Below are 57671 nucleotides of genomic sequence, written 5' to 3'. Positions count from 1 at the left end.
GTATCGTTTAAATGTACGGTGTCACCTATGTTTATTTGGCTTTGGCTGCCTTCGTCTCCGCTTAAACTTACCGTTCCGGTTAATGATCCAATTTCACCAACAGGAGTGCCAGCATAAACGGGGCTTGCCCATATAATAAAAATGATTATAGCAATATAAAGAATCTGTTTCATAAAAATCTCCTAGAAAAATTATCTCTCAAAAAAACTTTTATGTTCTTCGATGCCTAGTTCCACAATGGTGGACACCAGTTCATCATACGAATAACCAGCTTTAGCGGCGGCCTGTGAGAAATCTTCGTCGGATCCAATGTGCGGGTTGGGGTTGGCTTCAATAAAATAGAGACGATTCCTTTTATCTAATCTAAAATCTAAACGCGCATAACCCGAAAGATAGAGAAGGCGATAAATAGCGGTAGCTGTTTCCTTAATTTTCTTTTCTAAAGCTTTGGGCATTTTTGCCGCAAAATCATTTCTAATCCCTTTTTGCAGACGATACTCTTTATTCCATTTGGCTTTAAAACTGGCGAATTCGCGTTCGGGATGGAGTGATTTTTCAAATACCATTTCACGTATTGGGAGTACGTCGGGTTTTTTATTGCCCAAAATGCTCACATATAATTCTCTTCCTTCAATAAATTCCTCCGCCATGGCATCACGTGCCATGTTCTGGTGGATAAACGCCACTCTCTTTTTAAGCTGGGCTGCATTATGAACAAGAGAATTTTCGGTAATGCCATAAGACGCTTCCTCGCGTAGTGGTTTTACAAAAAGAGGGAAATTCATTTTTTTACTCAGTGTTATTTTGTCTTTACGGGGGAAAATTTGAAATTGTGGTGTTAAAATTCCTTCGTAACCTAAAACTTTTTTAGCGACTCCTTTATTTTTACACAAGAAAAGAGCAGAAGGGCCAGGGCCCGTATAGGGAATTTGCAGCATTTCAAAAAGCCCTACCAGGTGACGATCGAAGGTGGATTCAAATAAAAATTGTTCAGCTAAATTGAAAATGCAGTCGGGATTGGCAGATTTAATGCGAGAGACCATCTCGTCAAAATCATCGCAAATGCCTAAAAGTGATACTGTATGCCCATTTCTTTTAAGCGACTGAATCACATCCCTTTCGGCAGACCAATCGGGATCGTGCTGAAGTTCTTTTTCAAAAGTATAACCCGCCGGATAATTTTCGGGCGCATCGAAAATAACGAGTATGTTTTGAGGCATGTCTTATTTTTATCATTTTGGGGGGATAAGGGGAAGTGGATAGTGAATGGTTGATGGTGGATAGTAAAGAAAAGAGTAGGCTTTTTCTTGCCATCCACTATTCACTATCCACCATCAACATCTACGTTCTTCTCTCCAATCTCGCCAACACCGCATAGGCACAGGGCACTACAAAAAGGGTAAGGCCGGTTGATAAAATCATCCCGCCAATAATAACCAGTGAAAGCGGTACCCGTACTTCGGAGCCAGGTCCTAAGCCCAAAGCGGTGGGAATGGCCGAGGCGATGATAGTGATAGAAGTCATCAAAATAGGACGTAAACGCTGGGGCGAGGCTTTCACGATAGCATCTTTTAACGAAAGACCTTCCGTACGGCGTTGGCTGATAAAATCAACCAGCATGATTGAATTCTTTTTAGCAATACCCATCAGCAAGATGAGACCAATGAATGAATAAATATTGATCGATTTCCCAAAAATAAAAAGCGCCATAAAGGCACCGGAGAACGCAAAGGGGAGGGCTAGCAATACCGTTAATGGATGCACATAATTGTTATATTGCGACGCTAACACCATGTAAGCCACAATAAGCCCCAGTATTAAAGCAAAACCCAGGCTGCCAAACGATTCGGCAAAAGTTTGTGCCGATCCGCTAAATACCAGACGATAATCGGACGGAACAATTTTTTTAGCCAAAGCTTCCACTTTTTTAATGGCCGTTTGTTGTGAGGATTTATCGCCAATGTTACTGTAAATACTAATGGCACGTTCACGTTCCTGACGGGTGATGCTTTGCAGGGTTTTAACTTCTTCGGTAGTTACCACATCGGCTAAACTTACTAACTCACCCCGGTTATTACGCACGAACAGATTTTTAATGTCGGCAGCTTGCTGGCGGTAAGGGGTATCCAGTCGTGTCATAATATCATTACGACGGCCTCCTTCGGTAAATTTGCCTTCGCGGTATGATCCCATGGTGGCTTCTAAAACTTTTCCTATGGCTTCCATTGATACGCCACGTTTACCGGCTTCAATGCGGTTGGGAATAACGCGTATTTCGGGTTGGCCAAATTTATAATCGGTATCCACATCTTTAAAATCGGGGTCAGCTTTCATGGCGTCCATCAACTCTTTGGAAATCTCCGAAAGCTTTTGCCAGTTGGGGCCACGTACCGAAAATTCAATAGGGAAACCGCGTTTGGCTGTAAGCCCACGCGTAGAAAGATCTTGCATTACTGTAAATAAACCCGGCACAGCTTTAAATTTTTCACGCAGCTTATTCATGAATTCGGCTTGTGATAAATCGCGATCATGAATGGATTTCATGGTGATAAACATCATGCCGCGTGTCACTTCGCCACCACCAAAGCCGCCTACGGCTACAAAGTAACGAAGTACTTCGGGTTGCTCGGCTACAATTTTTTCAAGCTCGGCCATTTTACCGCTGGTAAAGTTAATGGATGAACCCATAGGCGTTTGAGCAATAACTAAAAACATGCTCTGATCTTGCGATGGAACAAATTCTTTTTTAATAAAAGGCAACAGTGCCATGGAACCAATAAAAATAAGAGTTGCCGAGATTAGTACTTTCTTTTTGTTATTCAGTGCTTTTTCTAAAAGATCCGAATATTTTTGGGATAAATCTGTAAAGGTTTTATCCATGAACACCATCAAACGATTGGGATTATGGTTGATGAATTTTAGACGGGCACTGCGTGATGGAGTGAGTGTTAAGGCTTCAATAAGAGACAAGATGACACAACCACAAAGCACAATACCGAATTGTAAAAAGAATTTTCCCATTACCCCTTCCATAAAAATAACAGGAACGAAAATGGCTAAAATAGCCATGGTGGTAGCAAGGGTTGCCGGGGCAATTTCACGAGTGCCTTCCATAGCCGCAGGATATGGTTTTTTTCCCATTTCCTGATGCCTCACAATATTTTCCAGCACCATGATGGCATCATCCACCACAATACCGATGGCTAGTGTAAGTGCCAAGAAGGTGAAATTGTTAAACGTAAAACCAAAAAACTTAATAAACATGAACGAGCCAATAATAGACGTGGGGATGGCGATTAAAATATTGAGCGTGGTGTTAAACGATCCTAAAAAGACAAAGCAGACTATCCCCGTTAAGAGGGCCGCCATAATAAGTTCAAACTTCATTTCGCCGGCCGATTCGCGGATAAAATTGGTGGAATCAAAGTTAACCTGAATGAGCATGTCGGGTGGTAACGTTTTTTGAATTTCCGCCATGCGTTTTTTAATTTCATCGGCAACAGCTACAGCGTTAAAACCGCGTTGTTTTTTTATCCCCAAGCCAACGGCAATGCCGCCATTGGTACGGCTGATGCGGCGAATATCATCTAAGCCAGCTTCTACACGGGCAATGTCTCCCAGGCGTATGGGTTGGGTCATGGTATTGCCACCACGTTTATTAATGTAAATGTTTTGAAAGTCTTCTACGGTAACCGCTTCACCATAAAATCTAATTTCTGATTCGGTGGTTTCGGTTTCCATACGGCCAGCGGGAATTTCGCGGTGTTCGGTTTGAATGGCATCTAAAATATCATTTACGGTGAGTTCGTATTCCTTTAATTTTTCGGGAATAAGCCATACACGTACTACCGGGTTAATAAAACCGGAGAGAATAATTTCACCCACACCCGTTACTGTTTGAAAGCGGTCTTTTACCTGATTACGGGCTAGCGTCATTACATCACGCAAACTTCCTTCTTTTGTACTTGAAAGAGAAACCCACATAATGGGGTTATCTTCTGGATTTGTTTTTGTCACAATGGGCGGGTCCATGTCATCGGGCAGCCTTTTTTGCGCCTGGGCAATTTTGGTTTGCACGTCCTGCACAGCCTGATCGATATCGCGCGATAGTTCAAACTCGATGGTGATGTTCGCTTCTTCGTGTTTACAGCTGGTAGAAATGCTGCGGATGCCTTCCAGGGTCATCACCGATTCTTCCAGCACGTCGGCCACATCGGTTTCCATAATTTCGGGGGCAGCTCCCCGATAAGTAGCCTGCACGTCAACAACCGGGAAATCCACATCGGGCATTTCGGAAACGCCAATGCTGGTTAAGGATACAAGCCCAAATAGAATAAGGCCCACCACAATCATCCACGACATTACCGGTTTATTGATGGAAATTTCTGAAATTTTCATGGCAACACTCCCATGGCAAGAACCAGTTCAATTTTGGAGCGCAGGTAATTGACGAGCGTGTCTTTTTTATTGAGGTAGGTTTCAAAATAATTTTTTTCGGACGATAAAAAATCAACGGTACTAATTTGTCCCAAATTTAAATCCTGCTTTTTTAAGTCGTAGGCTTGTTTAGCCAAATTTCCGGCTGTGGCCATGGTATTTTTTTGTTTGATGCTCGATTTGTAGAGAGCCAGTTTTTGTTTGAGCGTGCTTTCGGATTGTTTGATTGTATTGGCCAGTATTAAATCTTGCTGCTTTTTTTGGGATTTAGCCTGTTTGATGGCCGCATAATTTTCTAAGTTAAAAACGGGCATTTCCATCCTAAAGGTTACATCCCAATCCACATTTTTGGATAGGCCGGTGCGGTACGCATAATAATTACCCTCTACATCGGCCTGTGGCAGTAAATATCCTTTTTTGGCTGTTACTGTTTTTTTAGCAGCCGCTACTTGTTGCTTTTGAGCCACAACTTCAGGAGTATTGTTAATATAGTTTAAAATTTCACTGTCGGATTGTGACAAAATAGGAAACACCATGTTTTCGGATGTAGGATCGGGATGGGGCGAAACGCCGTCTAAAAATGAGAGTACTTCGTAGCTTGTATCTTTAATTCCTTTATAGGTTTCAAGCTGGGCAGCAAGTAAAGCTGTTTGCGCCTTGTGGGCCACCACATCGCTCTCGCGCACTTTTCCAATTTTAAACCAGTTATCCATTTCAGCATCGGTAGCACGGGAAGTGGTGAGTAATTTTTGTGTGGCATCCACTGTGAGTTTGGCATCCAGGGCATTCAGATAGGCTTGGGCTACATCATTAAAGAGCAATAGTTTGGCCCGAGTGAGTTGTGCATCCTGGGCTTTGAGGGTGTACTTAGCCGCTTTTAAAGCGTGAAATTCGGAAAGACCATGAAACAAGGGTTGAGTAATTTTTAAATTGGCTTCGGGAGTTGAAAAGCGCACGATCTCGCTACCAAACGTACTATTTACATCGTTATCTTGCAGCTCTTCGCTGGCGTGAGCTGTTATATGAGGTAATACTTTGGCCGTTATCCCTGCAATTTGGGCCCTTGTTTCACGTATTTGTTCTTCTTTAAGAGGAACTGCCTCTTGATAAGTGAGTGATTTTTCAAATACTTGCTTTAAAGTAAGGGGGTTGGCCCAGGTGATGGGCGATACAAGCAAACACAGTAATGCAAGGGGCCATTTCATACTTATAGTAGTTTTCCCTATCATTGTTCGCTTGAATGAGGAACTAAAATCTTCTAAGGTGCCGCGCATGGCTAAAGAATTTAAATATTTGGTGTACGATATTGAATCAGTTGTTAATAAACCCTTACTTAATAAGGTGCTTTTTGCCGGGCAAAACCTCTCCGACGACGAAGCCTTAAAGCTGCATCAGGAAGAATTGTCAAAAGAAGGCCGAGATTTTGTGAATGCAGCTTATCACACGCCTGTGTGCATGGCGGCAGCGGCCATCCGTGAAGATTTTACCATTAAAAAAATTGGTCTTATTGGAGATATTACCCCACGTACACCACGCAGTATTGTTGAAGCGTTCTGGGAAACTTATAACAAAAGTCAGCCTATTTTGGTGGACTTCAACGGGCGTGGTTATGATGCGCGCTTGATGGAGCATTGGGCGTTTCAATTGGGAATTACAATTGGTCCGTTTTATTTTAAGAAGTTTGGTCCTCGTTACCGTTTTGCCGATGAGTATCAAATTGATTTGCAGGATTTTTTAACCAATAGCGGGGCTATTAAATATCGTGGTGGTTTAGATCTTTTCAGTAAAATTTTAGGCAAGCCCGGCAAGATGGAAACCAAGGGTCATATGGTGGAAGAACTGTTTAAAAACGGCGAGCAATTTAAAATTGATGATTATTGTTTGTCGGACGTGATGGACACTTATTTTGTTTTTTTACGCACACGGGTGATGACAGGTGAAATAAGCCTTGCACAAGAACAACAGTTGGTGGGTTTAGCGCGCAAGATGCTGGAAGAGAAACGTGATAAAGAAGGATATTTTAAATTGTACCTTGAGCATTTTGGAGAATGGCAGCCGTGAAGATTTTTATTTTGCGTCATGGAGAAGCCGAACCGGAATCAACGAGCGACGAAAAAAGGCAGTTAACAGCCGTAGGCCGTAAAAATACCGAGCGTGTGGGAACGTGGCTTTCTCAAAATTCTCAAATCACAAAAATATATGCTAGCCCCTTTGTGCGTACGCGGCAGACGGCTGATATTATTTCTAAAGAAATTTCTTACAAGGGCTCTATTACCTATCTTGATTCCTTAAAACATTTTGCTTCTCCCGGGCAAGTGTGGACCGATATTGTGGAAACCGAGGGCGAGATTTTACTGGTGTCACATATGCCTCTGGTGAGTCGTCTGGTGCAGCATTTAACAGGAGATGATCGCGTGGGGTTTTCTACTTCGGGGCTTTGTTGTGTGGAAGATGGGGCGCTTCTTTTTTATCGGGATGTGTAAAGCGTAACCCCCTCCCGTCCTCCCCCTTAATCTAAGGTGGAGGGGCTAAGAAAGTACCCTCCCTTAAGCTAAGGGAGGGACAGGGTGGGTTACTCTTAAATTTTTATTCTTATAAAAAATTGGACTGATTAGAAGCCAACATAAATTTCTTATAGTTTTTAAGAACTTTACCGGCATAAATATTGGGTACTTTGCCGGCTTTAATGGCTTTATTTAAATTGCCGGGGCCCATGTTGTAGGCGGTTAAAGCTTTGTGGGTGTCGTAGTTGTATTTGTTTAACAAATAAGAAAAATAATGAACGCCGGTTTTTAAATTATTTTTTTGATCCCATAAATCATCGGCATTTTTAACGCCGGTTTCATGACCCACCTGTTTAGTTAAAGCAGGCATGGTTTGCATTAAACCAATAGCACCCACCTGTGATTTAGCCTGGGGGTTAAACGAGCTTTCTACCTTAATAAGAGAGGTAATAAGTAAAGGGTCAATATTGTATTCTTTAGAGAGGGCCAAAACATCGCGCGAGAGGCCATAGGGGCTAACTTTAGCCTGACCTTTGGCTTCTTTAGCAATAACCTGAGCTAAATTAAGTACTTGGGTTTCTTCTTGCGATAAAGAGCGGTGCGAGGCTGCAAACATGCCCACACTCATTATTAAGGATACCAAGCCAATTTTAGTAACACGTCTCATAAGCCTTAATTATCGGTATCTAGGCCTAAAAGGTTGCTAAAAATGACGTATAAATATGGGGTTAAAAGTATAAGTTATTGATTTATATATATTTTAATTTTTATCGAAATGAAAAGTGTTGGGTTTTTTGACGCTTTTTAGAGCTCAATCTGGTCGGCACTCAGCGTATCCCAGCCCTGTCCCTGGTATAAGTTCTTAAATAAATCCCTAAAATCTTCAAAGAGCACCTGGCCATTGTTTAGGAGAGGGTTAGGAATGGCACAACCGGGTGTTACGGTGCCGGTATCGAGATTGATTTCATAACTCTCTTTTTCGGCCCAATTGGTTATATCGTCAACCACGCCACCACACAAAGTATTAGAGTTGCCTATAAAGTACAAACGGGAGGCGAGTATTTTTTGTGATGGATCGTCCAAATACCGGAAATAACTTTCTACCGTGCAATCGGATGAGCCTTGATTGCACTGCAGCTTTATCATTACAAAAACACGTTTACCATTAAACTGAGTATAGCCTTCACCTTCTACTTTGGTAATAAGTGGATCAGACACATCAAAAATAATTTGATATCCATAAAGCATATCGCGGTTGGGGACATCCATCATGGCACGCGGGTCTACAAAATAAAAAGCACCTCTTAATGGATAGGATTCGGCATTATCAAAAATATACTGGCTTGTGGTAAGGTTATCCGCTTTTTCAATTTTGGTAAGCTGGACAAAATCATTATTTTTAGGATCTATTTTAATACCCAAATTGGCATCTTGCGGAAATCCTGATTCTTCAGGCGTTACGGTGATAGTTTGAAGTTGGGTACTAATGGTAGTGATATTATGCTTTTCGAAAAGACTGTAATACATCTTGGCCTGGTCTTTAAAATTACCAAAAAAATTATTGATAAAATTTAAAGTGTACTTGATATTTTTTAAGTGTTTTTCTGTTTTGTCTACAGAATCGCTTTCTAAACTTTTAGAAAGTTTATCAACCATGGAGGTAAAATCAATTACCTCGCGCTTGGGTAAAAAACTTTCCATCATGGGAATTTCTTTGGGATTGCCAATAACCACGCCTGTTTCGGCTGTAATGCCTGTGTTATGAGAGCTGGAAGTAGCTTGGCTGCAACTTACTAGTATAAAGCTTATCAGAAAAAGGTATTGGCGCATATTAGTCCTTATTTTTTTCTTGCACATTGGTTAACGGGAACAATTGTACACTTAATTGGTATACTTCGTTGTGCGGCATTTTTTCGGTATTAATCCAGTCGTTGATTTCTTGGCAAAACGAAAAAATTTTTTCTTTAAGCTTGGGAATGAGTTTTGTGGGTACAGCTGTAGTTAAAGCCGCCATACCTCGTAAACTATGGTGCGTTAGGCTTAGTGATTTTTTAGCATCATTTAAAATATCCCCATGCAATTTTTTTACATCATTCGAATCAAGCTCGGGTGCGGTAGTTAAACTTTCTGAGGCTGGTATCAATTTTCCGTTATCATCCCGTTTTAAAAGCCCCAATCGTACCAAAGCCTGAAGAGTATTGTGTACTTCGGCCAAGTTGATATCCATAATTAAATGCTTTGCTATCCAGGAAGCGTCTTCATTAAAATTATTAAGGCAGGTCATTTGGTGAATAGCCACATAATGCATTTTGGTAAAAAAATTATACTGATCCTTTTTTATCTGTACGGCTGTTACCTTAGGTTTTAGCTCGGCCATGCGTTCGCGGTATTCGTTTTTCTGATCTTCATCGGTGGCATCAGTAAAAAACACCATGGCTTCAAAATATTTTTTTTGCTTAGGATTATGCTTTAAGGCTTTTGAAAAACTGGTAAGAGAGGCCGGTGTTAAACTGCGCTCGCCTTTCATCACCATGGTTAAATAACTGGGCGACCCAAGCCCTGCCATGCGCGCAAAATTACGCAGCGAGTATTTTGGATTCTCACTTTTTTGCACTTGATGAAAATCGCGAAGATAATGGCGGTAATCGGTGTACCCAAAAATATCCACATTGCCCAAAGACATAGGTGCTTATTTTAACATAGCTTTTGGAGAATTGAACAATACCTTTTTAAAAAGCCTTATTTTTATGTTTTTAAAATAGCTAATTATTCCATTATGTTAGCTTTTAATAGCCTCATTGGCACGCCTCTCTCGCTTCTCCATACGTGCTACTCAAGGCACAATTGTCCATGGCCTCTTGGGCTTTTTCACGGGTTGAATAGTGGCGGCCATAACCGATAGCAAGAGGGGCTCCGTTTTCATCATTAAATAGTACGGCATAATCATAGCCTTGGTTGACATCTTTAAACGTGGCTGTTTCATCCGATTCAACAGGGCTTTCATCATTTGTCATTTCCTGGGCATCCGACAAGTCTTGAGGGGTAAATTCGTAGTTGGTAGCACGGGAAGAATAATTAGAATTATCAGACGTGTAGTTGCGCGGGATTTTTTTCTTTTTAGACGTGTTTTTATCAGAATCAGTATCGCTTTTAGTATTATAATAATCTTCAAACAAAGAATTAAAGTAATCTGCAATCCAACACCGAGGATTGAAATTGTCTGGTTTTGTAAAATCTGTTTTTCCACCCGCATCTTTTGGTGGTTCAACTGCTATAAGGCTGGCATAAGCATGAGAACTTAACAGCATCCCTATTAAGAAACCGATTACATATAAAAAGTGTTGTCTTTCTGTTTTCATAATTTTTTCCTCATTTATTTTCCAAACCGACGTCACAGTATAAGCAAGCGCGATGCCATATTTGCTTTTTTGTAAGTTGCAGTTTTCTTTGTGATTTGAATTAAAATAAAATTTTTACGAGGGAGAAAAGTCAACAGAATGTGCATTTTGTTGAGGAGTAAATGCCGCTGTCCACAACTGTGGACGGTTTTTTAAATATTTGCTTGGAAAGGCACAACTATTGTTAGAGGTAAACGATATCATTTTATGCCATTTCTTACTTCCTTATTAATGGTGGCTAGCGGGCAAGCTCCCCCGCAAGGTTTACCTCCGCCCAAAGAAACTCCGGCTTCGCGTCGACCGGCATCCCCTACATCTCAAACGCCAAGTACTTATGAAGTAAAGCCCGATGATTGGTTATCCACCATTGCAAGAGATCGTTACGGGCCCCAAGGGGCTATGTGGACGCCTTATCTTTGCAAATACAATAAAGAGTTCTCCAGCATTCCTACGCAAGAAAGAATCACAAGCAGGAATTGTGATTTGATTTTGCCGGGCCAAAAACTTTTTTTGCCCCCGGCTAGCGTGCTCAATTGTATGATGCTTAAAGATGCCGGCTTAGAATGCAAAAAATCGCCTTCGGAGGTGAGAGATGAATTGTTAGGTAATATTCCGCCACTTGCCAGAGAGTGTGTTGAAAACCTTGAAGCAAATGCTCCTCAAGGAACGCCTGTTGCTTATCTGGTGATGCTGGCCAAAGCTTTAAACGATGAAATTCCGCTGGAGTCTAAGCCTAAGGAATATTTAAAAAGCTGCAAAATACAAGTGGTGACGGATAATGGAGCCTTTCAACAAGTGCCTCATGATTTTATTAAATTAGATGAAGATGGAAAATTAGTGATTGTTGATATTTGGGGACCCGAAGATTACTAGTTCACTTTATTCTTAATTTTATAATGTCCACACCTGTGGACGGTATTTGCGCTTACTGATTTAAAAAGAGCACTTTTACAGACTCAGGAACCGATAATGGATAATGATGGTGTTGTGAATATTAATTACGATCACTCGTTTTTTAAAAAAGAGAGATCTTATAAAAGGAAGTGTTTATGTCGAGGCCACAAACAATAAGTTTAAGACGTTTAGATAAAGAAAATGCATGCAGTAAAGAAATGGAGCCAATTACAGATAGGCTGCGCCGCGCAGACCAGGATAATGATAATAATGGCGAAGTGGATGCGGCAGAACTGGGAGTTTCGGATGAGCAATTTACAAAAGCCAAATCTGCATTTGAAAGTGTTCAGAATCAGCTTGGTATGATTGAAAATAGGAGTAGCTGTCCATTAAATGTTTCGGATACCTTACGCGATACGGCAGTTTTGTTACAGCCTAACAAATTTTTATCTCCGGTTAACCGCCCAATGTTCAAAAAGTTACAGCCTATTGAAGAACGAAAGACTGCACCGCAGAGCATCCCGATCCCCATTAGTCCGCCCAAAGTTTAGGGATAAAATTTTTATTTTTTTCTGTCGATAAATTAATGAGCAGAGGACGGGAATTTCGTACAGTTTATGGGAAATGTAGAATTTTACAGCGGGTATTCTATCAATACTCTTGTTAGAGAGTTGCCTTCCAATATTGATGCGGGAGTGGCCCTGGAGGTTTTTTCTATTATTGATACCAATAAAGACAGTATCATTGATTTGAGCGAGGCATATGCCAGTTTTGGTTTGGTGAATCCTGATGATCCTGATGTCTTTGTAAGAAATAATTGTAGTGATACTACGGCCAAACTTGGAATTTATCCTTTAAATTATAATGCTCCCGAAAAAGATGCACCTCCTGAAATGCTTTATGAAGCAAATGCTTCTCAATGCAATGCTCAGGAGTATATTTCTTTTGATCCTGTTGATGTTTTAATCTACTCTGCTCATGGAGATGTTTGTAGCATCAGTGAAACTGTTTTAAATACCTGTCCGCCTTTAAATGAATCTAAAGCTTTTATAGATGCTCATGCCGCCATTGGTATTTTGTATGTTAATTGGTTGTACGATCAAAATTTAAATGAGGATGCCGATTATATGGATCCTTTCTGTGGCCAAAGACCGCAAGACCCCGAATCAAAACCTCCTTCTTTTTCTTTTGATGCCACTCAACTTGAAATAAATATTGAAAGTCAAAAATATTATTATGAGTTGGTTGACCGTACACTTACTGGATTAGTTATACACGATTGTTGGCTCGAATCTCTTGCCCAAAAAGGAATGGCAAAAGAACAAAGGGAAGAACTTGCTAGCCTTTTAAATATGTTACTTTCTCCTGAGCGTGAAGCGGTGGTTTATGCGCTTCAAGTTTTGGAGTCATTTGGGGTTTCAAGAGAAAATCTGGAAAGAGATTTAAATCAATTAAAGGCGGTGCAAGATGCCATTCAAGATGATCCCAGGTATATGAGCCTGTCGAAATGCAGAGGGTATGGAGAGGCCGTGCCCTCCTTATGGGATGTTGCCCGAGAATATACTGCAAACAGTACTCTTAAAGAGGATGATGAAGTTCTGGATCAGAAGAAAAGGGAGCTTACGGATGAGGTTTTTGCCTTTGCAGACACTACAGGGATGGCTAGCGGGTATGATGCCTTTGATGTCATAAAAGCCATATTGGATATGGAGAATATTGCTGAGGAAGATTTTAATAAGAGGGCTCCCGTTGTTTTGGATCATTATATTTTAGATCATCATTTTCTTTCAGATTATTAAGGGATATGGCGGGTAAATCCACTGTGTAATAAAAAAATCGCGGCTTGCGGGGAGCGCTATTTATCTGTTGAACCCAATAATCACAAGAAAAAGACAAAGATATTTTTATTTTAGTGAAAATCCGCTGTCCACAACTGTGGACGGTTTTTATGCGTCCTGCTTTAAAAAAAGCACCTTTGGAGAAACTGAAACCGATAATTTGTTAGTAGTTAATATTAGCAGGAGCATTTGTTTATTTAAAATAACGATAAGAGTTTTTAAAAGAGTAGATTGCATATGGAATTTTTAATAGACGACAAAAATATCGACAATCAAACAATTGAAGATATTTTGCAAAAAATAAAAAATACAGGCCATACGTCTCTTGAAGATAATAAAGTTATTGAGGCCGAAGCAAGAGCCCTTGTGGATATTGATGGCTCGGGTATTGTTAACCATGACGATATAGCACTTTTTAATCGGAACAATGCTTTACAAAACCCGATGACGGCATCGGAATGGGGCACTTTGGCTATGTTTTTAAAAAAGCATTTCCCATCCAGTGTTCCCGATATTGACCAATCAATTTTTCAAGCACCATCCGCTTTTATGGACGGAATCTCACAAGTTATGGATGCCGGCTTATTGCAAGGCAACAGGGTTTATTCTGCATCATCTGAAATGGAAGTTTTGCTTATGTTGTTTAGCGGTTTGAGTAATGATGAATATCAAAAAGTGGCTGAGCGGTTGGGGCTTAATATGGATATTGGTGCACAATTGGAGTACTTTAAAAAACTGCGGGATAATTTGGAGCAAACGCAGGGAGCTACGCTCAATATGGCCAGCCGATTGTTTGCTGCCCCTGGTTATTTGAAGGCAAGTTATAAAGCGCTGTTTGAAGAACGGTTTGATACAAATCAAGCCAGCGAAGTTAATTTTGCCAAAGCACCTGCTAAAGTGCGCACAGCCATTAATGAGTGGGTAAAAAAGCAGACAAACGGAATGATTTTAGAACTTTTGAAACCGAGCAACATTGATGCTTCTACATCATTGGTATTGGTTAGTGCACTCTACTTTAAGGGAAAATGGAAAAGCCCGTTTGATCCTGCTGTCACAACTCGGCGTGATTTTACAACCGGAAGCGGCAGTAAAGTTTCTGTTCCCATGATGCATCAGACTTCAAGATTACCCTATACCGAAACCGATTCTTATCAGGCCGTCCGGCTGGATTATGGTAATGGAGACATATCGATGGTGGTGCTTTTACCGCGTGATGGAGCCGATTTTAAACCGGCAGACCCCGATTTTAGAGGGGCATTGGACGGAACTTTTTCAAAGCGTCCCGATAATGTGTATTTGGATTTACCGCGATTTAGAGTTAATACCCGTTTAGATTTAAAAGACGCAGGATGGAGTGAATTATTGAGCTCCAATTTTCCGGCAATGACCGATCAAAACATACAAGATGTGACAGTCATTTCGGAAGTGATGTTTCAGGTGGATGAAAAGGGTGCCGAAGGAGCTGCCGCAACGGCGGCCATGGTAACCCGTGGAGGCTTTATGGGACATATGATGCAGGTAGACCGTCCTTTTTATTTTGCCGTGATGGATCACGATACAGGCACAATCATTTTTCGTGGCCATATCGATAATCCGACCCTGTAATGTCATCGTTGCGGTAGAAGTTCTGATATTAAATAAATAAGTAAACATAACAATCGAAGTTTCTAAATGTCCACACCTGTGGACGGTTTTTTTGGCTTCTAGCATTTTTTTCATTACTTTTATCACAGAAGTTATTACAGCATCTCTTCGGGCCAGTCTTTTTAAACACAATCATAAAAAAAGGGGATGAGAGAGGTGTTTTATGCCTTCTGAATATTTTGGTCTTGGTGTGGATACCGGCGTTAATGTTGATACCACGGGTTTTGCAACACAAACTTTGGGTTTTTCAGTTCAGGGTGGGTACCCTATACCGATGTTTATAGGATCTTATAACATCAGGCCTTCCATCCAGTTGAGGACCGATTTAAATTTTCCAAATGGCAAACCTGTTGAATCCAACTTTGTTGCCCGTTTGGGTCTCGATTTTTCTTTTTGGTTGAGTCGCTATAGTTACAAAACCGATCACCTGGATGTTCAAATCATGGCCGGACCGCGTTGGATATTTAATGGAGCGTCCGATACCAACAACCCAGTTATTGATGGGTCTGTGGGGCTGCATTACGGAAATCTCATCATGTATGGGGGTCCCAGCATTGAGCTTAATTGCCACGCCAACAAAGAGGATGTGCCTGCGGGCTGTGGAATGAAGGTGGGTTGGATGGTTCAGTATTGACCACCGGAGAATTTTATGCCCCCACTTCTAACTTACACATTAGATTTGTTTAATAATCCACCTGATGTGTGTATTATTGACGAGAACGATTCTGTTTCTGAAAGTTCAAATCCTGTATTGGCTTTTGCTCCTCCCGCAGCTCCCTTTGCACTTAAACCTTTAGAGTTACTCTCCTGGATTAAGCCAGGTGCCGGTTTTAGGCTGTTTGCAAATATCCCAACGACGTTAAAGGCAACAATAGCTCTAGCTCTTGCAGAGCGCACTTTTGCTGCCATATATGGCCCGGCAGCGCTTTTAAACAATGACGCTTTTAATTTGGATTTTGATCGAGGCCGTACCGAAACCAATTTGGAACAAGCAGGACTAGATTTAGATCTTTTAAAAAACGATTTTGTTGGCTTTACATCGATAGACGGAATAGTTTTAACAGACGACCATTTTAGCCGTTTGATAGATACGGTGACCCTTGTAGAAAGCGGCTATTTAGCGAGTGGTAAAAAAGGGGCGGAGGCAGCTTTTAAAGCCGAACTGGGTAAAATTAGAACGGCTCAACTACCTACCGAAATTTGGGCTACAGCCTGGATTTTATCTGAAACTCTTTATCCCGAATTAACACACACAAAAACTCCCGACGGAGTTCCATGGGGTGCGGCTATTGTTCAATTACTCGATTTACCTTTGCGTGTAGAAAGCGAAAACCCCGGCGAGGGAAAAATTGTTGTGATTCCAGGTGAAGAGGAAAAAAACAGCCAGCCTAAGCGGGTTGAGACAACACCTGGTAATCCCGCTCAAACAGAACCCCAGATTAAAAATATTCCACTAGCTCCCGTGATGAGCGCAGAGGATCAAAAATTGGCCCCGCCGGAAGAACAAAAGGAGGTTGACGCAAGCCGGGATCAAATTCCCTTCGATACTGAAAATCTTCATGCGCTGGCGCAGTTGTTAAGAAAAATATGGCTTCGTAGTAAAGCCATAGAAGCTCTTGCTCAAAAGAAAGAATATTCCAAAGAGGATAAAGAGCTTCTGGTGTGGCTAGGATATCAAACGGCCGGGCGTCTTTTAAGGAGGGTGTGGCCCGATGATGAAGGTGAAGTATATGATGATTCGGATATAGATTCGCTGATAAGACCTGCAGAAAAAGAGCTTTTAAAATTTTTTTTAAAGTTGGACTATGTTTACACCCTTAACGATATAGTACGCTATAGAGCACATTTTCATCGATGGGGTAATCCCAAAGTTGATGCCATATTAAATGAAATATTGATGCTGGCAGATACAATACCCCAAAAGAGAGAACGTGTTATTGATAAAAGCACGGCCAAGCGTTTAAAAAGAAAGATATTAGAATTATCCGATACCGAAAAACAGGATCTTTTTGAAGAAGCCATAGAAGCTGTTGTGTTGGGGGGCGATATTTTTTTTGAGCGGCATAGAAATTTAATGCCATCCAATAATCCCTATGAGAGCGCACGCAGGTTACCCTATGAGCTTGTTTATGTCTTTACGCGTTTGGCGGTAGATGGAAAAATTAAGTTAGACGGTGTGCTATACAAAGGAGAGCAAATAAGAGCCTATCAACCATCCGATACGGCCAGTATTCTTTTGCCCCCCGAAAAAGCCCGTGCTGTAGCGGCTTGGCTTAGAGGTAAGGATAATATTGGTGAGACGCACAAGTTAGCTGATGCGCTGCTTCTAGCTGCAGATTCGTCCCAAGGTGTTTCTCACAAATTGGCTTGGGATGCTTATTGGATGATGGCCAGATCGCATCGATGGCATATAAATGAAGGCAATGGGTCTGATAGGGCTAAGCTTGCTCAACAAACGGGGGAACGCCCCCTAAATGATTTTTTCCCAAACATAGTTTTTTTAGACGGTGCCGATATGTTGGACAGGTATTTTAGGGATAGACCTATTGATCCAACCCAAGAAAATGCGGAAATTTTGGCCCAAATTTATACTTTTTTAACAATAGTGCGGCATCCGGAAAGAGCCCATGAAAACTTACAACAACTTAAAGGCCTCATTCGTCAATGGCCCCATGCGGGATATTTTGAAGCATATAATTTTTTGTTACCAGTATGTCAACTTACCCCAGAAGAACTAGAAGCAGAAAAGAAATTTATAGAACCATACTTGCTTACATTTAATCAATACTACCCCCAATATAAAGACACATACAGATATACAAGGCAGCGTGAAATTGCATGGAAGGCATATCAAACTATTCATAGCTTGCTTGATTCTGCAGAGTTATCTTTGGACGTATTAGAAAATGTAATTTTTAATGGTACCACACTTGGTTTGCCACCTCGCTTCACAAGTGATGAAAAAAAGAATTTTCGTGTTCAAGTGCCTCCTCATTTTTTAGAAGAAGTTTTAACTCAGTATGGTCATCAACTGGCCTTAAAAAGTTTGGAAGAAATTAATAGGCGTATGGATCTTTTATATTATTTAATGGATAGCCATAACTATGCAGAACGCAGGGCGGCCGCTATGGCCTATCATATTGTATTAGAAGCACATCCTGCCTTGGCCGCAACAGATTATAACAACCGCGATTTACCTCTTTTTATAAGAGCTCATGCTTTTACCCATCTTTCACCCGAAGAAAGAAGGGCGGGGTGGCCACAATTTTTTAAAAGTTTAACCACTCACTTTGTTTTAAACAAGGGTCGCACATGGATGGCTTTGGCTGTTGCGGCTCGTGCAATGGATAGTGAAACTCAAGATATAGTTTTGAAAATGATGAAAGAAAAAAGCCAGCATAGTGGCATTGAAGCGGCCAAGGCCTATTTAGAACAATCTGCGGGGCCCTCAAAACCCTCAGAACCAAATTCGTCTATTATGAATGCCATAGAAATTGCAAGCCGCGGAAGAGAACAGCAATTTTTTAATGAAGCAGTTGAAGCGATGTTGGCAGATGATTTACTTTTTTATGAACGTTTTACATCTCCATTGGGTGGTGGAGGCGTGCAATATCATATTGTACGTTTGATGCTTGAGTGGGCTGCCAAAGGAAAAATTAAACTGAATGGAATTAATCCTACTGCTTCACCTCCACATACAGAGAATGTGCAGCAAGCTTCTGGCAGAAACGTAAATCGCTTGGAAGGAGAAGATTTTTCTGCTCGCAGTTTGGCTATATTCTTTGGGGGAACAGCTTTTTCTGAAGATGCCTTATTCATATCAGTTGTGATGGCAGCAGGTTTAGGTTTGATAGAAGCCTGGAGGCAATGGAATTTAAATCGTTCTTACCAAAATGTTTTAAGCCTATTGGACATAGCTGGAGTGAATAAATCGCGTGCCCATCGTTTATTAGCACTTATTTCAAAGCGTGATTATTACATAGCCTTGTCACAATATTCAGATGTAGCTTCATTGGTTCGTGCAAGTGCACAGCATGTTCATGATCCAGATGAAATTGTATATTTGGTCAGACATGTTTTAAGAGAAAAAAAAGTTGATATAGATATTTTAGGTTTAGCCCTCGCATGTGGCATGAGTTTTGAGCAGTCCATTGTTTTGGAAGAACATCATAGACAAAAGCTAAGTGACGAAAGCGTTGACTTAATTGAAAATCTTAATTTTATTAGGAATGCTCATTTAGAAGAAATGGGGAGGTCATTTTGGGAAGAAATTTTTAACAGCACTCCAAATAAGAACCCAGTGAGAGCTGTTGAAAATGTGGCGCATTTGGCTAATAGGAGTATGAATGTACGCGAAATTAAGCGAAATTATGTGTGGGCATTAGCAGGGGCTTCTGCAATACAATTTTAGAGCAACCAGTGCATTGAGGCATTAAATGATTTATAGTACCCCTCTCTGCTATTTTTAGATTTTTTCTACCAATATGGTTAACTGGAAGAATGGCAAAAAATAGATTTTGATTGTTGCTGTTAATCGCCTCTAAAGAGCACCAGTTTTTTTAAAAAACTTTCCGGAAAAACTTTTTTGCAGGTTGTTTCTATATCCCTTGCAGAATAGCGCTGGGAGGTATGGGTCATAATCACCATTTCCGATTCAATTCTCTCTAAATGCTCAAGCCAATGGTTAATATGGGTATGTCCATATTTAATGACCTTTTCCATGTTGGAAGTGTCATCAAAAAAGCTGCATTCCATCAATAGTACACGCGCTTTGGCAGCAATGGTGGTAAAGAATTCGGCTTTGCTGTCGCCCGAATAGGCAAATTGGGGTTCCATGGTTTCGGTTTCAATCTCAATATTTTTTTTCTTAAGTTCCACCAACTCATTTCCAGAAAGACCAGCGTACACCGGTTTTAATTTTTTCTTTTTTTCGCTGATTAAATATCCGGTACTGTCTACACAGTGAAAATTTTCAACCGCTGTTAAAAAGATATTCTTTTTAATTTCAATCGGATCTTTAATACCAATAATCTCGCAGGTTAATTGTTGTTCGCTACTCTTGCGTATGGCTTCTACCAAATCACGTGTGGCTTGTTCCTTTGTGGCAGGTACAATCAGCTTAAGCGGGGTTAAATCGTTTAAACAACGCAGACCCAAATAAAATGCCAAACCACCGGCATGATCTAAATGCAAATGGGAGAGAGCCAGATGATCGTGATGGATGGAAAACGTGGGTGCCCGTCCGGTATCAAACGTAATATTAAATTGTGGGAGTGTGTAGACGGATTCTACCCCGGCTATCCCGCGGCCAATAATATTAAAATTGCCACAATCCAGTTTTAAATACTGGTCGATTTCAAGCGGCGTATGAGGTAGAGCTTTTTGCATGACAGAGAGTCTATATCGCGATTTTGACGAGTTCTACAAGCATTACTGGGGGGCCCGGTGGCCCGCTTTAAAAGAGGCTTTGCTCAAAGAACCCTTAAAAATTGAAAGACCCAATGCTTTTAAAGGCATGGAAGCCGTGTATATAATGGATAAGGCTTCTGTTTTTCCGGCGATGGCTTTGGATGTCCAAGCTTCCGATCAGGTCCTCGATATGTGTGCGGCTCCTGGTGGTAAATCCCTTATTTTAGCGGAGGCTTTGGGCGAGGGCGGGCATCTTATCGCTAATGAATTTTCGCGTGCGCGGCGCGATAGGCTTACTCAAGTGATTCGCGATTATGTTCCCGAAAATATACGCAAAGAACGTATTAGCGTAACGGGCCGAGATGGAAGCTTAATAGGAGTAAAAGAAAAAGAAAAATATGATCGTATTCTGCTCGATGCTCCTTGTTCGGGGGAACGTCATTTGCTTCACGACGAGGGCGAATTGAAAAAATGGAGTCCTAAGCGTACCAAGCAGTTAGCACAAAAACAGTATGCGCTCTTGTGCTCGGCGCTGCTCGCTCTTAAATCGGGAGGGAGACTTGTTTATTCGACATGTGCGTTATCTCCTTTAGAAAATGACGCTGTGGTGAGTCGTGTTTTAGAAAAAGGGAAGATCAAGATTTCAATTATTCGCAACACCCATGAAATAGGCGATGCTACAGAACATGGCTGGCAAATTTTGCCGGACACAACGGGATTTGGGCCGATTTATTTTTGTGTGGTGGAGAAGAAATAACCCCCTCCTGTCCTCCCCCTTAATTTAAGTGGGAGGGACTAAGAAAATAGAACGTCCCCCTCCCTTAAATTAAGGGAGGGGCAAGGGGTGGGTTACTCTTTGAAGTAAACAAGTGATTCAGAAACTCCTGCAGCTTCCTCAAAACATTTTCCGGAATTTCGTGTTCGCCATCAAAGGCTATCAAATGTCCCTTTAAACCACCATCTTGTAAAATTTTTTCAAGCTTTTGCGCTGCTTTAAAATCTAAAAGAGGATCACTTTTTCCATGCGACATAAAAAACGACAGGTCTTTGTGATTTTTAGCGAGGGAGGTCCATTCATTTTCACTGAGCAAAGTGCCCGAGAGGAGAATTAAACCTTTGATATTTTCCTTCATCCGTAATGCTAATGCCGTTGCCATCATGGCGCCTTGGCTAAAGCCGCCTAAAATGAGTTTTTCCGGTGGAACATGCATTTCGCTAATCATCTTAGAGGCTACTTTGTAAGCGTCTTCAAAACCGGGAGGCGTGATTTGTGATAAATCACGATGCGTGCCGGTAGCCATGGCTTTCATGAGCGCATCCTCATCAATAGGAAACCAGGCATGGCCTTGCATATGCGGGCCAATGGGGACGAGGAGTGGCCCATTCGGAAAAACCCAGGTGACTTGATCGGGCACTTTTAGCACCTGGCCTAGAGGCGCCAAATCATGCATGTCGGCGCCATAACCATGAAAGAAAACAATAACTTCGCCCTTCGCTTGCCCTTCAATCACAAGGGCTTCAAGCCCTGCCATAAGTCCTTGTTGTATGGTTTTTGTCATATTTTATAGCAACTTTTATGTGGATAAACCGATGAAAAAGGGCTAGTAACGCTAGCCCTGAGGTAAACTATATGTCCGTTTTTGTAACCATTACTTTTTTAAGCTACGTGATTTTAACGTATCTCGAAAACCGCAAATCAGCTTAAGTTCGCTGTCTTTTTGTACCGTCGTTCCATCACAAACCACAAGAATAAAGCAAAAAAGAATCCGGCAAAATTAAACATGGCCACTGCACGTGGAAGTACATCCATGGTGGGTAAATTTAATTGTTTGGAAGTAACGAAGGTATAAAGAAAAGCCCCGGGAAAACCAAACCACACAAAGCCACGCTTAATAATAAAGAACATAAGCCCGCGGTTACGTGTTTCTTCCCAGCGTGTTTTCTCAATGGGATTCATTATTCGTCATCCCCTTCAGCTCCATCGCCCATTTCGGGTAGCCAGCCATTGATCACACCCATAAATTGTTTGGCTTGTTTAGCGGACGAGATATTAAATTTGGATTGCTGCATGAACTTGCCGTTACGTTTTTGATAACGACCAATGCGAATTTTTTTGGGGCCAAAGTCATTCTTCTTTTTATCAAAATCTTGATAAAGGAACATGATAGTAGTCCATGAGCCACGAGTTAAAATTTCTTTTTTGAGTTCTTTTACCAGTAAATTACCGGCTTCGTCACTCCAGTTAATATTAATTTCATCAATTGTTTCGGCCATAGGCAGAAGTGGATGGTGGATAGTGGATAGTGGATAGTAAAGTGCTTACCATCCACCATTCACCATCCACTATCCACCGTTCTTATCAATTTTTACATAAGACAAATAAGTCTTTAATTCTTTGATGGATTCAAAAATATCGTCCAAGGCACGGTGTTTAGATTCTTTTTCGATATTTACTTTGTATTTTTCTCTAAAAATTTCTTTAAACGAACTCACATCAATAATGCGGTAATGCAAGCGGCTGGAGAATTTTTTCATGTACTCATCTATAAAACGTTTATCGTTGCCTACCGAATTGCCACAGAGAGGAACTTTGTCTTTGGTAGGGAAGTGTTTATCTAAAAAAGTAACAATTTCTTTTTCAACCACATCCAGTTTTTTACCACTGGGTATTCTTGCTGTAAGCCCGCTTTTGCCGTGATGCTCTTTGCACCAATCGTTCATCCCGTTTACCACTTCGGGTGTTTGAAAAACAACGGTGTCGTAAGTTTCTAAAACATTAAAATCGACATCGGTGACAACGGCAGCTACTTCAAGAATGGAATCTTTCTTTTCATCAAGCCCAGTCATCTCCATGTCTATCCAAAAGAATTTTTTCATGTGTTTTTCCCCTCCTTTGTAAGGAGGGGCTAGGGGAGGTAGTAAACTTTGGGCTACCCCCTGTAGTCCCCCTTACAAAAGGGGACAAATAAATGAAAAAGCCTACCGTAAGGTAGGCCTTATCACAATACTTAATTTGCGAAAGTAATTTTTACTTTCCAGCAAGCTTGTTCTTTTTTACATATGCCCAGATTTTTTTGGTCATTTCGCTGGGTGTAATTTCGCCGCTTCCAAAAACTTTTTCAACGGAATCATCGCATCCTTTAAAACAAATGGTGTATCCGCCAAATGCTACTTTTTTACCGCCCTTTTTAGCAGGTTTTTTTGCTGCCATAATGTGTTCTCCTTTAGTCAGAAGATTTTCCCACCATGCCACATGATGAAAAACTCATTCTAAGTTGTTAAGCAATGTGGGGCAATATAGCAGGGTTTTACGAGGTAAAAAAGAAGAATTTTATCTATTTTACGATTTTTTCCAGTTTTTTCATAAATTCCCCTCGTGAAATGAGCCTTCCGCCAAAGCTGGCAACAAGAGGCGTTACCATTTGTGTGTCTATCCAGGTAAGGCCTTCATTTTTTAGATGGGCCACGGCGTTTACCAAGGCAAACTTAGAGGCGTTTGTTTTAGTGTAAAACATGCTTTCGCCGGCAAAATACTTTTTTATTTTAACCCCATACAGCCCGCCCGCAAGTGTATCATGGGCATCGTAAGCCTCAAAACTCATAGCATATCCTGCGTTGTAGAGGGCGACGTAGGCGTCTGACATGGCCTTAGTAATCCAGGTGCCGTTTTGGCCTTTACGGTTTTTAGCGGCGCGGCAGGCCTCGATAACACCTTTAAAGTTGCGGTTTACATAAAAGGTATAGGGGCATTTCTTTAAATCGCGCTTAAGACGGGAGGGGATATGAAAATCGTTAAAATCCAAAATTCCCCTCTGGGGTGGGGCAAACCACAGGAGTGTACGGCTGCTTTGCGGCCAAGGAAAGATGCCCGAGGTGTAAGCCAAGAGGAGCGAGGGAATTTCTAGATCGCCGCCGATGGCCAAAACACCGTCTTCATCGGCAGTTTCTATGGGAGGAAAGGCTTTGATCATAAGATAGAAATTTTCATTATATTCCTCTCCCCTTGTGGGAGAGGATGGTGCCGCGAAGCGGAACCAGGAGAGGGGGCATAACGTGTTCACCCTCTCCCTAGCCCTCTCCCATTGAGGGAGAGGGGAAGAGTTATAATTGACATCATCTTTAACACGGTTTACACCTGATTTACAGTTATGAAAGAACTTAAAGCTCTCTTCGACAATAATAAAAAATGGGTTAAAGCGCATTTGGAACAAGATGCCGGTTTTTTTAAAAAACTCGCCAAGCAACAAACCCCTGTTTACTTATGGATTGGTTGTGCCGATAGCCGCATGCCACCCAACGAAATTGTGGGTTTAAACCCAGGCGAGCTTTTTGTGCATCGTAACGTAGCCAATGTGGTGTTGCATACCGATATGAATTGCTTATCGGTTATTCAATATGCCGTAGAGGCCTTAAAAGTACGTCATATTATTGTATGTGGTCACTATGGTTGTGGGGGTGTTAAGGCTGCCATGGGCAACAAACAAATGGGGCTTATCGATAACTGGTTGCGCCATATTAAAGATATTTATTTTTTACACCGCGAAGAACTTCAAAAAATTAAAAACCCTACCCAGCGTTACCATCGCTTGGCCGAGCTTAACGTGCGCGAGCAGGTCTTAAACGTGTGTTATACGCGTTTTGTACAAAATGCTTGGGATCGTAAGCAAAAGTTAACGGTTCATGGCTGGATTTACGATATTGCCGATGGGTTTATTAAAGATTTGGGGCTGTGTATTAATTCCAAAAAGCAGATTGAACAGCTGTATCGCTTGCAGCCCCGATAACAAACTGTTCTCACTTTTTAGCTTTATCTCCTTTTTTTAGTGAACAAATAAAATAGGATACCGATAAACCGATATGATTTCTTCAATTTTATGGCCGTGGGCTTGTGAAGAAATGCCCACTAAGGATACAGGTATTTCTGGAGCAGATTCCCCAATCAGTGATACGGATGTGCCGTTAGATACTGATCAAAAGGATGATAGTGGCTCTGATACCTCAATAAATTCATCAGATACGGCTTCTTTTGAAGATGTTTTTTATGTAGCTACACCTTTGGACGCGGCACATGCCAGTATTCAGGGACAAGATCCGTATTTAAGATTGAGCCAAAGTGGTACTCATCCACTATATACAAATTTAAATGCTGGAGTTGCTGCTGCTGCCAATGACAATACGCTTATAGTGGGTGCAAGTTCTTACGACGATTTTGGATATTTTACAAAGTTGCCCAGCGATGACTGTACTGCAATTCAAACGCAAATTAATCATAAAAAGCTTAGTATAAGAGCTGAAAATGGATCTGTTGTTATTTGGCCCATGTGCGAAACTAATCCTTTGGTGCCGCATTTAGTTTTCAGCGATAGCGAAATAAGCATGAATAACTTTGAGTTCTATCGTAATGATGCCAGTGCTGTAAAAATTGTTGGAGGCTCTACGTATTTTAGCAATATAAATTTTAGCCAAATTGAAGCTCCAGGAAATATTGCAAACGTAGAAGCTCAATCGGCTTTGGATGTAAATGGAGCATCGGTCAGTTTAACTGAAAGTACTTTTGCTAATAATGTGGCATCACAAGGTTCTGCTATTAAGGCCGTGCAATCGAATGTTATTGCTACCGATGTGAATTTTATGAATAATGGATCGTCTCCCCGTACTAATCACGATCCTACCTGGGGAGGAGCTGTTTATTTAGAAAATAGTCAATTTACCTATAATAGTGGAACGGTGGCTCAAAATCTGGCCGAACAAGGTGCCAGTTTTTATGTTGGCCAAAATTCTCATCTTGAGGTCGGATTGGGTGTAGCATTAAGTAACACTGCGGGGTCTCATGGAGCAGCGCAAATTTCTGTGGCCGAGTCTGGGGCTAGTGTTACCATCAAGCCTGCTTCGGGCGATGCTTGGACAGTAGAGGTAGGATTAGATTTTGATGGAGATGGCTTAACGGATGCCTATGAAAGTGTAGAAACAGATCCTACGGCTACAACAACCTGTGAGTATGGAGTAGGTTGTTATTAGTTAAAAAATTCTTTATAGTGTTTGCACATGTTCAAACACGATCTCAAAAGTAACCAATACAAAAAAGTCTATTTTAATGCGTCGCTCTTAAGTATTTTGGCCGGTTGTGTAAATGCCGGTGGTTTTATGGCGAGCGGCCGTTTTGTAACGCATGTCACCGGTTTTGCCACCTGGTTTGGCATGGATCTTATTCAAAACAAGTGGCTGGCTGCGTTTGGTACTTTATCGGTACCTCTCTTCTTTTTGCTGGGGACTATGCTCTCGGCTTTTTTGGTGGATCGCCGTATTTTGATGGGTAAAAAACCCGCCTACACGCTGGTGATGGTTTTAATCACACTGTGTTTATTGACTGTAGCTATAGAAGGTTACTTTAATTTTTTTGGTATTTTTGGTGGCGAGGTTAATATTAAGCAGCATTATGTGCTGCTTATTTTATTGTGTGGAGCCAGTGGCTTACAAAATGCAGCTATTACTACTTTTTACGGGGCTCAGGTGCGCACCACCCATTTAACAGGCATCACAACCGATTTAGGTATTGGTTTGGTGCGTCTCTTTTCGCCGCAGCCTGATATTGAAAAACATCAGGGTGAAATACGGGCCAATATTTTGCGTCTTCTTGTTATAGTGTCTTTTGTAATGGGATCTATTGCGGGAGCGTATTTATTCTTAAAACTTCAGTATCTTGGTTTTTTAATTCCCGCTTTACTTTCGGCTTATGCCGCTTTTGAATCGAAATTAAAAAATTAAATTTCTACGAATGAATGGCACCACTACCCAACCCCAAAGCTGCTTCTTTTGTTACTTCTGCCAGTGTCGGATGCGCATGGATAGTGCGGGCTACGTCTTCGGCCGAGGCTTTAAATTCAATCGCTAAAGCTAATTCGGCAATCAAGTCAGACGCACGTGGGCCCATGATGTGGGCGCCCAGCAAACGATCGGTATTTTTATCGGCAATGAGTTTTACAAAACCTTCTTTGGTGCCTAAAGCCAGTGCGCGGCCGTTAGCCATAAAAAGAAATTTGGCTTTTTTAATTTCAATTCCTTTGGCTACAGCTTCTTCTTCGGTTAAACCTACGCTTGCTACTTCGGGATGTGTGTACACAATGGCGGGCACCACATCGTAATTGATATGCGGTTTTTGTCCGGCGATCATTTCCACACACACTACACCTTCTTCAGAGGCTTTGTGCGCCAACATGGGACCGGCAATCACGTCACCAATGGCATAAATGCCCGGGACATTGGTTTCAAAATTTTTATTAACAGTAATACGGCCGCGTTCATCTTTTTTAATGCCCACAGCATCTAGCCCCAAACCTTCGGTATTAGCTTTGCGGCCAATAGCCACCAGTACGCAATCGGCGGTTAACTCAGAGGCCTCGTTTTTATCGTTCGTAATACTTAAGGTGACACCTTTTTTGCCCAAGGTGGCTTTGCCTACTTTGGTGGAGAGCATAAATTTCATGTTTTGTTTTTGCAGTACTCGTAAAAACGCTTTGCCTACTTCGCCATCCATGCTGGGAACAATTTTATCGAGCGCTTCAACCACGGTAATTTCGGTTCCTAAACGGGCATACACCGATCCCATTTCAAGCCCAATGGCACCCGCACCAATCACAATCATTTTGCCAGGTACTTTTTTAAGAGCCAGGGCACCGGTGGAATCGAGAACGGTTTCTTGATTCACCTCTAAGCCCGGGATGGAAGAGGGAACGGAGCCGGTTGCAATAATAATATGTTTGGCAGAGAGTTTTTCGGAGCCAACGGTAACTGTTTTATCGGCATTAAAAGTAGCTGTGCCCACAAACGAATCAATCTTGTTCTTTTTAAAGAGCATGGCGATGCCGCCAGTGAGTTGTTTGACGATGGTGCTTTTTCTTTCCAGCATTTTATCCCAGTTAAGAGAAGTTTTGCCTACTTCAATGCCATGTTGTTCTAATTCGTGCTGGGTTTGATGATAGAGTTCAGAGGATTCAAGCAGTGCTTTTGATGGGATGCAGCCTACGTTTAAGCAAGTGCCGCCTAAGGTTTTATCTTTTTCAACGCAAGCTACTTTAAAACCCAATTGAGCAGCACGGATAGCGGCAACATAGCCACCAGGGCCCGAACCAATAACCAAAATATCGTACATGGGGAGAAGTGAATGGTGGATGGTGGATGGTGGATAGCAAGAACCTTCTTTACCATTCACCATTCACTATCCACTATCCACCTATTCAACAGGAATATCCATCGATTCGATGCATTCCTTCACTTTTACTAAAAACAAAACCGCTTCGCGTCCATCGATGATGCGATGATCGTACGAGAGAGCCACATACATAATGGGACGGATGACAATTTGACCGTCGACCACCACCGGGCGTTCCTGGGTTTTATGTAAACCTAAAATACCGGCTTGTGGCATATTGAGAATAGGTGTTGATAACAAAGAACCAAAAACACCGCCGTTGCTGATGGTAAAGGTACCGCCCGTCATTTCGGGTATAGATAGCTTGCGGGCTTTGGCGCGTTCCGATACATCGGCCAGTTTCTTTTCAAACTGCATTAAATTCATTTTATCGATGTCTTTAATAACCGGCACAACAAGGCCACGTTCGGTGCTGACTGCGATGGATAAATCTACAAAGTCGCGCGTGATGATATCTTCACCGGTGTAGGTGGCATTCACGAGCGGATATTCTTTTAAGGCTTTTACACAAGCCATGGCAAAAAAACCTACAATGCCGGGGGCTGTGCCGTGTTTTTCTTTTAATTTATCTTTGTTCTTTTTACGGAATTCCAAAAGTGCCGTCATGTCTACTTCGTTGAAAGTGGTGAGAATAGCGGCGGTGTGTTGCGAAGCGACGAGGTTTTCGGCGATTTGACGACGGATTCTAGTCGCCGGGCGTTTTACTTCGCCTCTGGCGGAGTCGATAGCATATTCCACTTTAGGGGCCGGTGTACTGGAAGCTTGCGCTGCTGGAGCGGCTGCCGGTTGAGAGCTGGCTTTAGCCACATCCTCTTTTAAAATTCTTCCATCTTTACCGGTGCCTGCAACAGACGATAAATCTACATTCTTTTCGGCGGCCATTTTTTGTGCAGATGGCATCGCGACCGTTTCTTTTTTAGCCGCAGGTGCTGGTGCAGGTTTTGCTTCGGCTTTAGCTTTTGGAGCGGGGGCATCGCCTGTTTGGTCATCATGAATATAAGCAATCACATCGCCAATACCTACTTTAGCCTGAGCTTCGCCCACTAAAATTTCAATTTTACCGGCCCGTTCGGCCTGGAGTTCAAAGGTTGCTTTTTGTGATTCAAGATCAACTAAAATCTCATCCTTTTTTACTTGCTGGCCATTGGCTACACGCCAGCCCCCAATAAAGATTTCGGTTATCGATTCGCCAGCGGATGGAACTTTCACTTCGTATTTCATAAGAGTATAAACCGACGTCAGCAGTCTGAGGTCAGATATCAGATAAAAACAAATTAATCTTCAAACACAGTTGTTACAATTCTTTTTTGCTCCTGCAAGTGTAAATGCATATAACCATCGGCCGGGCTGGCTTGCGATTTGCGACCCACATAATACATTTTACGATGATTTAAGCTATGGCGCATACGCATATATACAAAGCCCCAAGGGCCCATATTTTTGGGTTCTTCCTGGCACCAGATAATTTCGGTGGCATTTTTATAGCCAGCCATAATGTTGATTAAAATTTCTTTGGGAAAAGGATAAAGTTGCTCTAAACGAATAAGGGCTACGGTTTCGTTATTTAATTCTTCTTTTTTAGCGAGCAGGTCGTAATAAATTTTACCGCTGCATAATACAATTTTTTTCACATTTTCTTTAGCAGCCATATCCATGGCATCGTCTAATACTTCATAAAAATGTTTATTTTTAAAATCTTCCAGCGGTGAATGAACGCGTGGGTGGCGCAGTAAACTTTTGGGTGTAAAGATGATGAGAGGCAAACGGTATTTACGGTGCATTTGGCGACGGAGCGCATGAAAAAGTTGTACCGGTGTTGTTAAGTTCATCACCTGAATATTATTTTTAGCACAGGCCATAAGATAACGTTCGGGACGGGCGGAAGAATGTTCGGGGCCCTGGCCCTCGTAGCCATGTGGCAATTGCATTACCAAACCGCTGTAGCGGCGCCATTTAACGGCCGAGCTGGTAATAAATTGGTCGATAATAATTTGTGCGCCGTTGGCAAAATCGCCAAATTGCGCTTCCCAAATAGATAATTTTTCGGGGTTAGAAAGTGACTGGCCAAATTCAAAACCAAGTGCAGCGTATTCCGATAAAGGCGAATTGACCACATCAAAATCGGCGTCTACATCGGTTAAATGATTAAGAGGCGAATATTTTTTGCCAGTTTTAATGTCGGCTAATACCGAATGACGGTGAGAAAAGGTGCCGCGTTCTACGTCTTGCCCGGCCAAACGCACAGAATAGCCTTCTTTAATAAGGCTGGCATAGGTGAGCATTTCGGCCATGCCCCAATCAATTTCTTTTTTTCCTTCAGCCATCAATTTGCGGTCTTCATAAATTTTTTGCACTTTGGGGTGCACATTTACGGTGGAAGGAATGGTTAAAAATTCGGTGGCTAAATCGAGCAGTGCTTCTTTATTTACACCCGTTTTACTGGGTAGAAAAATATTGTCTTTGGTAGGGCGTTCCAAATCTTTCCAGCGGTCGCCAAAACTTTGCATGGGATGCTGAAAGGTGGCTTTTTGTGATTCGGCCAAAGCGCTATCAAGCCCTTCATCCAATTCCGTCATGTATTTTTGTACTTCTTCTTCGGTAATAATTTTATTGTGAATAAGACGTTGCGCATACAATTCGCGAGGGCGGGGATGCGATTTAATTTGTTCGTACATGAGCGGTTGGGTAAACCCCGGTTCATCGGCTTCGTTGTGCCCATAACGGCGGTAGCCCAACACGTCTATTACTACATCACGTTTAAAAGTATTGCGGAATTCCAAAGCCATGAGCATGCAACGCAAAGCCGCGTCGGGTTCGTCGGCATTGACGCGCAAAATGGGAATTTCCAACATTTTGGCAACATCGGTAGAATTAGGTGTAGAACGGGCTTCGGACGGATCGGTAGTAAAACCAACCTGGTTGTTTAAAATAATATGAATGGTACCGCCCACGGTATAACCTTTTAATTCCGATAAATTTAAAACTTCGTAAATAGAACCTTGGCCGGCAAACGAGGCATCGCCATGAATCAAAACAGGGAGTGTACGGGTGCGTGCAGTATCGCCTTTTAATTTTTGCTTGGAGCGAGCCACACCCATGAGTACCGGATTAACAGCTTCTAAATGGCTGGGGTTAGGCATTAATGATAAATGCACCTGGTTTCCACTGGGAGTTAAGGTGTTTTGCGAAAAACCCATGTGGTATTTTACGTCGCCAGCACCTAAGGCTACTTTTAATTTACCGGCAAATTCGGCAAGTAAGAGGCGCGGGTCTTTATTAAAAGTATTGGCCAGTACATTTAAACGGCCACGATGTGCCATACCAATCAACACTTCATCTGTTTTTCTTTTGCTGGCCTGATCAATCAAGTAATCAAGCATGGGGATAATGATATCGGTGCCTTCTACGGAAAAACGTTTTTGGCCCACAAAGCGTTTGTGCAAAAATGTTTCAAACACTTCGGCTTTGGCCAACATGTGCAGCGCTCTAATTTTTTCTTCGGTGTTAAGCGGTTCCAGTAAAAATTGCGATTCGACACGCTTTTGAATCCATAAACGGCTTTCGGGATCTTCAATATGGCCGTATTCTACAGAAGCCGGCGAGCAATACAGTTTGGTGAGTGTTTCAATAACGGCTTTTAAGGTGGTGGTAGGCATGCCCAGCATATGCCCGCTTTTGGTGGTACGGTTTAAATCGGCTTCGGTTAAGCCAAAGCGCGAAAGGGCAAGCAGGGGATGCGTTTTAATGCCTCGGTTTAAGGGATTAACATCGGCAATGAGGTAACCCATTTCGCGGTAATTTTGTATCAGTTCAATAACTTTTAGTTCGAAATCAAAATCGGAAACAGGAGAGGTATTGTTTTTGGCCAGGGTTTGAGCCTGAGACAGAGCCATGCCTTCAAAAAAATAGCGCCAGCTTTCGTCCACATTTTGCGGTGATTTTTTATATTCCTCGGCAATTTCTTCAATGTATTGAACATTGAGAGGATTAAGATAGCTCGGTGTTGACCGTTTTTTAAGACCCCCGTCATTCATAGCGCACTATTTCCACCACACCTTTGTTTTTATTGCGAAGGTAATATTATGCCTAATTTGTAAAAGGGGGGCAAGGGAAGATCACAGGTTAAAACAAGTACTTCTACACGTATTGCCAATGGCTAAAACAAGCCGCTTGCCCTTGATACACCTGGTTTTGGTCCACAATATTCCACACCGTGGCCTGGGTGATGCAAAAACGTTTTTTTGTTTTGGAGATGCGGATACCGGCATAGTTATCGATAAAACCCTGCATTTTAACGCGCCGCAGCAAGATTTCCCGTTCGCTTTGGATGGGGGGTTCGGCGGTTACGCGCGAGGGTGTTTGAATAAATTCGTCCCAAGTCATCTCCCAAAGCTCCAAAGCTTTTTTGTTGCCGTAATTTAAAAGAGGATCGGGTTGGGTGTTGTGCGATAAAAGAATAAAGGGGGCGTTAAAAAGAAAATCGACAAGTTCTTGTCCTTTTAAGCAAGAAGAAACCAGCTCTTGGCCCGTGTAGTGCTGGTAGCTACTGACGAGTTGAGTAAGATGCGGAGCCAAAAGAGGGTTTAAAGCCGGATGATCCATGCTTGAACCGTATAAAAAAGAAAAAGCCCCGTCTAGCTTTTTAAGGCTTATCGGCAAATTGACGGCCTACTTGCAGGCCAAATGTCAAAGCACCTTGCAGCAAGCCGCGTCGGCCTTCCATCACGGCCATGCCCCAAGAATCGTCACCTACATAACCGCTATAACCACTTTTAGCCATGATGGTTGTTAAAGTTGCGGCAACAGCAAACCGAAGGGCTAAGTGAGGGGAAGATGTTTTAATATTTTGAGCGTACTCTAATCCTATAACGCTTTGAGGCAGGGCTTGAGGTTGTATGTTACCCAGTAACGTATCGACTGCACTCAAATCGTGGTCTAAAGCTATTGCTGTGGTTGTAATAGAGGGATGTTCTATTTCAAGTTTGCCTGCGCCATACATCAGTCCTACGCCAAAAAAACCTTGGAAGCGATTTTGCCCATGGTTAAATTCGCCGCCAACAGGCACAAGAACATTGCCCGATACATTTCCAAAAAAATGAGAATTTTCTACTTCCAAATGATCTTGATGGAATGTTCCTTGAAATCTGAGCTCGATTCCAAGCAAACCATGCCGCCGCATGAGCCTTTCGTAACGCAGGCCTAACCCGGCTACAGCGCCCGGTTGAAAACTGGCTAAACTTGGATCAAATTTTTGAACACCTAAAGTATCGGCTCCCACAGTGGTGGTAACAAGTACACGGTTTGGGGTGGCATCGGATGCGGGTTGTTCCACCGGTTTGCCGTTTCTATTTGCTAATAAATGAGAAATGGATGTAGTAGACATAAGGCCTCCTTAGATGATGGTTAGTGTCCCTTTTCAAATGGGTTATCGGAATAGTAGATAAGAGGTTGTTGGATTTGTGAGCCAGAAATGCAAATTCTGCACTTAAGTTGTTATCATTTTATGACGCGGGAGGTTAAAGTTTGAGCGCGTCAAAATTAGAATGAATTAGGGAGACTCGGGGCTGTAGGAAAGCTTGATCATATTCAAGAGAGCTAGTAATTTTTTATCAAGAGTCCATACAAGGGTTTTATTTTCTTGGGCACATAAAATAATCATACGGTCTACAATGCCCGGAGGATGATGTTTTTTTTGATAGGCCATTTGCGCTATTTCAGCCAAAGAATCCCACGTCGATTCTTTGCTCCAATTTAAATCGAGCATGGGCAAACCTTTAAAAACCAAGTGAATGATGCGTTGTGTGGATTCATTAATATTGCCCGATAACAGTTCGGTTTTAATGGGCAAACACGAAGCAATTTTTTGCTGTTCCATCAATTCTGCAAAGTGTTCTTGTTCCTTGCTTTTTTTTGTTGAAAAGAAAGAAATCCACACTGATGTATCAACTAAAATCATTAGCGGGCTCTCATTTTTGACAACTGTTTTTGAGTAAGCCCCAATTTACCGCTGCCCTTAAGTAAGAGGATGTTTTGAATATTTTTTTTATGAATAAGTTCCTTTAGTCCTAAAACAACAGCTTCGGTTTTTGTGGTGGAACCACTGGCCTTAACGGCTTCTTTAAGCAATTTGGAAGGAATGTTCATTGAAATTTTTTGTATATATTCTGACATAACCATAGTATATACCAATTAGAAGATTTGTATATACTATTTTTACATGCATGGAGGAATATCTGTGAGTACCTATTTTATCAGCGGAATCAACAAGGGAATTGGTTTGGCACTGGCAGCTAAGCTGTTATCTCAAGGTCATCGAGTTTTGGGCACGTATCGTACACTCTCTCCCGCACTAAGCGAGCTTAAAAAAAATCACGCCACTCTTTCTATATTTAAGATGGATGTGAATGATGAAACGAGTATAGAAAAAGTAAAAAAAGAAATTCAGGTGATTGATGTGCTCATCAACAATGCCGGCGTGCTTACCGAATATAATGTGGGCTTAGAAGAACTCTCTCTTGCCGAAGTACAAAAAACTTTTGAAGTGAATGTACTGGGAACTATGCGTGTGACGCGTGCTTTCTTACCGTTATTACAGCGTTCTGGCCATCCTAAAATTATCACAATTTCCAGCAAGGTGGGTTCAATTGCCGATAACACGAGTGGTTTTGCTTATGGATATAGAATGTCTAAAACAGCCCTCAATATGTTTAATAAATCACTTTCTATCGAATTTTCTAAAATCACCTGTGTGGTGCTTCATCCGGGTTGGGTGCAAACCGATATGGGTGGTATGAATGCGCCCACCACGCCGCAGGAATCGGCAAGTGGTTTAGCTCAAGTAATAGAGAGTTTGTCGCTTCGTGATACAGGAAAATTTTTTGATTTTAGAGGAGAAACTATTCCTTGGTAGGAAAATATTTTTTAAACTGTTCCTTTATTTTTTCTTCTCCTCTCATGACCACATAATAAACTGTAGGGATAAACAAAAGAGTAAAAAAGATGGAACCGGCCAAACCCCAGTTTAAGGCTAAAGCCATAGGCGTAATAAAGGGATCGTTGCCTCCAATACCGTAGGCGGCGGGGAAAACGCCTAAAACTGTTGTGAGTGTGGTTAAAAAAATAGGACGGAAGCGAACCAAGCATCCTTCAATAATAGCTTCTTTTAAGGGCATGCCTTCTTTGCGCATCTGATTAATATGCAGAAAAATTAGGGTGCCACCATCCACCACCACACCGGTTAATCCTACCATTCCCAGCATTGCTAAAAATGTAAGTGGTTCACCATGCAGTCCAAAGCCCAAAATGATTCCCACCATCCCGCAGGGAATCATCAACATCAAAATCAATGTTTGTTTTAAATTGCCAAAGGTAAAAAGAAGTACAAATAAAATGAGCAGCATGGCAATAATGAGGGCGCGAAAGAGGCTCGCCATCGATTCTTGCGTATCTTCTTCTTCTCCGCCGTAGTGGATAATATAGCCGGGATACTCTTTAGAAATATTTTGAAATTTATCCTCCAAATAAGCATTTACCTTGCCCGATGTTGTAATGTCTTCATCTACATTGGCGGTAACGGTAAGCACGCGTTTAAAATCGAGATGTTTAATGGAGAGTGTTCCTGGGGCTTCCTTAAATGTGGCAATTTTATTCACTGGTGTCATGCCTCCCCATGGGTTGGGAATTTCCAAATTAGCAAGGGCCTCCTTGTTAAATCGTTCACTTTCGGGATAGCGTACCACCACATCAATTTCGTCATCCGTTTTACGAATGGTGGTAGCTTTGCCTCCTTCAAAGGCATGACGGATATTAAGAGCAATAGTGTCAAGCGTAAGGCCTGCCTGATGAGCTTTATCTTCATCAATCTCCATCATCAGTTCGCCCTTGCCCGGTTCATAATCGTCAGTAATGTCCTTTACTCCTTTTACGGTAGTAAGTGCCTCTTTAAAAAGGTCTGCAATTTTTGCCATGGTTTCAAAATCATCACCTTTAATTTTAACCGCTACCGGCTTTCCTACGGGAGGGCCAGGTTTCACGGGATCGAAATAAATTTTTGTGAAGCCAGGGATTTGGGGGGAATGCTTTCTAAAATCGTCCATGATGTCATCGGCCGAACGTTTGCGCGCGTTTTCAGGGGTTAAATAAACTTTTACCTGGGCTAAATGAGTGCCGCGCTCGGTAAAAGGGTCGCCGGGATCATTTTGAATAATTCCAAGTTCGGTTACATAGTGATCAAGTTCGTTTTTAGGAAGCGACGCAGCCATTTTTTCAAGTGGCAGTATTAAATCTTCTGTAACGGCCAAGCGTGTTCCTACAGGCGCTTTAGCTCGTATAAAAAATTGTTCAATGCCTTTGGCTGGAAATAAAATAAATTTAAGTCCAAAAGTTGCATAAATAAAAGCTGACACAACTATTCCAAAAGAAATGCCTAATGTAAGCTTGGGTTTATCTAAACACTTTTTAAGAGTACGGATATAGGCATCGCGAATTCGATTAAAAGTATGATGCTGTTTTATTTTTTCGAGCATTTTTACTTTTTTATCTCCACTCGCCCGGTGCAAATCAGAAATGTGCGAAGGTAAAATAAAAAGTGCTTCAAAGGCAGATACAAAAAGTGTGATGATTACTACTTTGGGGATATCGCCAATAAATTTTCCAAAAATACCCGTCATCATCAGGAGGGGAACAAAAGCAATGATGGTAGTAAGCACTACCGAAATTATGGCAGGGACTACTTCTTCGGCCCCTTTAATAGAGGCTTCTTCGTGTGAGTAACCTTTTTCCAAGTAACGGTTAATATTTTCGGCCACCACAATATCTTCATCCACCAGCATCCCCAGAACCATAATAAGCCCAAACATGGAGATGAGATTAATTGAAATGCCCGTCCAGTACATGATGGCAAAAGCGCCTAAGAGAGCTACCGGCATACCGATAGCGGCACTAATGGCAATGCGCACCGAAAGGAATAGGACAAGCGGCACCAATACTAAAATAAGGCCAATCCACCCGTTAGAGGTCAGTACACTCAAACGTCGTTCAATGTAATATGAAATATCCTCCACAATACCGTATTTGAGTTTGGGTTCATTTTTGGCGATAAAATTTTCAATTTTGTCGGTAATTTTCTTTTTTAGGCGGATAGCATCGGCCGAATCATCTTTAATAATTTGTAAATTAATCGATTCGCGGCCATCGGTGCGTGTTTTGGTTTGCACATCGGCAAAACCATCTTCTACTTTGGCTACATCTTTTACTTGCACCCAGTGGCCTTGATCGTTGGCTCGAATAATCACATTCTCCACGTCCTCTTTATTTTCAAGTTCGCCGTTGGTACGGATAATCAGTTCTTTTTTCTCTCCTTTTAAAAGACCACCCGGTACGTTGATATTTTTTTGAGCTAACGCTGCCATCACTTGCGGGAATGAAATTTTATAGTCTTTCATTTTATCGGGATTTACATTCACATGCACTTCGCGGTCTTTAAAGCCTCGGCGTGCTACTGCTGAAACACCGTTTAAATCCAAAAGCTCATCTTCCAAATCTTTGGCCAGTTCGCGGATGGCGCTATAGGGTAAATCGCCTGATAAAGTCACTTCTAAAACCGGTGTGTCTTTTACTTTTATTTCTTTTACAACCGGTCTTTTATCCAGATCAGCAGGCAAATCTTCGGCTTCTTCAACAGCCCGTTCGATATCACTGATAATTTTATTTTTATCGGACGCATTAGGATTTAATTTGATGATGAGTAGCGACATGCCCTCAATCGAAATGCTTCCCACTTCATCTAAATCATCCACCTCGCGTACTTCTTTTTCGATGGGGATGGTGATGCGCTTTTCTATTACATCGGGTGAGGCTCCAATATAATTGGTGCGCACAGTGACAATATCAAACGAAAAGTTTGGAAAAGCTTCACGTTCGATATTAAAAAGAGAAATAAGGCCAATAATGATGATAAAAAAAGTAAGAGAATTGGTGACGAGCGGGTTTTTAACTGAAAATTCAGAAAGCTTCATGAATAATTAAAGAACTAGCAGATTGATTGGGGAGGGGCAAATAATGATTTAACTACGGCAACATATCCTTAAAAGCGTCATAATCACGTCCAGAGGGTGTGGTATCGCAACCTTCTTCATTGGCCAGGCTATTGATGTTGTCTACACGTGATTCGGGGCTGGGGTGCGTACTTAAAAATTCGGGAGTGCCACCGTCTAAGTCTTCTTCGATAAGTTTTTCAAAAAAGTCGGCGGCGCCGTTACAGGCATAGAATGTTCCGGCCAGGTAAGCCACAGAATGTTCATCGGCATCAGATTCATTTTCACGCGAATAATCAAGTGTGGCAAAAGTTTGGGCTATGTCTACCAAAATGTTTTGATCTTGTCCTAGTAAAATGGCGAGGAGTGTGGATACGCCATATTGGGTGGTGAGCATTTCGGTAGAATGCCGTTCGGCAGCGTGGGCAATTTCGTGACCCATCACGCCTGCTAGTGAGTCTTCGGTGTCTAAAAATTTAATAAGCCCTGTGTAAAAATAAAGGTAGCCACCGGGGGTAGCAAAGGCATTTAAAACTTCGTCGTCATTAATGATGTGAACTTCCCAGTCAAAGTCATCACGATGATCCACAACGCCACTGTTTAAAACTTCATCGCGGATATCTTCTAAATAGGCATAGGCTTCGGGGTAGTCATCACGGTTTAAAAGGGGGTAAGTATCGGGGTCGTTTTCAATTTCTTGGCTAATGTCTTCGCCAAAATTACGATCGTCACTAATAGAAAAAAGATTAAGGCCCGATCCACAGCCTGTAAAAGAAATAAAAACAAAGAGAAATAAAAACTTTTTCATTCTCTCTTTATAGGCCCCTTAAAAGATCATGACAAGCCCATCATCTTATTTGTGCGTTATTTTTTTATAACAATTTAGGAGCGCGCTTCCTTGGTTTTACGTCCGGCAATTTGCTTGAGTAATTCATCGGCAAAGTGCTGATAATTGTTAGAACCCGTGGAAGAGGGCGAATAATCAAAAACCGGACGTCCCTCCAGTTGGGCTTTATTAAGATCGGTATTTACCGTGATGCGACTTTTAAAAATATTTCCTTTAAAAAAGCTTTTTAAATTTTGTTCCACCAGTTCATTCATGGTGATGTTGCGGCCGTCTACGCGTGTAAACAAAACGCCCAACACCTTAAGCTTGGGGTTTAGGCGCTCGTTAATCATTTCCAAACTTTCAAGTAAATCGGTTACCCCTTCAAAAGCCAAAACCGACATTTCGCAGGGAACGATGGCGTAATCGGAGGCGCAGAGTGCGTTGATGGTTAAATTGCCCAAATTGGGAGGGCAGTCTAAAATGATGTAGTCGTAATGAGTGCGTGCTAATTTAAGCGATTGCGACAAAATAAGTTCGCGACCAATTTTGGTGGTGAGCACCCCTTCAGTTTCGTACAAAGCTTTATCGCCGGGGGTAATATGAAACGAATTGATATCGGTTTTTATTACCGAGTCTAAAATATTTCCTTTTTTAGCAATGAGTATTGATGACAGTGGTGTGTATTCTACGCCTTCGGGAATAATGGCTCCCAAAGATTTTTCAACATGGCCCTGTGGATCGAGATCTACCACTAAAATTCTTTTTTTATGAAATTGCGAGAGTGCAGCACCCAAATTAACAGCCGTGGTTGTTTTACCCACGCCGCCTTTTTGCGAGCAGATGGCAATTACTTTGGCTTTTTTATTCCCTTCGGTTTGCCCAACACTATTTTTAGAAATTTCCTGGTTAATGAGTTCCTTAATCTTTTCTGTAATCATACCTTGTTCCTTGGTTAAAAATTGAAGAACCCCTTTTCCACCTTATGATACAGGTCCTTTTCTTTTTCAAGACGCAATTTAAAAGAGGGGTTTTTCTCCCGTTTTGAGGAATAAACCCCACAAATTTTTGACGTTTTAAGCTCTGTTGTTGGGGTGCTTATCACATACAGAGCCCCCTTTTTGTTATGTTATGAGCGGTTTTTTGGAGAGTTGTAAGTAAAATATTGTTATTTATCAATATTTTATAGGCGTGCCTGGCACCGTATGGGGAGAACTTAAAAAAAGCATTAAAACCGTATTCTTAAAGGGTTTTTGGCACTGGGTTTGCTTATCTTTAATGAGAGGTCCACATTTATGAAAAAGTCCATCCCTTTAACTGGTGTTATTTTACTTCTTTTAACTTTTATTGCCTGCGGTGGCGGGTCGTCGGGTGGTAATGGTCCGGATAAAGGAGAAGGTGCTAAATGTGGTATCGGCGATACCGATTGCGATGGCATTACTGACGGGTGTGATTTTAATCCTGATGTTGCTTACGACCAGGAAGTGGCAGCAGCTGCGTTGTTATCGGGTAAAACAGAAGGAGTACAAACTGTTCCGTTTACGGCAAAGTGTGATGAGGATGGTGATGGATTTTTTGATGATTTAGATGGTTGTGCCGATAAAGATAAAGGGACTTTCATGTGTGACAATTGTCCCGGTACTCCAAATAAAGACCAAGAGGATGCCGATGGTGATGGCCGTGGTGATGTTTGTGAAACGGCTTGTGATGCCTTGGGTGGTGATAGTGATTTTGATAAAATTTGTGATAACAAAGATAACTGCCCGCGTATACCCAATAACGATCAAAATCCGCTTGCCTGTGCAAAAGATAAAGATGGTGATGGATATGAAGGGAGTGCCAATGGTGGGAATGGGGAAGATTGTGATGATAGTGACCCGTTAGTGCATCCCGATTCTGAGGAGCCTGAAGTATTTTTGGGCACCGATTATAACTGTGACGGTGATAAGGGTGATATAGATAAGGCCGTTTTTGTTAAATTAGGTTATTCAGGCACTACCTTTAATGGCACTCAAGGAAGTTTAGCAAATCCTTATACAAATTTAGCTGAAGCCTTAGGTGACGACAAGGTAGTAGATGGAAGCACGCTTGTTGTTTTTAATGGCGATAGTGAAGTAGATGCAGCTCTTAATGTAAGTAAATCAGTTTCAATTTTAGGTGGTTATTATTGTACAAATCAAAACACCGGTTTAGCCGCTTGTGATACTATCGATCACGTAACCCGTGACTTTAATACTCAAGGTTATCCCACACATATTACATCTCTAACGGCCGACAAAAGTACCCTTTTTAATATTACCGGAGCTAATGTGATAGTGGATGGTATCAATATGCGTGTAAAAGGTGGGTATAAGGCTGTTTCTTATGATGCTCCCGATACTGATCACGTAAAATTTACCTTGCAGAATTCTGTTATCGTGAATGAAGCTTCTGCATCCATGACTAATCAAATTGTTTATATAAATATTGAAGATCTTACACACTTTCATGCAGATCCAACCATCAATATTGTAAATAACAATATTAGTACAGCAACTGGAACCGGCACACCCTCAGAAGTGTTTGCTATAAAAATTGAACAAGCAGATTTGGATGATTTGGTTGAATTAAATATTCATAAAAACATAGTGAAGCTTGATGTGCCGGGCACGCTTTTATATGGTATTTATGTAAGTTGTGCAGAAGAAGGTAAAACCTTTTCAGGGACATTTGCCTCTATCACCAATAATGAGATTACCATTGCATCGGCAACAAGTAACTACGGTATCAAAATGTTAAGATACGGGTTTGAAATAATTAAAAACAAAATTGTTATTAAAGATGAAATATTCACGTCTTATCAAACGGGCTCAAAAAGCATTGGCATAGAGTCTGTTGATTCATATCTTGCCTTAGCCAATGTAGTTGGCAATTATATGGCCATAAGTTTGGGGTCTGGTAATAAAACATATACTATTAATGCTTTTAATGGGAGTAATACAAACTTGGCCATGTTTAACAATACTGTTAAAACCGATTCATATGGTGAGGGTGAAGGTGTTATTCAACTTCAAAATTTTGATAATAGAAGTATAAAAATAGCCAATAACATTATTCTCACAGAAAATGGTTTGTCGGTAGCTATTCAAGAAATTGATCCCGATTCCCAGGCCGAAACGGCTGCAGAAGAAAACTGGACTGTTGATTTGGTAAAAAATAATATTTTTGATTCGGACTTTGATGCTGATCAATATGGGCATGCCGGGGTTTATGGCGATATTGATTCTTTATACGATAACCCGGAATGTTCAGACCTTACCAGTGCAAGAGACGATCAGACGGCTATTGATACATATATTGGATCGTGCGCTACAGATATTTGTGATAATGATCCGGGTTATAACCCAAGGGAAGCTGGAGATGTGATAGCATGCTTGGCAACGTATAAGTCTTATTGCAACTCAGTAAGAATAGTTCACTGCTCTGAGGAGCATTATAGCTACTATGATACTGTTGCCGATATGGAAGCGGCCTTGGGTGCAACAGTTGCTAGCGATAACGTTTCGGCCTCTGAAGCAAGCTTGTCCATATCTGAAAACTATAAGGTGCATGGTGGCCCGGCTATTTCTGCTAGAGTGTATCCCATTCCAGCTGATTTGCTAAAATATTATGATACGGATCTTGATGGCAATCCACGTCAGGCTGATGGTCATATCGACATTGGTTGTTACGAATATACGCCAGCGCCTGACGCTCAATAAAGGTGCGTTTTTAAGTCTAATTTGGCGTTTGACAATCTGTAATAGGGCTATATCATCATCGCCTTGATGAAAATTGATCCGCCCAAGCTTAAAAAGACGGCACTTTCCAAAATTGAGGAAATTGTAGGCCTTCATAACCTTTCTTTTTCTCATATCGATCGCCTCAATTATTCCCGCGATTCCAATTTTAAGAGCGCGCTACAAAATCATTACAATAAAACCGAATGTTTTCCCGATATCATTGTGTGGCCCCAAACTACCGAGCAGGTGCAAAAGCTTGTTAAGGTAGCCGTACGTCACCAAATTCCTATCATTCCCTATGGTGGAGGTTCGGGTGTGTGTGGTGGAACCCTCCCTATATACGGTGGCATGATCATCGACCTTAAAAAAATGAACCGCATTCTTAAGGTTGATACGCAAAACATGCTGGTGGAAGCCGAGTGCGGGATTTTACAAAAAGTTTTTGAAGATGAACTCAATCGCCGCGGGTTTACTTTAGGACATACGCCGTCGTCTATCCTGTGTGCCTCTCTGGGTGGCTGTTTGGCAGCGCGCTCGGCCGGGCAGCAGTCTACCAAGTACGGAAAAATTGAAGACATGATTTACGATTTTGAAGTGGTAACCGGCACTGGCGAAATTATTCGTACACGTAATATCAACAATATATCGGGTCTTGATTTAAACCAGATGTTTGTAGGCAGCGAAGGAACTCTTGGCATTATTACCAAAGCGCGTCTTAAAATGTATCCCTTGCCCGAAGCTACTCTTTTTGAAGGATTTAAATTCCCAAACATGGAAACGGCTATTGATGCCATCCGTCGTATTTTACAATCGGGCATCAAGCCATCGGTAGTGCGCTTGTACGATTCACTTGATACGCTTATTCTCCTTTCGTCCAAACATGGCGATTCTAAAATGAAATGGCCTGGTTTTTTTAAGCCGGTTAGCGACGAACTCAAAAATTTTGGTTTGCGTTTGGGGCTTAAGGTGCCGTCTTTGTTTCAGGTAGCAAGCCGAGTAGCTAATGCCGGTTGTTTGGTGGTTTTTTTATGGGAAGGCAACAAGCGCGTTGTAACGGAAGAACAAAAAATTTCGTCTTCTATTGCGTTAGGTTTAGGCGGGCAAAGTTTGGGTGAAGAACCCGGTAAATTTTGGTTACAAAACAGGTATCATGTTTCCTATAAAGCCTCCAAATTATTTACGGCCGGTGCCTTTACCGACACCATAGAAATTGCCGCTACCTGGGATAAACTCCATACGCTTTATAAAAAAATGATTTCTGCCTTAAAGGGTAGCGTTTTTGTGATGGCGCATCTCTCGCATGTGTATTCCGATGGCGGTTCTCTTTATTTTACTTTTGTTGCTCCCATGAAAGGGCTACGTCGATCGGAAAGACTTTACGATAAGGTTTGGGGAAAAGCACTCACCACCTGCCAAAAATATGGAGGCGTTATCAGTCATCACCACGGTATTGGGCGTTTAAAAGCCAAGTACATGCCCGATGAATGGGGCGAAGGTGCCTCTTTGTTTCGTGCTCTTAAAAAAACGTACGATCCGTTAGGTATTATGAATCCCGGTAAATTGTATGGCGATAAAAAAGATAAAAAGAAAGCTGCATAATGGAAATTAATAAAATATCGCAAATCATTACTGTATCGACCGGCACTACTCTTGCGGCCTGCGAAGCTATGCTTTTAAGTGAAGGGTTTTATTCGGGCTATAAACCCGTGGAGGAAGATGCTTCTTTGACTTACGCCCGTGTTTTAGCGGAGCGAATTCCCAATTATTATTTTTTGCAGCACGGGGGTATTGAGGATTTATGTGTGGGGGGTGAAGGAGTTACTTCTTCTGGACAGGAATTTACTCTTAAATCTGCTCCCCGTTCGGCCACCGGCCCCGATTTACGCCGTATGTTGGTGGGGAGCGATGGTATTTTTGGACATTTTAAAAATGTGACTGTTCGTATTTTTCCACTTCCTCAAAAAACCGCATGGGGCTTTTGTTTGTTGGACCACGTAAGTGAAGCCTCTGAGTTTTTAAGAAACATGCTCACATCGTTTATTCGTCCCTTGTTTTTGTGTGTTATTGATCAGGAAGAAACTGAAACTATAATGACGGAGTTAGGACAAAAAACAACCGATAAAGTAGCTGTAGCTTTTAAATTAGCCGATTTAAGTGCTTTGCTAGAAGCAAAAAAAGAAGCCTTGGTGCATATGGGCGAAGAATTAAAACATCGTTTTTATTGGCCCACACGTTTGGGAACTACCGAAAAGCTAGATGAACTTTTATTAAAACCAAAATTTTTTAAGCAAACTTTCCGTAAAAATGCCGAATTGTTTTTACACGGTGCCGATGTAGAGAATTTGGCCGAAAAAAGATTAAAACGGGAGCTGGAAAATATGGCTCAATTAAAACGCCTTAAAATTGCAGGGTAGGGGATAATTTATGTTAGAAGAATTTGAAAAAACACTCGAACTTTGTTCTGCCTGTCCTCGTTTGTGTCAAAGCGCCTGCCCTGTAGTTAAAACAGGCGGCAACGAATCGCATTCGCCCTGGGGTATGATGCAGACTCTAAATTTGGTGCGTAAGGGTGCCATTCCGTTTGATGCCGAAGTCGCCAAATTGTCTTACCAATGCCTTACGTGTAAAGCCTGTACCGAACAATGCGATCATGGCAATGTGATTCCGCCTATTGTTCAAGATGTGCGCGAACGTGCTGTAAAACAAGGCTTAGCGCCTCCCGAAATTGCGGGCTTTTTGGCCAAATTTCATCGTAATAATAATCCGTTTGCCAAAGATTTACTCACCAAGCTTAAAGATTATGTAGATGAAAAGTTTATTCACATGGAATCGCCGGTAGCCTATTTTGCCAGTTGTACCACCATTGCCAAAGCCCCCGAAGTGGTCCGTGATACTTTTGAGTTATTTGCCAAGTTAAAAATTGATTTTGTAAGTGTGTATCCCGAAGCAATTCAGTGTTGTGGTTATCCTCTTTTGTCGGCTGGTATGGAAGACGAGTTTGTGGATGTGGCCGAAATTAATTTTCATGCCATGAAAAAGTATAAAACAATTATTAGCGGCTCGCCTACCTGCATTCATACATTAAAAAATACGTATAAAAAATACGCCTTCGATTTGCCAGGAAAGGTGATTACTATTAATCAGTTTTTGGAACCTTTTCTTCATAATATAAATTATAAAATTAAAAAAAATATCCGTACCAAGCTTATTTATCACGATCCCTGTTACCTAAGCCGTTATTTGGGTGAAACTGAATTGCCAAGGGAGCTTATTAGCCAGGTATCGGGTTATCATCCGCAGGAATTCCATCATCATGGAAAAGAAACCGGCTGTTCGGGGCAGGGAGGTTGTTATTCTATTCTAAATAAAGATACATCCGATGCTATTGCCAAAGAGAGGCTTGAAGAAGTGTACGATCGCAATATTCAAATGGTGGTTACCCAGTGCCCGTCGTGCATCCACAAGTTTCGCAAAAACTCAAAACGTTTGGTGATTAAAGACACCATCAGTTATCTCAACGACTGTATTGAGGGAGTAAAAGAGTAGCATGTCCAAAACCATTATCATTGTTAATCCTGCGGCTGCCCGTGGTGCATTGGAAAAAGCGTGGAAAGATTTATCACATGCCTTAAAAGGGGAACTACGTTCCTTTAATGTTGGTTTTACGCGGAAGCCGGGTGAGGCTACAAGTTTGGTGCGTAAAGCGCTTAAAGAAGGGTATGAAAAAGTAATCTCCGTTGGTGGTGATGGGACATTGCGCGAATGTTTAAACGGTTTTTACGAAAATGAAATGGCTATTAACCCTAAAGCCATTTTGGGAATTCTACCTTTTGGCCGTGGTAGCGATTTGGCCCGTGCCTTGGGTATTTCACGCGATCCGGCTCAGGCTATTAAACATTTAAGCGGCAACAAAACAAAATTACTGGATGTAGGTGTGGCTCATCTTTTTAATTTAAAACATCAGGAAGAAACACTTTATTTTTTAAACAATGCGTATGTGGGTATTGGTGTTCTTGTTGATCAACATTCCAATAAAGCGCCACGTTGGGGAGGAGCCAAGGGTGCTTATATGTATGGTTTAGCCCGTGCGTTTATTGAATACAGAATTCAAAAAATGAATTGTAGGGTAGATGGGAAAAACCATGCTCTGAATGTGTTAAATTTGGTGATTGCCAATGGTCCCTTTTATGGGGCCGGTATGTATGCCTCTCCCATGGCCAGGCTTAACGATGGTATTTTTGATGTGGTGTCTATTGGAAAATTTACCTTGGCACGCGCTATCCGCGAACTGCCGCGTTTATACTCGGGGCAGTATTTAAAATTACCCGAAGTCAAATTTTACAGGGGAAAAGAAATAGAATTAAAACCCGCGTACCCTAATCAGGAATTACCTGTGGACATGGACGGCGATACTGTGGGTTACTTGCCAGGAAAATTTACGCTCTTGCCTAAAGCTATCCGCTTTAAGGTCTGATGACCTGCTCATAACAATTGGCGCAGCACGTATTGCAAAATACCGCCATGACGTAAATATTCCATTTCAACCGGTGTATCCACACGTGAGAGCGCTTCAAAGCTTTTGCCACCCGCATTAACCATCATTTTTTGACGCGGTTTCATGCTGGTTAAACCTTCAATGGTAATTTCTTCTTCACCGGTAAGTCCCAAAGACTCGCGATTGTGTCCGGGTAAGAATTGCAATGGCAGTATGCCCATGCCAATTAAATTGGAACGATGGATACGTTCGTACGATTCGGCAATGACGGCTTTAATGCCTTGCAGGTGCGGGCCCTTAGCGGCCCAGTCGCGCGAAGAGCCTGAACCGTATTCTTTGCCCGCAAGAATTACCAGCGGGGTACCTGCGTCATGATATTTTACAGCTGCGTCATAAATTGACAGTGTTTCACCGCTTGGAATGTGTTTGGTCATCCCGCCTTCGGTACCGGGAAGCATTTGGTTTTTAATGCGCACATTGGCAAAAGTACCGCGCACCATGGCTTCGTGATTGCCTCTTCGAGAGCCGTACGAGTTAAAATCAACTTCGGCCACACCGTTATTTTTTAAATATAACCCGGCCGGGCTTGAAGCTTTAATATTGCCGGCGGGAGAAATATGATCGGTTGTAATGGAATCTCCAAATACAGCTAATACCCGTGCGGCTTTAATATCGTTTAAAGGTTTGGGTGTTTTAGTCATGCCATCAAAGTAAGGAGCACGGCGGATATATGTCGATTTGGCATCCCAGGCATAAGTTTCGGATTTGGGAACTTTAATGGCCTTCCAGTTTTTATCGCCATCAAAAACATTTTTGTAACGCTTGGCAAATAGAGCCGAGGTTATGGATTTAAGTGCTGCTTTTACTTCTTTATTGGTAGGCCAAATATCTTTTAAGAAAACAGGCTTTCCTTTAGAATCCTGGCCTAGCGGTTCGCTATCCCATTTAATATCAATTTTTCCGGCTAAAGCATAAGCCACCACAAGAGGAGGCGAAGCTAAATAATTGGCACGCACATCGCTATGCACGCGGCCTTCAAAATTACGATTGCCAGAAAGAACAGAAGCGGTTACGAGCCCACGTTTTTTATACGCTTCGCCAACGGTAGGATGCAGTGGTCCTGAATTACCAATACAGGTAGTACAGCCATAACCTACCACATGAAAATTGAGTTTTTCGAGATACGGCAAAAGTTTTGTTTTTTCCAAATAGCCGGTTACCACTTGTGATCCGGGAGCAAGCGAGGTTTTAACCCAGGGTTTGGTTTTTAACCCCAGCTTGGCGGCCTTTTTAGCTACAATACCGGCAGCCAGCATCACCGAAGGATTGGACGTATTGGTGCAACTGGTAATAGCGGCAATCACCACATCACCATCGCGTGGCACGTGAGTTACTTTTCCAAAACTAATCGATTCGTTGGAGGCTTCGCCTTTGAAATCCTTGGGACGCAGTCCCTCTTTCTTTTCCAAAAAGGAAGCAGCCACATCTTTTAACAGAACACGGTCTTGCGGACGGCTAGGACCTGCCATTGAAGGTTCTACCGAGGCTAAGTCTAATTCTAAAGTGTCGCTGTAATTGGGCCAAACCGTGTTTTTGGTTACAAACAAGCCTTGGGCTTTTAAGTATTTTTCCACCAGTTCAATTTGTTGTTTGCTGCGCCCGCTTAACTTTAAAAAGTTGAGAGTTTCTTTATCTACCGGGAAAAAACCGCAGGTAGCACCATATTCGGGAGCCATGTTGGCAATGGTAGCGCGGTCGGCCAGGCTTAAATCGAGCATGCCGGGGCCGTAATATTCAACAAATTTTCCTACCACACCTTTTTTACGCAGCATTTGCGTGATGGTGAGCACCACGTCGGTGGCGGTAACTCCTTCACGGGTTTTCCCCAAAAGTTTAAAACCCACAACTTGCGGAATGAGCATGGTAGATGGTTGCCCCAACATGGCCGCTTCGGCTTCAATGCCGCCTACACCCCAACCCAAAATACCCAAACCGTTAATCATGGTGGTGTGTGAATCGGTACCCACCACGGTATCGGGAAAAATTTCGTTTTTATCGTTGGCCATTACCACGCGGCCCAAGTGTTCTAAATTAACCTGATGCACAATGCCGGTATCGGGCGGAACAACTTTAAAATTGTTAAAAGCGTTTTGTCCCCATTTTAAAAATTCATAGCGTTCGCGGTTGCGGCTAAATTCTAAACCAATATTGGTTTTTAAAGCTTTGGACGAACCGTATGCATCTACTTGCACCGAGTGATCGATCACAAGTTCCACCGGTTGAAGCGGGTTAATTTTTTTAGGGTCGCCGCCTAACGCTTTTATGGCATCACGCATGGTGGCTAAATCCACCACGCAGGGGACACCAGTAAAGTCCTGTAAAATGACGCGGGCTGGCATAAAGTTAATTTCGTGTTCGGTTGGGTTGCCAGCAGATTTGGCTAAAATTTCGATATCATTTTTAAAAACGGAGAGGTTGTTTTCGTTTCGGAGTAGGTTTTCAAGTAAAATTCTTAATGAAAACGGTATCTTAGATATATTGTACCCGCTCGCTTCCAGTGCCTTTAAGCTAAAGTAAGAGTAGGTGGTTTTTCCAATTTTGAGGTTCTTTTTGGTTTTAAAACTATCTAGTGAAGGGGTCATAAATATCTCCTAAAAACAAGGATTTTGATTGGGCGCTAAGATACCAGTGTGTTACAATAAATCAATTGATTTCGGGTGGGTAAGGGGAGTTTTGAAAACATCGTATTACGGGCGCATACTCGACACGGCCTTCGACGGTTATATTGCTGTTGATGAAGAAGGCCTTGTTTTAAGCTTTAATAAAAAAGCTTGCGACTTGTTTGGCTATTCCCACGATGATGTGGTGGGCGCTAAACTCGTTGATCTTATTATTCCAACTCAACTACAACATTCCTTTTTTGAACTTTATCCCTCTATTTTGTCTGAAGCCCGCACTCATGGTTTTGAGAAACGTTTTGAAACAAAAGTGTGGGGGAAAAACCATAATGAATTTCCGGTAGAAATAAGTATTTGGACAACGCAAAACGGAAACGAAATTATTTTTAATGCTTTTGTTCACGATATCAGTGAACGCAAAAAATTAGATCAATTAAAAGATGATTTTATTGGCACCGTATCGCACGAGTTAAGAACACCGCTTACCATTGTAAAAGGTGCTATCACCAACTTGCGCGATGGCTTTGTGGGAGCATTAACCAAAGAGCAATTAAAAGTTATTGAAATTGGAAGCCGCAATGTAGATCGCTTGGGACGCATTATTAATAATTTACTTGATCTTTCTCGTCTTGAATCGGGCCATGTAAAAATGAAGCACGAACGTTTAGAAGTATTAAAAATGATTAACGGCTTTGTAGAATCGTTTCAGGCAGAAAGCCCTGAAAAGAAAATTACTATTTCTACTCATTCAAGAGAAATCCCCGATATTTTGGCCGATTCAACTTTAATGACGCAACTGTTTCACAACATAATTTCTAATGCTGTACGATATGCACGTTCACGGGTGAACATAGAATTGAATATTGTGTCTTTAAACGATGTGCCTGTTCATGTGCGCTCGGAAATGTTGATGGAGCAAAATAAAAGTGAATTGATTCAAATTACAGTAAAAGATGATGGTGAAGGAATCCCAGAGGCACAGTTTAACGATCTGTTTAATAAATTTGTACAAATTAATCGTCCTTCTGGTGGTGCTGGTTATAAAGGAACAGGGCTAGGTCTTACTATTTCCAAAGAAATAGTAAGACTTCATCACGGTGGTATTTGGGCCAAAAGTACAGAAGGGGTGGGTTCCACTTTTAATATGGTGTTACCTGTTTATAATGAGGCTATCTTTTTCTCTAAGATATTCAAAAAAATGTCTATGGCAGCCATCGATAAAGGTCAGAATTTAGCTTACTTGCAAGTAGTGCTTAAAGATCCAATGGGTATAACTGTAAAAAACGAATCGAAGGGCTTACAGTTTTTAATGGAGCGTTTGGGCGATGCAATTGAAAACGATATTTTACGTAGAGAAGATATTTTGTTTAGGCACACTTTGGCTAATTGTTTTTCTGTTTTAGCACAAACAACGCGCAAGGGAGCTTACTCTATAGCACAGCGTATTTCTCATATATTGGGTGAAATGCTTGATGCGGATCAATTCTATTCTGGCTATGAAATACAAGTGGGAACAGCCATGTATTTAGCCGATGGTGACGATTTAGAGCAATTAATGAATCATGCGAGTAGGCACATGCAAAGCTTTAGTAAGTCGCGTATTTTACTGGTGGATAATGAAGGTGTTTTGTTGCAGATGTTGACTCTTTATTTGCAAAGCCATGGCTTTGTGGTGGACGTGGCCTTGTCGGCGGAAAAGGCATTAGAAAAAATAAAAACCTTTCGCCCCAATTTACTTGTCCTAGATACAGCCTGTGGTTGGGATCTCTGCTATGCGTTAAAGCAAAACCACGATACAGCGTCTATGCCTATCATTGTGCTTACTGGAAGCCAAGAAACCGGCATTACAGCCAAAGCAAAAAAAGCTCAGGTGGATGAACTTTTATATAAACCCTGTGACGAGAAAAGGTTGGTTGAAGCTATTAAGCAGGCGCTTAAAAAAAAGCAGCCTTCTCTACATTCTCAAAATTTTTTACATCCCTAATTTTACAATACTAAAAAAAAGTAGCTCATTGCCTTTAAGCCTGTTACAAAAGGCAGGTGGCTTTTTCTATTGTTTACATTACCGTTCCCAATTTAAAGACAGCGCGTTTTATAAGCCAAACTATGGTGCACGAAAAGCTTGCGGCCTGTGCCAATATTTTGGGAAGTATTCAGTCGGTATATTGGTGGGATAAAAAAATACAAAAAAGTCGCGAGGTGGCACTTATTCTTAAAACGCAAACTAGCCTTGTAAAGCGCGTTATTAAGCGTGTTAAATTACTTCATCCTTACGAGTGTCCTTGTGTGGTGGCGCTTCCAATTAAGGATGGGAATCTTGCATTTTTACAATGGATTGCTTCGCAAACAAAAGTATGAAATTTATCCGTTCTCAATTTGGAATAGTTCTTCTTGTTTTGCTAGCGTTAACCTGTTGTAAGGAACGCGAAAAGCAGAAAATCAACCAACTCAATGCCGACTCTTTGCGCTATTATCAAAAAGGTGATTTAGAAAAAGCCATTCCCAAAGCGCTTGAAGCTTTAAAATTATCCGAAAAAATATTTGGTTTAGATGACCCTGAGTATGCGGTTCCACTTACTAATTTAGGGTTACTGTATCTTGAACAAGGCAATCAGGCTTTAGCCGACCAGTATTTAATGCAGGCTTACACCATTCGTAAAAATAAGTTGGGAGATGAAGATCCCAAAACTTTGGTGTCGTTACTCAATTTATCGGAAATGTATCGTAAAACAGGCCGTTATATGGACGCCGAGTCGGAAGCGCGTGTTGTTATTGTATTGCGTGAAAAGCTATTAAAGCCAAACGATACCGAATTGGCCCGTTCCTATTATGCTTTGGCCAATACTTATTTTTTACAGGGTAAATATCCGTCAGCCAAGCCTTTGTATGAAAAAGCCCTTGGTATTATGGAAAATAACCCCACGCGTCTTGATAATGAATTGTCATCCAGTATTATGTCGGAATTGGGAGTTATTTATAAAAGGGAAGGTAAGTTTAAAGATGCCATTCCTCTCTACGAAAAAGCCATTGGCTTTGATATTTTAACCTATGGGCGTGAACATCCCAATGTGGGCATGGGGCTTGTGGCCTTGGCCGACAATTATTATTACTCGGGCAATGTGGCCATGGCCGAGCAGCATTACAATCAGGGTTTGGAGATTTTACAAAAAGCATTTGATCCGTACGATGCCCGTTTAATTCCCCTTTATGAAAAAGTAGCATTATTTTGCGAAAAAACAGGCAAACCTCAAAAAGCCGCCGAGTTTAGAGACAGGGTAAAAAGGATAAAACAAGTCAGCCAGCACTAAGAAGTATCTGTCCTGATAATGCCGTCAATTTTCTTGACCACCGCGCTATTATTTGGTTTATGTCGCCCGTTCAAGGTTTCTTAAGCTGCACTTTATAGAACGGCTAGCATTAAAGGGGTTTATGATATCACTTAAAAAAGCATTTACATCCTCGGTAGGTCTTAAATTTTTGATGGGTTTATCAGGCTTAGCCCTGATGGGCTTTATTATCACTCATTTGTTGGGCAATTTACCACTCTACAGTAGCTCACCCGATCCTTATAATACTTACGTTCAAAAGTTACATAGCTATGGGCCACTCTTGACCGTTGCCGAATTTGGTCTTTTGGGCCTTTTTCTGTTTCATATTGTTTTAGCCATTGCCGTGACCATTAAAAACAAAGCCTCTCGTCCGGAAGATTATAAAAAATTACAAGGTAAAGGTGCCGCTACCAGTACGGTAAGTTCGCGCAACATGGCGATTTCTGGTTTGTTTTTACTTGTTTTCCTGGTGATTCACATTGCCGATTTTCGTTTTGGACCAGGCATGGCTGATGGCTATACCACCACACTTCATGGTGAAGAAACCCGTGATTTATACAAGTTAGTGGTGGAAGAATTTAGCGAGCCTGGCGAAGTAATTTTTTATGTGGTGTGTATGATTGCTATTGGTTTTCATATACGTCATGGCTTTTGGAGCGCTTTTCAGTCGCTTGGCTTAACACGCGCGCGTAACACCAAAACGCTGCAGAATTTAAGCACATTGTTAGCTGTTATTTTATCGTTGGGATTTTTATTTATTCCCATCGTGATTTATTTCCGGGGGTAAGATCATGGTATTAGATTCACGTATTCCGGATGGACCGCTTTCCCAAAAATGGGAAAAATGCAAATTTGATTTAAAGCTCGTCAATCCGGCCAATAAACGCAAATACACTATTCTCGTTGTGGGCACGGGTTTAGCCGGTGCCTCAGCTGCGGCTTCACTGGCCGAAATGGGCTATAATGTAAAAAGTTTTTGCGTACAAGATTCTCCTCGCCGCGCACACTCCATTGCGGCCCAAGGTGGTATCAACGCTGCTAAAAATTATCCCAACGATGGTGATTCGGTTTATCGCTTGTTTTACGATACCATTAAAGGCGGCGATTACCGTGCGCGCGAAGCTAACGTTTATCGTTTAGCGCAAAATTCAGCCAATATCATTGATCAATGCGTGGCCCAAGGTGTTCCATTTGCCCGCGAATATTCCGGTGAACTGGCCAACCGTTCTTTTGGTGGCGCTCAAGTATCCCGTACTTTTTATGCCAAAGGCCAAACCGGCCAGCAGCTTCTTTTGGGAGCCTACGGCGCGCTCATGCGTCAGGTTGAATTGGGTAAAGTAAAACTCTATTCCCGTACCGAAATGCTGGATGTTGTGATGATTGACGGCAAAGCGCGTGGTATTATCACACGTGATCTTGTAACCGGCGCCATCGAAAAATTTGCCGGCGATGCAGTTATTTTAGCTACCGGTGGTTATGGCCGTGTGTATTATCTTTCTACCAACGCCATGAACTCCAACGTAACAGCGGCTTTCCGTTGTTATCGCAAAGGTGCTTTCTTTGGAAATCCTTGCTACACGCAAATTCACCCTACCTGTATTCCTGTATCCGGTGATCATCAGTCTAAACTCACTCTTATGAGTGAATCGCTGCGTAACGATGGTCGTGTATGGGTGCCCAAGAAAAAAGAAGATTGTAAAAAAGACCCCAACACCATTCCCGAAGAAGATCGTGATTATTATTTGGAACGCAAGTATCCAAGCTTTGGTAATTTGGTGCCTCGCGATGTGGCCAGCCGCAATGCCAAGCAAATGTGCGATGAAGGACGCGGTGTGGGCGAAAGTGGATTGGCGGTTTATTTAGATTTTAGAGACGCCATTAAGCGCGATACCGAAAAAGTAGTGCGCGATAAATACGGCAATTTGTTCCAGATGTATGCGCAAATTACCGGCGAAGATCCATATAAAACGCCCATGCGTATGTACCCTGCGGTGCATTACACCATGGGTGGATTATGGGTAGATTATCATCTCATGACCACTATCCCTGGCTTATTTGCCTTGGGTGAAGCTAATTTCTCCGATCACGGTGCCAACCGCTTGGGCGCATCGGCACTCATGCAGGGCTTATCGGATGGTTATTTTGTTATCCCGTCTACTATTGGTGATTATCTTGCTAAAATTGGACCTCAGAAAAATAGCACCGACACTCCCGAATTTAAAAAAGCCGAAGATGAAGTAAAAGCCGGTATCAAAAAATTACTCGATGTGAGCAAAACCGGAACGCGTTCGGTGGAATCGTTCTATCGCGAGCTTGGTTTTATCATGTGGGATTATGTGGGTATGTCACGTACAGCCGAAGGATTAAAAACCGCCATTGGTAAAATTCAAAAGCTCCGTGATGAATTCTGGAAGACGGTAAAAATTCCCGGCAGTAACGAAGAATTGAATAAAAACCTCGAAATGGCTGGCCGCGTAGCCGACTTTTTTGATTTAGGCGAGCTGATGGCGCGCGATGCTTTAAACCGCAGTGAATCATGCGGTGGACACTTTCGCGAAGAATCACAAACGCCCGAAGGTGAAGCACAGCGTATTGACGATCAATTTTCGTACGTGTCAGCCTGGGAGTATAAGGGCAACAACGCAGAACCAGTGCTTCATAAGGAAGAATTAAAATTTGAAAATGTGCATTTGAGTCAGCGCAGTTATAAGTAGGAGATAAAATGTCATCCAAAACTATGACCATTCATTTGGAAGTTTGGCGCCAAAAAAATAATCAGGATACGGGCCGTCTGGAAAAATACACACTCGATACCGTTTCACCCGACATGTCCTTTTTGGAAATGCTCGATGTATTAAACGAAAAGTTAATTAAGGAAAACATTGCTCCCGTAGAATTTGATAGCGATTGCCGCGAAGGTATTTGCGGGATGTGTTCGTGCATGATTAATGGCCAGGCTCATGGCCCTCAAACAGGCAATGCTACCTGCCAGCTGCACATGCGCTCGTTTAAAGATGGTGATACGGTTGTTGTAGAACCCTGGCGCGCCAAGGCTTTCCCGGTAGTGAAAGATTTAGTGGTGGATCGCAGCGCTTTCGATCGCATCATTATGGCTGGTGGTTATACCTCGGCTAAAACTGGCCCTCATCCCGATGCCAACACACATCTTATTCCCAAAGACATTGCCGATTTAGCGATGGATGCTGCAACGTGCATTGGTTGTGGGGCTTGCGTGGGTGCTTGTCCCAATGCTTCGGCCTCGCTCTTTACAGCGGCCAAAGTAAGCCAGATGGCGCTTTTGCCACAAGGACAGGCCGAAGCCGCGCGTCGTGTGGTGAAAATGGTGGAACGCATGGATGCCGAAGGATTTGGTAATTGCACCAACATTGGTGAATGTTCGAGTGCGTGTCCCAAAGAAATTTCTATCGATTTTATTTCAAAAATGAAACGTGAATACCGGAAAGCAATTTTATCCGGTGGAGATATTTAGTATGGCTTATTCCAACAACATTAAAATTCCTGCCAGTGGCTCTAAAATTACTCTTAAAAACGGAAAATTAACCGTGCCCGATAACCCGATTATCCCTTTTATCGAAGGTGATGGAACCGGTCCGGATATCTGGAATGCGTCCGTCATTGTTTTTGATGCGGCTGTTGAAAAAGCTTACGGCGGTAAACGTAAAATTAACTGGCTTGAAATTTTTGCCGGTGAAAAAGCAAAAGCCACCTATGGCGAAAATTGCCCTCCCAATTTTTTACCCGATGAAACCACTGAGGTAATTAAAGAATATCTCGTTGCTATTAAAGGCCCGCTCACCACACCCGTGGGCAAAGGAATTCGTAGTTTAAACGTGGCACTGCGCCAGATTTTAGATTTGTACGTGTGCTTACGCCCTGTACGTTATTTTAGCGGTGTACCATCACCCGTAAAACGCCCCGAAGATATCGACATGGTGATTTTCCGTGAAAACTCCGAAGATATTTATGCCGGTATCGAATGGGAAGCGGGTACGCCCGAAGTAAAAAAGATGATTGCGTTCTTGCAGAACGAAATGGGTGTTAAAAAAATCCGTTTTCCAGAAACTTCCGGTATTGGTGTAAAGCCCGTCTCTGAAGAAGGAACAAAACGTTTAGTACGCTCGGCTGTTGAATATGCCATCACTCAAAAACGTAAAAATGTAACGCTCGTGCACAAAGGTAATATTATGAAGTTTA

At 41.9% G+C, this 57671-nt stretch carries 51 protein-coding genes (1 of these 51 running past the window's edge); 25 read left to right on the top strand and 26 right to left on the bottom strand.

Annotated elements, in window-relative coordinates:
- From K1X76_07150 to K1X76_07135, 4 genes are all read right to left on the bottom strand, one after another.
- Positions 1 to 173: the 5' portion of a FecR family protein gene (locus tag K1X76_07150; protein ID MBX7148850.1), read on the bottom strand. It extends 520 nt beyond the left edge of the window; 173 of the gene's 693 nt are visible here — the first part of the coding sequence; it begins with the start codon at positions 171 to 173; its stop codon lies off the left edge, out of view.
- Positions 174 to 191: 18 nt separating this feature from the next.
- Positions 192 to 1220, bottom strand: coding sequence for an ATP-grasp domain-containing protein (locus tag K1X76_07145; GenBank protein ID MBX7148849.1), 1029 nt, complete (start codon positions 1218 to 1220; stop codon positions 192 to 194).
- Positions 1221 to 1341: 121 nt separating this feature from the next.
- Positions 1342 to 4398 carry an efflux RND transporter permease subunit gene (locus K1X76_07140; GenBank protein MBX7148848.1) on the bottom strand — a complete coding sequence of 1019 codons (3057 nt, stop codon included), beginning with the start codon at positions 4396 to 4398 and terminating at the stop codon, positions 1342 to 1344.
- Positions 4395 to 5642: a TolC family protein gene (locus tag K1X76_07135; GenBank protein MBX7148847.1), complete on the bottom strand. Its 1248-nt coding sequence runs from the start codon at positions 5640 to 5642 to the stop codon at positions 4395 to 4397. The genes K1X76_07140 and K1X76_07135 overlap by 4 nt, the downstream gene beginning before the upstream one ends.
- Before the next feature lie 67 nt (positions 5643 to 5709).
- On the opposite strand from K1X76_07135, the gene K1X76_07130 reads away from it, so the two are divergent.
- Positions 5710 to 6498: a 3'-5' exonuclease gene (locus K1X76_07130; GenBank protein MBX7148846.1), complete on the top strand. Its 789-nt coding sequence runs from the start codon at positions 5710 to 5712 to the stop codon at positions 6496 to 6498.
- Complete coding sequence (gene sixA, locus K1X76_07125) at positions 6486 to 6920, top strand: phosphohistidine phosphatase SixA (protein MBX7148845.1); 435 nt, start codon at positions 6486 to 6488, stop codon at positions 6918 to 6920. Before K1X76_07130 ends, sixA begins: the two co-directional genes overlap by 13 nt.
- A 109-nt stretch (positions 6921 to 7029) precedes the next feature.
- On the opposite strand, the gene K1X76_07120 is transcribed toward sixA, so the two are convergent.
- The 4 genes from K1X76_07120 to K1X76_07105 form a co-directional block, all read right to left on the bottom strand.
- Positions 7030 to 7608 carry a lytic transglycosylase domain-containing protein gene (locus K1X76_07120; protein ID MBX7148844.1) on the bottom strand — a complete coding sequence of 193 codons (579 nt, stop codon included), beginning with the start codon at positions 7606 to 7608 and terminating at the stop codon, positions 7030 to 7032.
- A 137-nt stretch (positions 7609 to 7745) separates the two neighbouring features.
- Complete coding sequence (locus K1X76_07115; GenBank protein MBX7148843.1) at positions 7746 to 8771, bottom strand: hypothetical protein; 1026 nt, start codon at positions 8769 to 8771, stop codon at positions 7746 to 7748.
- Between the two features lies 1 nt (position 8772).
- Entirely contained in the window at positions 8773 to 9624 is an 852-nt protein-coding gene (locus tag K1X76_07110) for a TIGR02147 family protein (protein ID MBX7148842.1), read from the bottom strand.
- A gap of 112 nt (positions 9625 to 9736) precedes the next feature.
- Positions 9737 to 10300: a hypothetical protein gene (locus K1X76_07105; protein ID MBX7148841.1), complete on the bottom strand. Its 564-nt coding sequence runs from the start codon at positions 10298 to 10300 to the stop codon at positions 9737 to 9739.
- Between the two features lie 246 nt (positions 10301 to 10546).
- On the opposite strand from K1X76_07105, the gene K1X76_07100 reads away from it, so the two are divergent.
- The 6 genes from K1X76_07100 to K1X76_07075 all read left to right on the top strand — a co-directional run bounded on the left by K1X76_07100 (position 10547) and on the right by K1X76_07075 (position 19126).
- Positions 10547 to 11212 (top strand): LysM peptidoglycan-binding domain-containing protein, encoded by a 666-nt coding sequence (locus K1X76_07100; GenBank protein ID MBX7148840.1) that lies wholly within the window; start codon positions 10547 to 10549, stop codon positions 11210 to 11212.
- Positions 11213 to 11388: 176 nt separating this feature from the next.
- On the top strand, positions 11389 to 11784 hold the full coding sequence (locus tag K1X76_07095; protein ID MBX7148839.1) for a hypothetical protein: 396 nt from the start codon (positions 11389 to 11391) through the stop codon (positions 11782 to 11784).
- 66 nt (positions 11785 to 11850) lie between these two features.
- Positions 11851 to 13032, top strand: coding sequence for a hypothetical protein (locus K1X76_07090; GenBank protein MBX7148838.1), 1182 nt, complete (start codon positions 11851 to 11853; stop codon positions 13030 to 13032).
- Between the two features lie 276 nt (positions 13033 to 13308).
- Positions 13309 to 14676 (top strand): hypothetical protein, encoded by a 1368-nt coding sequence (locus tag K1X76_07085; GenBank protein ID MBX7148837.1) that lies wholly within the window; start codon positions 13309 to 13311, stop codon positions 14674 to 14676.
- Between the two features lie 202 nt (positions 14677 to 14878).
- The gene (locus tag K1X76_07080; protein ID MBX7148836.1) at positions 14879 to 15349 is read left to right on the top strand and encodes a hypothetical protein; all 471 of its coding nucleotides are present in this window, start codon (positions 14879 to 14881) and stop codon (positions 15347 to 15349) included.
- A 15-nt stretch (positions 15350 to 15364) separates the two neighbouring features.
- Positions 15365 to 19126, top strand: a complete 3762-nt coding sequence (locus K1X76_07075) for a hypothetical protein (GenBank protein ID MBX7148835.1) — start codon at positions 15365 to 15367, stop codon at positions 19124 to 19126.
- Between the two features lie 119 nt (positions 19127 to 19245).
- Here the strand turns inward: K1X76_07075 and K1X76_07070 are convergent, their stop codons facing one another.
- On the bottom strand, positions 19246 to 20103 hold the full coding sequence (locus K1X76_07070) for a hypothetical protein (protein ID MBX7148834.1): 858 nt from the start codon (positions 20101 to 20103) through the stop codon (positions 19246 to 19248).
- Between K1X76_07070 and K1X76_07065 the strand changes: the two genes are divergently transcribed.
- Entirely contained in the window at positions 20102 to 20881 is a 780-nt protein-coding gene (locus K1X76_07065; GenBank protein MBX7148833.1) for an RsmB/NOP family class I SAM-dependent RNA methyltransferase, read from the top strand. The genes K1X76_07070 and K1X76_07065 overlap by 2 nt on opposite strands.
- Before the next feature lie 64 nt (positions 20882 to 20945).
- Here the strand turns inward: K1X76_07065 and K1X76_07060 are convergent, their stop codons facing one another.
- The 6 genes from K1X76_07060 to aat form a co-directional block, all read right to left on the bottom strand.
- Positions 20946 to 21683 carry an alpha/beta hydrolase fold domain-containing protein gene (locus tag K1X76_07060; GenBank protein ID MBX7148832.1) on the bottom strand — a complete coding sequence of 246 codons (738 nt, stop codon included), beginning with the start codon at positions 21681 to 21683 and terminating at the stop codon, positions 20946 to 20948.
- Positions 21684 to 21820: 137 nt separating this feature from the next.
- Positions 21821 to 22081 carry a hypothetical protein gene (locus tag K1X76_07055; protein ID MBX7148831.1) on the bottom strand — a complete coding sequence of 87 codons (261 nt, stop codon included), beginning with the start codon at positions 22079 to 22081 and terminating at the stop codon, positions 21821 to 21823.
- Complete coding sequence (locus K1X76_07050) at positions 22081 to 22398, bottom strand: hypothetical protein (protein ID MBX7148830.1); 318 nt, start codon at positions 22396 to 22398, stop codon at positions 22081 to 22083. Before K1X76_07050 ends, K1X76_07055 begins: the two co-directional genes overlap by 1 nt.
- 69 nt (positions 22399 to 22467) lie before the next feature.
- Positions 22468 to 23001 carry an oligoribonuclease gene (orn, locus tag K1X76_07045; protein MBX7148829.1) on the bottom strand — a complete coding sequence of 178 codons (534 nt, stop codon included), beginning with the start codon at positions 22999 to 23001 and terminating at the stop codon, positions 22468 to 22470.
- A 151-nt stretch (positions 23002 to 23152) separates the two neighbouring features.
- Entirely contained in the window at positions 23153 to 23335 is a 183-nt protein-coding gene (locus K1X76_07040) for a hypothetical protein (GenBank protein ID MBX7148828.1), read from the bottom strand.
- Between the two features lie 124 nt (positions 23336 to 23459).
- On the bottom strand, positions 23460 to 24095 hold the full coding sequence (aat, locus tag K1X76_07035; protein ID MBX7148827.1) for a leucyl/phenylalanyl-tRNA--protein transferase: 636 nt from the start codon (positions 24093 to 24095) through the stop codon (positions 23460 to 23462).
- Positions 24096 to 24272: 177 nt separating this feature from the next.
- Between aat and can the strand changes: the two genes are divergently transcribed.
- From can to K1X76_07020, 3 genes are all read left to right on the top strand, one after another.
- Positions 24273 to 24908 carry a carbonate dehydratase gene (gene can / locus K1X76_07030; GenBank protein MBX7148826.1) on the top strand — a complete coding sequence of 212 codons (636 nt, stop codon included), beginning with the start codon at positions 24273 to 24275 and terminating at the stop codon, positions 24906 to 24908.
- A gap of 73 nt (positions 24909 to 24981) precedes the next feature.
- Positions 24982 to 26142: a hypothetical protein gene (locus K1X76_07025; protein ID MBX7148825.1), complete on the top strand. Its 1161-nt coding sequence runs from the start codon at positions 24982 to 24984 to the stop codon at positions 26140 to 26142.
- 27 nt (positions 26143 to 26169) lie between these two features.
- Entirely contained in the window at positions 26170 to 26889 is a 720-nt protein-coding gene (locus K1X76_07020) for a DUF1275 domain-containing protein (GenBank protein ID MBX7148824.1), read from the top strand.
- Positions 26890 to 26893: 4 nt separating this feature from the next.
- Here the strand turns inward: K1X76_07020 and lpdA are convergent, their stop codons facing one another.
- From lpdA to K1X76_06985, 7 genes are all read right to left on the bottom strand, one after another.
- Complete coding sequence (gene lpdA, locus K1X76_07015) at positions 26894 to 28336, bottom strand: dihydrolipoyl dehydrogenase (GenBank protein MBX7148823.1); 1443 nt, start codon at positions 28334 to 28336, stop codon at positions 26894 to 26896.
- Between the two features lie 18 nt (positions 28337 to 28354).
- Positions 28355 to 29554, bottom strand: coding sequence for a 2-oxoglutarate dehydrogenase complex dihydrolipoyllysine-residue succinyltransferase (gene odhB, locus K1X76_07010; protein MBX7148822.1), 1200 nt, complete (start codon positions 29552 to 29554; stop codon positions 28355 to 28357).
- Between the two features lie 53 nt (positions 29555 to 29607).
- The gene (locus K1X76_07005; GenBank protein MBX7148821.1) at positions 29608 to 32367 is read right to left on the bottom strand and encodes a 2-oxoglutarate dehydrogenase E1 component; all 2760 of its coding nucleotides are present in this window, start codon (positions 32365 to 32367) and stop codon (positions 29608 to 29610) included.
- Between the two features lie 103 nt (positions 32368 to 32470).
- A complete protein-coding gene (locus K1X76_07000; protein MBX7148820.1) occupies positions 32471 to 32935 on the bottom strand; it encodes an MEKHLA domain-containing protein in 465 nt (154 codons plus the stop codon).
- Positions 32936 to 32975: 40 nt separating this feature from the next.
- Complete coding sequence (locus K1X76_06995) at positions 32976 to 33716, bottom strand: hypothetical protein (protein ID MBX7148819.1); 741 nt, start codon at positions 33714 to 33716, stop codon at positions 32976 to 32978.
- Between the two features lie 165 nt (positions 33717 to 33881).
- Positions 33882 to 34289, bottom strand: a complete 408-nt coding sequence (locus K1X76_06990) for a PIN domain-containing protein (protein ID MBX7148818.1) — start codon at positions 34287 to 34289, stop codon at positions 33882 to 33884.
- Positions 34289 to 34477 carry a type II toxin-antitoxin system VapB family antitoxin gene (locus K1X76_06985; protein ID MBX7148817.1) on the bottom strand — a complete coding sequence of 63 codons (189 nt, stop codon included), beginning with the start codon at positions 34475 to 34477 and terminating at the stop codon, positions 34289 to 34291. The genes K1X76_06990 and K1X76_06985 overlap by 1 nt, the downstream gene beginning before the upstream one ends.
- Before the next feature lie 91 nt (positions 34478 to 34568).
- Between K1X76_06985 and K1X76_06980 the strand changes: the two genes are divergently transcribed.
- Positions 34569 to 35243, top strand: coding sequence for an SDR family oxidoreductase (locus K1X76_06980; GenBank protein ID MBX7148816.1), 675 nt, complete (start codon positions 34569 to 34571; stop codon positions 35241 to 35243).
- Here K1X76_06980 and K1X76_06975 read toward each other — a convergent pair.
- From K1X76_06975 to K1X76_06965, 3 genes are all read right to left on the bottom strand, one after another.
- Positions 35230 to 38349 carry an efflux RND transporter permease subunit gene (locus K1X76_06975; GenBank protein MBX7148815.1) on the bottom strand — a complete coding sequence of 1040 codons (3120 nt, stop codon included), beginning with the start codon at positions 38347 to 38349 and terminating at the stop codon, positions 35230 to 35232. The genes K1X76_06980 and K1X76_06975 overlap by 14 nt on opposite strands.
- Positions 38350 to 38401: 52 nt before the next feature.
- Positions 38402 to 39175 (bottom strand): M48 family metalloprotease, encoded by a 774-nt coding sequence (locus K1X76_06970; protein MBX7148814.1) that lies wholly within the window; start codon positions 39173 to 39175, stop codon positions 38402 to 38404.
- Between the two features lie 74 nt (positions 39176 to 39249).
- Positions 39250 to 40134, bottom strand: coding sequence for a ParA family protein (locus tag K1X76_06965; GenBank protein MBX7148813.1), 885 nt, complete (start codon positions 40132 to 40134; stop codon positions 39250 to 39252).
- Positions 40135 to 40488: 354 nt separating this feature from the next.
- Here K1X76_06965 and K1X76_06960 point away from each other — a divergent pair, with 354 nt between their 5' ends.
- From K1X76_06960 to K1X76_06940, 5 genes are all read left to right on the top strand, one after another.
- Entirely contained in the window at positions 40489 to 42933 is a 2445-nt protein-coding gene (locus tag K1X76_06960) for a thrombospondin type 3 repeat-containing protein (GenBank protein ID MBX7148812.1), read from the top strand.
- Positions 42934 to 42996: 63 nt separating this feature from the next.
- Positions 42997 to 44553, top strand: a complete 1557-nt coding sequence (locus K1X76_06955) for an FAD-binding oxidoreductase (protein ID MBX7148811.1) — start codon at positions 42997 to 42999, stop codon at positions 44551 to 44553.
- Positions 44553 to 45368 carry a hypothetical protein gene (locus tag K1X76_06950; protein MBX7148810.1) on the top strand — a complete coding sequence of 272 codons (816 nt, stop codon included), beginning with the start codon at positions 44553 to 44555 and terminating at the stop codon, positions 45366 to 45368. The genes K1X76_06955 and K1X76_06950 overlap by 1 nt, the downstream gene beginning before the upstream one ends.
- 10 nt (positions 45369 to 45378) lie before the next feature.
- Positions 45379 to 46500, top strand: a complete 1122-nt coding sequence (locus tag K1X76_06945) for a (Fe-S)-binding protein (protein ID MBX7148809.1) — start codon at positions 45379 to 45381, stop codon at positions 46498 to 46500.
- 1 nt (position 46501) lies between these two features.
- Positions 46502 to 47428, top strand: a complete 927-nt coding sequence (locus K1X76_06940) for a diacylglycerol kinase family lipid kinase (GenBank protein ID MBX7148808.1) — start codon at positions 46502 to 46504, stop codon at positions 47426 to 47428.
- A gap of 8 nt (positions 47429 to 47436) precedes the next feature.
- On the opposite strand, the gene acnA is transcribed toward K1X76_06940, so the two are convergent.
- A complete protein-coding gene (gene acnA, locus K1X76_06935) occupies positions 47437 to 50091 on the bottom strand; it encodes an aconitate hydratase AcnA (GenBank protein MBX7148807.1) in 2655 nt (884 codons plus the stop codon).
- A gap of 91 nt (positions 50092 to 50182) precedes the next feature.
- Here acnA and K1X76_06930 point away from each other — a divergent pair, with 91 nt between their 5' ends.
- The 7 genes from K1X76_06930 to K1X76_06900 all read left to right on the top strand — a co-directional run.
- Positions 50183 to 52111 carry a PAS domain S-box protein gene (locus K1X76_06930; GenBank protein ID MBX7148806.1) on the top strand — a complete coding sequence of 643 codons (1929 nt, stop codon included), beginning with the start codon at positions 50183 to 50185 and terminating at the stop codon, positions 52109 to 52111.
- Positions 52112 to 52188: 77 nt separating this feature from the next.
- Positions 52189 to 52485 carry a divalent-cation tolerance protein CutA gene (locus K1X76_06925; protein ID MBX7148805.1) on the top strand — a complete coding sequence of 99 codons (297 nt, stop codon included), beginning with the start codon at positions 52189 to 52191 and terminating at the stop codon, positions 52483 to 52485.
- Complete coding sequence (locus K1X76_06920; GenBank protein MBX7148804.1) at positions 52482 to 53435, top strand: tetratricopeptide repeat protein; 954 nt, start codon at positions 52482 to 52484, stop codon at positions 53433 to 53435. Before K1X76_06925 ends, K1X76_06920 begins: the two co-directional genes overlap by 4 nt.
- A gap of 121 nt (positions 53436 to 53556) precedes the next feature.
- Complete coding sequence (locus tag K1X76_06915; GenBank protein ID MBX7148803.1) at positions 53557 to 54243, top strand: succinate dehydrogenase cytochrome b subunit; 687 nt, start codon at positions 53557 to 53559, stop codon at positions 54241 to 54243.
- Between the two features lie 4 nt (positions 54244 to 54247).
- On the top strand, positions 54248 to 56170 hold the full coding sequence (locus K1X76_06910; GenBank protein ID MBX7148802.1) for a fumarate reductase/succinate dehydrogenase flavoprotein subunit: 1923 nt from the start codon (positions 54248 to 54250) through the stop codon (positions 56168 to 56170).
- 23 nt (positions 56171 to 56193) lie between these two features.
- Positions 56194 to 56946, top strand: coding sequence for a succinate dehydrogenase/fumarate reductase iron-sulfur subunit (locus K1X76_06905; GenBank protein ID MBX7148801.1), 753 nt, complete (start codon positions 56194 to 56196; stop codon positions 56944 to 56946).
- A 1-nt stretch (position 56947) separates the two neighbouring features.
- On the top strand, positions 56948 to 57671 hold a 724-nt coding region (locus tag K1X76_06900; protein ID MBX7148800.1), incomplete at its 3' end, for an NADP-dependent isocitrate dehydrogenase.

The organism is bacterium, assembly GCA_019695305.1.
Classification (GTDB): Bacteria; UBA10199; UBA10199; order UBA10199; family JAIBAG01; genus JAIBAG01.
Note: the sequence above shows the minus strand (reverse complement) of the source record. Positions and strands in the feature narration are given on the sequence as shown.

What these genes read in the sequence shown, in the direction of transcription:
- can (MBX7148826.1), top strand. Translation starts at nt 24,273, where the DNA reads ATGAAAGAACTTAAAGCTCTCTTCGACAATAATAAAAAATGGGTTAAA.
- K1X76_07105 (MBX7148841.1), bottom strand. Translation starts at nt 10,300, where the DNA reads ATGAAAACAGAAAGACAACACTTTTTATATGTAATCGGTTTCTTAATA.
- K1X76_07080 (MBX7148836.1), top strand. Translation starts at nt 14,879, where the DNA reads ATGCCTTCTGAATATTTTGGTCTTGGTGTGGATACCGGCGTTAATGTT.
- K1X76_07055 (MBX7148831.1), bottom strand. Translation starts at nt 22,081, where the DNA reads ATGAATCCCATTGAGAAAACACGCTGGGAAGAAACACGTAACCGCGGG.
- K1X76_07070 (MBX7148834.1), bottom strand. Translation starts at nt 20,103, where the DNA reads ATGCAAAAAGCTCTACCTCATACGCCGCTTGAAATCGACCAGTATTTA.
- K1X76_06995 (MBX7148819.1), bottom strand. Translation starts at nt 33,716, where the DNA reads ATGTCTACTACATCCATTTCTCATTTATTAGCAAATAGAAACGGCAAA.
- K1X76_06905 (MBX7148801.1), top strand. Translation starts at nt 56,194, where the DNA reads ATGACCATTCATTTGGAAGTTTGGCGCCAAAAAAATAATCAGGATACG.
- K1X76_06915 (MBX7148803.1), top strand. Translation starts at nt 53,557, where the DNA reads ATGATATCACTTAAAAAAGCATTTACATCCTCGGTAGGTCTTAAATTT.
- K1X76_07120 (MBX7148844.1), bottom strand. Translation starts at nt 7,608, where the DNA reads ATGAGACGTGTTACTAAAATTGGCTTGGTATCCTTAATAATGAGTGTG.
- K1X76_07110 (MBX7148842.1), bottom strand. Translation starts at nt 9,624, where the DNA reads ATGTCTTTGGGCAATGTGGATATTTTTGGGTACACCGATTACCGCCAT.
- K1X76_07025 (MBX7148825.1), top strand. Translation starts at nt 24,982, where the DNA reads ATGATTTCTTCAATTTTATGGCCGTGGGCTTGTGAAGAAATGCCCACT.
- K1X76_06970 (MBX7148814.1), bottom strand. Translation starts at nt 39,175, where the DNA reads ATGAAAAAGTTTTTATTTCTCTTTGTTTTTATTTCTTTTACAGGCTGT.
- acnA (MBX7148807.1), bottom strand. Translation starts at nt 50,091, where the DNA reads ATGACCCCTTCACTAGATAGTTTTAAAACCAAAAAGAACCTCAAAATT.
- sixA (MBX7148845.1), top strand. Translation starts at nt 6,486, where the DNA reads ATGGCAGCCGTGAAGATTTTTATTTTGCGTCATGGAGAAGCCGAACCG.
- K1X76_07130 (MBX7148846.1), top strand. Translation starts at nt 5,710, where the DNA reads ATGGCTAAAGAATTTAAATATTTGGTGTACGATATTGAATCAGTTGTT.
- K1X76_07115 (MBX7148843.1), bottom strand. Translation starts at nt 8,771, where the DNA reads ATGCGCCAATACCTTTTTCTGATAAGCTTTATACTAGTAAGTTGCAGC.
- K1X76_07145 (MBX7148849.1), bottom strand. Translation starts at nt 1,220, where the DNA reads ATGCCTCAAAACATACTCGTTATTTTCGATGCGCCCGAAAATTATCCG.
- K1X76_07085 (MBX7148837.1), top strand. Translation starts at nt 13,309, where the DNA reads ATGGAATTTTTAATAGACGACAAAAATATCGACAATCAAACAATTGAA.
- aat (MBX7148827.1), bottom strand. Translation starts at nt 24,095, where the DNA reads ATGATCAAAGCCTTTCCTCCCATAGAAACTGCCGATGAAGACGGTGTT.
- K1X76_06945 (MBX7148809.1), top strand. Translation starts at nt 45,379, where the DNA reads ATGTTAGAAGAATTTGAAAAAACACTCGAACTTTGTTCTGCCTGTCCT.
- K1X76_06985 (MBX7148817.1), bottom strand. Translation starts at nt 34,477, where the DNA reads ATGAACATTCCTTCCAAATTGCTTAAAGAAGCCGTTAAGGCCAGTGGT.
- orn (MBX7148829.1), bottom strand. Translation starts at nt 23,001, where the DNA reads ATGAAAAAATTCTTTTGGATAGACATGGAGATGACTGGGCTTGATGAA.
- K1X76_07090 (MBX7148838.1), top strand. Translation starts at nt 11,851, where the DNA reads ATGGGAAATGTAGAATTTTACAGCGGGTATTCTATCAATACTCTTGTT.
- K1X76_07050 (MBX7148830.1), bottom strand. Translation starts at nt 22,398, where the DNA reads ATGGCCGAAACAATTGATGAAATTAATATTAACTGGAGTGACGAAGCC.
- K1X76_06950 (MBX7148810.1), top strand. Translation starts at nt 44,553, where the DNA reads ATGGAAATTAATAAAATATCGCAAATCATTACTGTATCGACCGGCACT.
- K1X76_06965 (MBX7148813.1), bottom strand. Translation starts at nt 40,134, where the DNA reads ATGATTACAGAAAAGATTAAGGAACTCATTAACCAGGAAATTTCTAAA.
- K1X76_07000 (MBX7148820.1), bottom strand. Translation starts at nt 32,935, where the DNA reads ATGGATCATCCGGCTTTAAACCCTCTTTTGGCTCCGCATCTTACTCAA.
- K1X76_07140 (MBX7148848.1), bottom strand. Translation starts at nt 4,398, where the DNA reads ATGAAAATTTCAGAAATTTCCATCAATAAACCGGTAATGTCGTGGATG.
- K1X76_07095 (MBX7148839.1), top strand. Translation starts at nt 11,389, where the DNA reads ATGTCGAGGCCACAAACAATAAGTTTAAGACGTTTAGATAAAGAAAAT.
- K1X76_06975 (MBX7148815.1), bottom strand. Translation starts at nt 38,349, where the DNA reads ATGAAGCTTTCTGAATTTTCAGTTAAAAACCCGCTCGTCACCAATTCT.
- K1X76_07100 (MBX7148840.1), top strand. Translation starts at nt 10,547, where the DNA reads ATGCCATTTCTTACTTCCTTATTAATGGTGGCTAGCGGGCAAGCTCCC.
- K1X76_06940 (MBX7148808.1), top strand. Translation starts at nt 46,502, where the DNA reads ATGTCCAAAACCATTATCATTGTTAATCCTGCGGCTGCCCGTGGTGCA.
- K1X76_06960 (MBX7148812.1), top strand. Translation starts at nt 40,489, where the DNA reads ATGAAAAAGTCCATCCCTTTAACTGGTGTTATTTTACTTCTTTTAACT.
- K1X76_07135 (MBX7148847.1), bottom strand. Translation starts at nt 5,642, where the DNA reads ATGAAATGGCCCCTTGCATTACTGTGTTTGCTTGTATCGCCCATCACC.
- K1X76_07065 (MBX7148833.1), top strand. Translation starts at nt 20,102, where the DNA reads ATGACAGAGAGTCTATATCGCGATTTTGACGAGTTCTACAAGCATTAC.
- lpdA (MBX7148823.1), bottom strand. Translation starts at nt 28,336, where the DNA reads ATGGTGAATGGTAAAGAAGGTTCTTGCTATCCACCATCCACCATCCAC.
- K1X76_07005 (MBX7148821.1), bottom strand. Translation starts at nt 32,367, where the DNA reads ATGAATGACGGGGGTCTTAAAAAACGGTCAACACCGAGCTATCTTAAT.
- K1X76_06910 (MBX7148802.1), top strand. Translation starts at nt 54,248, where the DNA reads ATGGTATTAGATTCACGTATTCCGGATGGACCGCTTTCCCAAAAATGG.
- K1X76_07060 (MBX7148832.1), bottom strand. Translation starts at nt 21,683, where the DNA reads ATGACAAAAACCATACAACAAGGACTTATGGCAGGGCTTGAAGCCCTT.
- K1X76_06990 (MBX7148818.1), bottom strand. Translation starts at nt 34,289, where the DNA reads ATGATTTTAGTTGATACATCAGTGTGGATTTCTTTCTTTTCAACAAAA.
- odhB (MBX7148822.1), bottom strand. Translation starts at nt 29,554, where the DNA reads ATGAAATACGAAGTGAAAGTTCCATCCGCTGGCGAATCGATAACCGAA.
- K1X76_07040 (MBX7148828.1), bottom strand. Translation starts at nt 23,335, where the DNA reads ATGGCAGCAAAAAAACCTGCTAAAAAGGGCGGTAAAAAAGTAGCATTT.
- K1X76_07075 (MBX7148835.1), top strand. Translation starts at nt 15,365, where the DNA reads ATGCCCCCACTTCTAACTTACACATTAGATTTGTTTAATAATCCACCT.
- K1X76_06920 (MBX7148804.1), top strand. Translation starts at nt 52,482, where the DNA reads ATGAAATTTATCCGTTCTCAATTTGGAATAGTTCTTCTTGTTTTGCTA.
- K1X76_07020 (MBX7148824.1), top strand. Translation starts at nt 26,170, where the DNA reads ATGTTCAAACACGATCTCAAAAGTAACCAATACAAAAAAGTCTATTTT.